Source organism: Streptomyces sp. NBC_00440, assembly GCF_036014215.1.
In the GTDB taxonomy this organism is placed as follows: domain Bacteria; phylum Actinomycetota; class Actinomycetes; order Streptomycetales; family Streptomycetaceae; genus Streptomyces.
Genome location: NZ_CP107921.1, coordinates 1723431 through 1781101, shown reverse-complemented (window position 1 = coordinate 1781101; position 57671 = coordinate 1723431). Strand labels below are relative to the sequence as shown.

Genomic DNA, 57671 nt, shown 5'->3' with positions numbered 1-57671 from the left:
ACTTGGGCGGCCCCGTACGGATCAGCTGGATCAGCTCCTCGTACGGCTTCGCGGTGAATTCGCCCTGCACCCGGTCGAGGCGCCCCTTGAGCGCGCCGATCAGGATCCCGCCCGCCGCGTCGAGCCGCCGCTCGCGTACCACCACATGGGCGGCGAGATCGCGGGTCTTCCAGCCCTCGCAGAGCGTCGGGGCGCCGGGACCCGCCGCCTCCAACAGGTCGGCGAGGAGAAGTCGTTCGCGCTTGGCATGGGTCGACATGCCCGCCAGCGTACGACCGCGCTCCCCGTTCCGCCCAGTGGGCTGTGGTGGGCCGGGTCCGCCGGGCCGCGCGGGCGCGGCACAATGAATCCATGACCAGCACGCCCAGCACACCGCAGTCCACCGGTCTCGACCCCGCGATCGCCGCACGCCTCAAGCGCAGCGCGGACGGCCTGGTGCCGGCCATCGCCCAGCAGTACGACACCGGTGAGGTGCTGATGCTCGGCTGGATGGACGACGAGGCCCTGCACCGCACCCTCACCACCGGCCGCTGCACGTACTGGTCGCGCAGCCGCAGGGAGTACTGGGTCAAGGGCGACACGTCCGGGCACGTGCAGCACGTCAAGTCGGTCGCACTCGACTGCGACGCCGACACGGTCCTGGTGAAGGTGGACCAGGTCGGCGCGGCCTGCCACACGGGCGAGCGGACCTGCTTCGACGCGGACGTCCTGCTGGGCTGATACAGCGGCCGACTGGCGACCGAGCGCCGGGCCGACGGCCCCTAGACTTCCGCCATGGACCTGGAGACCTTCCGCAAGCTCGCCGCCGACCGCCGCGTCATCCCCGTCACCCGCACCCTTCTCGCCGACGGAGACACCCCGGTGGGCCTCTACCGGAAGCTCGCAGCGGAGCGCCCGGGCACCTTCCTCCTGGAGTCCGCCGAGAACGGCCGCACCTGGTCCCGCTACTCCTTCATCGGCGTACGGTCCGCCGCCACCCTCACCGAACGCGACGGCGCCACCCACTGGGAAGGCGCCCCGCCGGTCGGCGTCCCGGTCGACGGCGACCCGCTGCAGGCGCTGCGCGCCACCGTCGAGGCGCTGCACACCCCGCGCGATCTGGCGGGCGGGCTCCCGCCCTTCACCGGCGGCATGGTCGGCTACCTCGGATACGACATCGTGCGCCGCCTGGAGAAGGTCGGACCCGGCGAGCGCGACGACCTGAAACTCCCCGAGCTGACCATGCTGCTCACCTCGGACCTCGCCGTACTCGACCACTGGGCCGGCACGGTCATGCTGATCGCCAACGCGATCAACCACAACGACCTCGACACCGGGGTGGACGAGGCCTACACCGACGCCGTGGCCCGGCTCGACGCCATGGAGGCGGACCTCGTGCGCCCCGCCGGGACCGCACCCGCCGTACTGCCGGCGTCCGAGCTCCCCGAGTACACCGCGCTCTGGGGAGGCAAGGACTACCAGGACGTGGTCGAGGACATCAAGGAGCGCATCAGGGCCGGTGAGGCCTTCCAGGTCGTGCCGTCCCAGCGCTTCGAAACGGCCTGTACGGCGAGCGCGCTGGACGTCTACCGGGTGCTGCGCGCCACCAACCCCTCGCCGTACATGTACCTCTTCCGCTTCGACGGCTTCGACGTCGTCGGCTCCAGCCCCGAGGCGCTGGTCAAGGTCGAGGACGGGCGCGCCATGGTGCACCCCATCGCCGGGACCCGGCACCGCGGCGCGACACCGCGCGAGGACCAGGAGCTCGCCGACGAGCTGCTCGCCGACCCGAAGGAGCGCGCCGAGCACCTGATGCTGGTCGACCTCGGCCGCAACGACCTCGGGCGGGTCTGCGAGCCGGGCTCCGTCGAGGTCGTCGACTTCATGTCGGTCGAGAAGTACTCCCACGTCATGCACATCGTCTCCACCGTGACCGGCCGGGTCGCCGAGGGCCGCACCGCCTTCGACGTCCTCACCTCGTGCTTCCCCGCCGGTACCCTCTCCGGCGCCCCCAAGCCCCGCGCGCTCCAGATCATCGACGAGCTGGAGCCCACCAGGCGCGGGCTCTACGGCGGCTGCGTCGGCTACCTCGACTTCGCAGGCGACTCCGACACCGCCATCGCCATCCGCACGGCGCTGCTGCGCGACGGCACCGCCTACGTCCAGGCCGGGGCCGGTGTGGTCGCCGACTCCGACCCGGTCTCCGAGGACAACGAGTGCCGCAACAAGGCGGCGGCCGTGCTCCGCGCCGTCGGTTCGGCCAACCGCCTCACCGGTCCCTCGGGGCGTAGGGGATAGTGGAGGACGTGAGTGCCGTACCCCAGCCCCGATCCGAAGCAGGACCGGCCGCAGCCTCCCCGGGCAGCCGCCGCAGTCTTGCCACCGCTCTGCTACTCGGCGCAGTCGGCGCTGCCGTCGTCCTCCTGTCCTCCGGGCAGACCTGGGCCCGGGGCAATGCTCCGGTCGGCGGCGGAGTCCTTCCGCTGACGGCCGACGGGGGCGATGTCACCGGAGTGCCCACGGCTCTGGCGATCGTCGGTCTGGCCGCTCTCGTCGCGGTCTTCGCGGTACGCAGCGCGGGCCGTGTCTTCGTCTCCGCGCTGCTCGCCCTGTGCGGGGCCGGCGCGGGCGTGGCGGCCGTCGCCGGAGCGGGCGACAGCGCCGCACTGAACGACAAGGCGGCCACCAGCGCCGGCAACACCGCCACCACCATCGAGGCGCTCTCCCACACGGCCTGGCCCTATGTGGCCGCGTTCGGCAGCCTGCTGATCCTCTTCGCGGGGCTGCTCGCCCTCCGCTACGGTAAGCAGTGGCCGGCCATGTCCAGCCGGTACGAGCGCGACGGCACCCCGCGACCGCGCCGGCCACGCACGGCACCGGATCCGGAACGGCCCGAGGAGATCTGGAAGGCGCTCGACCGCGGCGAGGACCCCACGCGGGAGGCGTGACGGACAGCTCACCCCCCAGCTCATCGCCCGGCACGGCGGTGCGCGACAATGGGCGTGAGCTTCCGGCGCCCGCCGGGCCACGGCTGCGACGGGCGACCGCGGAACACGGCTCGCATCAGGGCCTGGACACACAGCAACGAGGAGCAACTCATGGCGGGCACCAGCCACGGACACACCCCGGCCGCCTGGACCGGCGTCATCATCGCCTTCATCGGCTTCTGCGTCTCGGGCGCCTGCATGGTGGTACCCAGCCCGATCGGCGTCATCGTCGGACTGGTCGTCGTGGTACTCGGCGGTGTCGTAGGCGTCGCCATGAAGGCCGCGGGCCTCGGTATGCCGAAGGAGTCCGAAGCCAGCATCCAGGCCAGGGCGCGGGCTTCCCAGGCGCAGGCGCACTGACGGACCGCTCCGCGAGTACCGTCCGGCGGGGCGCAGTCCGGTTCTCCGGGCTGCGCCTTCCCGTATGAGCTGCGCCTTCCCGTCCGAACAGGGAGAATCGCCGAGTGGACCCCAACGCAGCCCCTGCCGCCCTCCGCGCCCCGGCCCCGCCGCCGGCCTGGCTCCCGGCGCCCGGACACCCCGGGCCCCCCGTCTCCGGACACCCGGCGCCCCCGGCCCCCGAGCCGCTCGTACGCCGGCTTCTCGTACCACTCGGCACGCTGGCCGCGGTCGCCGCCGCCTTCACCTACGTCGGCGCCGTCGACCCCAACCACCCCGGTCACTACCCGGTCTGCCCGTTGTACGCGGTCACCGGCATCTACTGTCCGGGCTGCGGCGGGCTGCGCAGCGCCCATGCCGTCGCCCACGGCGACTTCGCCGCGGCCCTCGGTGACAACGCGCTCGCGGTCGTCGGGTACGGCGTCTTCGCCGTGGTGATGGTGGTGTGGCTGATTCGCGCCGTAAGGGGACGGCCGGCCGAGCGGTTCACGATCCGGCCCGCCCTCTGGTGGGGCATCGGCGCCGTCGTCCTGGTCTTCAGCGTGCTGCGCAACCTCCCCATGGGGTCGTTCCTGGCCCCGTGAGCGTCCGCGGGACCGGAACTCGCACCGACCGGATGCGGGGCCCGGGGTCTTCTACGGATAACATCACCATGGCTGATCCTGATCCATCCACACGTCCCGGAAGGGGGCCGCTCGCGTGAGTGTGCTCGACGAGATCATCGAAGGCGTACGCGCCGACCTCGCGGAGCGGCAGGCGAGCGTCAGCCTCGACGAGCTCAAGGACCGCGCCGCGAAGGCTCCCCGGGCCAAGGACGGCGTCGCGGCGCTCCGCGGCGACAGCGTCAAGGTCATCTGCGAGGTCAAGCGCTCCAGCCCCTCGAAGGGCGCGCTGGCGGCCATCGCCGACCCCGCCGCGCTCGCGGCCGACTACGAGGCGGGCGGCGCGTCCGTCATCTCCGTACTGACCGAGCAGCGCCGCTTCGGCGGCTCGCTGGCCGACCTGGAGGCCGTCCGGGCCAAGGTCGACATCCCGGTCCTGCGCAAGGACTTCATCGTCACCGCGTACCAGCTCTGGGAAGCACGGGCGTACGGAGCCGACCTGGCGCTCCTGATCGTCGCGGCCCTGGAGCAGGAGGCGCTCGTCTCGCTGATCGAGCGCGCCGAGTCCATCGGGCTCACCCCGCTGGTCGAGGTCCACGACGAGGACGAGGCCGAGCGCGCGGTCGCCGCCGGAGCCCGGGTCATCGGGGTCAACGCACGCAACCTCAAGGACCTCAAGGTCGACCGCGGCACCTTCGAGCGCGTCGCCCCCGAGATCCCCTCGCACGTGGTCAAGGTCGCCGAGTCCGGGGTCCGCGGCCCGCACGACCTGATCGCCTACGCCAACGACGGCGCCGACGCCGTGCTGGTGGGCGAGTCCCTGGTCACCGGCCGGGACCCGAAGGGCGCCGTCGCCGACCTGGTCGCCGCGGGCGCCCACCCGGCCCTGCGGCACGGGCGGGACTGACCCCCATGGCCATTGCCCGTCTCTCGCGTGGGTGCAAGCCCCGCGGCTGCCGTGCGCCCGCCCGGCGGGTGCACGGACGACGGGTGCGCTACCACATCGGTTCCGAGCCCGGCCAGATCAACGGCATGCGATGGCGTCGCTGAGCGGACAGCTCAGCAACACCTCTCACCTCCTGCGTACCACCCCTTACGTACCTGCGGAGATCACGCATGTCTTCAGAGTTCTTCATCCCGGATCCGGACGGCCGGATCCCCAGCGCCGAGGGCTACTTCGGCGCCTTCGGCGGCAAGTTCATCCCCGAGGCGCTCGTCGCCGCGGTGGACGAGGTCGCCGTCGAGTACGACAAGGCCAAGTCCGACCCGGCCTTCGCGGCCGAGCTGAACGACCTCATGGTCAACTACACCGGCAGGCCGAGCGCCCTCACCGAGGTGCCGCGGTTCGCCGAACACGCCGGTGGCGTACGGATGTTCCTCAAGCGCGAGGACCTCAACCACACCGGATCGCACAAGATCAACAACGTGCTCGGTCAGGCCCTGCTCACCAAGCGCATGGGCAAGACCCGGGTCATCGCGGAGACCGGGGCCGGACAGCACGGCGTCGCCACGGCGACCGCCTGCGCCCTCTTCGGTCTCGAATGCACCATCTACATGGGCGAGATCGACACCGAGCGCCAGGCGCTCAACGTCGCCAGGATGCGGATGCTCGGTGCCGAGGTCGTCGCCGTGAAGTCCGGCAGCCGCACCCTCAAGGACGCCATCAACGAGGCGTTCCGCGACTGGGTCGCCAATGTGGACCGCACGCACTACCTCTTCGGCACGGTCGCCGGGCCGCACCCCTTCCCGGCGATGGTGCGCGACTTCCACCGGGTGATCGGCGTCGAGGCGCGGCGGCAGATCCTGGAGCGCGCGGGCCGGCTCCCCGACGCCGTCGCCGCGTGCGTCGGCGGCGGGTCCAACGCCATCGGGCTCTTCCACGCGTTCATCCCGGACGCCTCGGTGCGTCTCGTCGGCTTCGAGCCCGCCGGACACGGCATCGCGACCGGCGAGCACGCGGCGACGCTCTCCGCCGGTGAGCCGGGGATCCTGCACGGCTCCCGCTCGTACGTGCTCCAGGACGAGGAGGGCCAGATCACCGAGCCCTACTCGATCTCCGCCGGGCTCGACTACCCCGGCATCGGCCCGGAGCACGCCTATCTGAAGGACGCCGGCCGCGGCGAGTACCGCGCGGTGACCGACGACGAGGCGATGCAGGCGCTGCGGCTGCTGTCGCGCACCGAGGGGATCATTCCGGCCATCGAGTCGGCGCACGCGCTGGCCGGTGCGCTGGACCTCGGCAAGGAGCTGGGCAAGGACGGGCTGATCGTGGTCAACCTGTCCGGCCGCGGCGACAAGGACATGGACACGGCCGCCCGCTACTTCGGGCTGTACAGCGCGGACGCGGAGGTGGCAGCCAAGTGAGCCAGAACAGCGGAAACAGCGGAACTGGCGCGCACGGCGGGCACGGCGGAAACACAGCGCTCCTGAGCTCGGTCCTGGCCGGGGCGAAGGCCGAGGACCGGGCGGCGCTCATCGCGTACCTCCCGGCCGGATTCCCCACGGTCGACGGCGGGATCGAGGCGGTGAAGGCCGTCATCGAAGGCGGCGCCGACATCGTCGAGGTGGGGCTGCCGCACAGCGACCCGGTCCTCGACGGTCCGGTCATCCAGACCGCCGACGACATCGCGCTCAAGGGCGGGGTGAAGATCGCCGACGTACTGCGCACGGTGCGCGAGGGGTACGAGGCCACGGGCGCGCCCATCCTCGTCATGACGTACTGGAACCCCATCGACCGGTACGGCGTCGAGCGGTTCACCGCCGAGCTGGCCGAGGCGGGCGGCGCCGGCTGCATCCTGCCCGACCTGCCGGTCCAGGAGTCCGCGCTGTGGCGCGAGAACGCGGAGAAGCACGGTCTCGCGACCGTCTTCGTCGTCGCGCCGAGCAGCAGGGACGAACGGCTGGCGACGATCACCGCGGCCGGGTCCGGCTTTGTCTACGCGGCCTCGCTGATGGGGGTCACCGGCACCAGGAACTCCGTGGGTGAGCAGGCCCAGGAGCTCGTACGGCGCACCCGCGCCACCACCGAGCTGCCGGTGTGCGTGGGGCTCGGGGTCTCCAACGCCGAACAGGCCGCCGAGGTCGCCGTGTTCGCCGACGGAGTGATCGTCGGGTCCGCGTTCGTCAAGCGGATGCTCGAAGCGGAGAACGGCGCCGCGGGTCTGGACAGCATCCGCGAACTGGCGGGCGACCTGGCCAAGGGCGTACGCAGAAGCTGACGCCGTCGCTCGTACGGGTGGAACTGGGACCGGGGAGGCGCGCTCGTGCCTCCCCGGTTCGTTGCTGCGGGTGTGAGCGAGAAGAACCGAGACGCGAAGAGGGCCGCCCGCGAGCGGCTCATCGAAGAGCGTGAGAAGCAGAAAGCCCGTGACCGGCGCAAGCGGGGAATGATCGTCGGCGGCTCCGTGGTGGGGGTGCTGGCGCTGGCCGCGGTGATCGGAGTGGTCGCGGCCAACTCCGGCTCGGACAGCGGCAGTGACAGCGCGAGCAGCCCCCTCACCGTGCCGAGCGGCGCGACCGGAAAGGACAGCCTGGCGGTCCCCGTGGGCGCGAGCGACGCACCGTCCACGCTCACCGTCTGGGAGGACTTCCGCTGCCCGGCCTGCGGCCAGTTCGAGAATGGCTTCCGCAGCACGATCCACGAGCTGGAGAATTCCGGGCAGCTGAAGGTCGAGTACCACCTCGCCACGCTCATCGACAGCAACATGGGCGGCACGGGCTCGCTGCGCGCGGCCAACGCCGCCGCCTGTGCGCAGGACGAGAGGAAGTTCCCCGCGTACCACGACGTGCTCTACGAGAACCAGCCCGAGGAGACCACGGACCCCTACGCCCAGAACAGCAAGCTGATCGAGCTGGCAGGGAAGGTGAAGGGGCTGAAGACTGCGGCCTTCACCTCCTGTGTGAACGGCGGGAAGCACGACAGCTGGGTGAAGCGGTCGAACGCGGCCTTCCAGAAGGGCGGCTTCAGCGGCACCCCGACGGTCGAGCTCAACGGCTCGTCGGTCTTCCCGAAGAAGGGCAATGAGCAGATCTCGCCCGCCAATCTGAAGAAGTGGGTGACCGAGGCCAACCAGGGCAAGAAGGCGGGCACGGTCTCACCGGCGCCCGCGGCCTGAGCCCACCGGGACAGGGCCCTGTCACGCACGGTGTTACGCACGCTTGTTACGCACGGCCTTGTTACGCATACGTTGCCGGGTGGGTGGTCCGACGGCCCACCCGGCCATGTAGCGTCTGCGGTGCCATGAACCTTGCCTTCATTCCCAGTCCGTCGACCGGCGTGGTCCATCTCGGACCGATTCCGCTGCGCGGCTACGCGTTCTGCATCATCATCGGTGTCTTCGTCGCCGTCTGGTACGGCAACAAGCGCTGGGTCGCCAGGGGCGGCAGAGTGGGCACCGTGGCCGACATCGCGGTCTGGGCCGTGCCGTTCGGCCTGGTCGGCGGGCGGCTCTACCACGTCATCACCGACTACGAGCTGTACTTCAGCAGTGGCCGGGACTGGGTCGACGCCTTCAAGATCTGGCAAGGCGGCCTCGGTATCTGGGGCGCGGTCGCGCTCGGCGCGGTCGGCGCCTGGATCGGCTGCCGCCGCCGCGGTATCCCGCTGCCCGCGTGGGCCGACACACTGGCCCCGGGCCTCGCCTTCGCCCAGGCCATCGGCCGCTGGGGCAACTGGTTCAACCAGGAGCTGTACGGCAAGCCGACCGATCTGCCCTGGGCGCTGAAGATCAGTGCGGGCCCCGACAGGATCGCCGGGACGTACCACCCGACCTTCCTCTACGAGTCGCTCTGGTGCGTCGGCGTCGGTTTCCTCGTCATCTGGGCCGACCGCCGCTTCAAGCTCGGCCATGGGCGGGCGTTCGCGCTGTACGTCGCTTCGTACTGCGTGGGCCGCGCCTGGATCGAGCACATGCGGGTCGACTACGCGCACCACATCCTGGGGCTGCGGCTCAACGACTGGACCGCGCTGATCATGTTCCTGCTCGCCGTGACGTACTTCGTCGTCTCGGCGAAGCTGCGGCCGGGCCGTGAGGAGATCGTCGAGCCCGCCGCGGCGGAGGCGGACAGGGAAGCCGGGGACGACGCCGAGGCCGCCGAGGCCGAGGCCGCCGGGGCTGACGACGCCAAGGCCGAGGACGCTGACGGTCGTGCCGGTACCGATGCCGATGGTGCCGGTCCCGACGCCCCTGCCGACGCCGGCAAGAGCGACAGCCCGGCTGCGGCCGATGCGCAGGACGAGGCAGCCGGGACCGCCGAGCCGGCCGGGGTCAAGGCGGAGGCGCAGGCCGAGAAGGGCTGACCGGCCCGCTCAGCGCCCGCGTCGCAGGCGCACCCTGTGTCTCAGTTGCGCAGGCGCTCCGTCTCAGGTGCGCCTGCGTTCCGCGAGATCCAGCGTGCGCCGGGCGCCCGCCACCACTGCCGCATCCACGAAGCGGCCGTCGGGCAGTGCCAGCGCCCCCTCGTCGGTGGGCGCGGCCAGCACGATGTCCCGCGCCGCCCGGACCTCCGCCGCGGTGGGCAGATACGCCCGCTCGATCACCGGCAGCTGCCTCGGGTGGATCGCCGCGCGCCCCAGGAACCCCAGCGCCCGGCCCCGTGCGCAGGATGCCGCGAGCCCGTCCAGATCCCGTACGTCCGCGTACACCGACTGAGCGGGCGGAGCCAGTCCCGCCGCCCGTGCCGCGACCACCGCGCGGCTCCGGGGCCAGGCGAGGCCCGCCTCGTCGTACACGCCCAGATCGGCCCGGAGATCCGCCTCGCCGAGAGCCAGCCCGCACACCGCTGGGCTGGCCGTGGCGATCTCGTAGGCACGTTCCACGCCCAGCGCCGACTCCAGTATCGGATAGAGCGGAACGCCCTCCCGGCCCGCGGCGGCCGCCGCCCAGCCGGCCACTCTGCGCACCTCCGCGGGCCCGTTGGCCTTCGGCAGCCGCAGCCCCGCGAGGCCCGGAAGACCGGCGACTGCCCGTACGTCCGCCTCGGCGAGCGGCCCGTCCAGCGCGTTGATCCGGACATGGACCGGCGAGGGGCCGGGGGCCGGATCGGCGAGGAGTTCGGCGGTGGCGTCACGTGCGTAGGCCTTGCGGTCGGGTGCGACCGCGTCCTCCAGGTCGACCAGCACCACATCGGCGCCGGCCGCCAGCGCCCGCGCCACCACAGCGGGCCGGTCGCCCGGCACGTACAACCAGGTCAGCACGGTCCGCACCGGGCTGCGCGCGGGCAGTTCCTCCGACACGCTCACCGGACCGCACCCGACTCCCGCAGGGCCGCGATGTCGGCGGGCTCCAGGCCGATCCCGGTCAGCACGGCGTCGGTGTCGGCGCCGTGCGGCCTCCCCGCCCACTTGATGGCGCCCGGCGTCCCGGAGAGCCGGAAGAGGACGTTCTGCATCCTGATGGTGCCCAGCTCCTCGTCGGGGACCTCCGCGATCGTGCCCAGCGCCCGGTACTGCGGGTCCGCCATGACATCGCCGATCTCGTAGACCGGCGCGATGGCCGCCTGCGCCTCCTCGAACGCCGTCACCACATCGGCCCGGTCGTGCCGGGCTATCCAGTCGCCGACCGCCGCGTCCAGCTCGTCGGCGTGCCGGGCGCGCTGCGCCCCCGAAGCGAACCACGGCTCGTCGATGAACTCGGGCCGCCCCACCAGCCGCATCACCCGCTCCGCGATCGACTGCGCCGACGTCGAGACAGCCACCCAACTGCCGTCGCGGGTGCGGTAGGTGTTGCGCGGCGCGTTGTTGTTCGACCGGTTGCCGGTGCGCGGCTGCACATAGCCGAGCTGGTCGTACCAGATGGGCTGCGGGCCCAGCACCGCCAGCATCGGTTCGATGATCGCCATGTCCACGACCTGGCCGCACCCGGTGCGGTCCCGCCCGGCGATGGCCGCCATCACGGCGTACGCGGTGGAGAGCGCGGCGATCGAGTCGGCGAGGCCGAAGGGCGGCAGCGTCGGCGGTCCTTCCGGCTCGCCGGTCATGGCGGCGAAACCGCTCATGGCCTCGGCGAGCGTGCCGAATCCGGGGCGCCGGGAGTACGGACCGAACTGGCCGAACCCGGTCACCCGCGCCAGCACCAGCCGGGGGTTGGCCGCGGACAGCTCCTCCCAGCCCAGGCCCCACTTCTCCAGGGTGCCGGGCCGGAAGTTCTCGATGATCACATCCGCGCCGGCGGCCAGCCTCAGCAGCACGTCGCGACCGTCCGGCGACGAGAGGTCGAGCGTGATGTTGCGCTTGTTCCTGCCCAGCAGCTTCCACCACAGCCCCACGCCGTCCTTGCTGGGACCGTGCCCGCGTGAGGGGTCGGGCCTGCGGGGGTGCTCCACCTTGATGACCTCGGCCCCGAAGTCGCCGAGCAGGGTCGCGGCCAGCGGCCCGGCGAAGAGCGTCGCCAGATCGAGGACGCGCAGCCCTCCGAGTGAGGACGGCTGAGGGCCTGCTGCGTCTGCCGGGCCCACTGTGTCTTCCGGGTCTTCCGGGTCTGCTGCGTCTGCTGTGTCTGTCGTGTCGTCGTCGTGCATGAGTCGCTGTTCCTCCGCTGCCCTGCTCATACCGCCCTGTCCCTCCGCCGCACATGGCGCAGCGTGCGCTCGGCGAGCGTGTCGAAGCCGATGCCGTCCAGGCCGCCCACCGTGGTGGCCAGCCGGTTCCGCAGGGGCGCGGTCCAGCGGGCCGGGACGGCGCGCGGGCCGCCCGCGAGCAGTCCGGCGACGCTGCCCGCCGTCGCCCCGTTGGAATCGGTGTCCCAGCCCCCGGACACCGCGCGGCAGATGGAGCCGGTGAAGTCGCCGTCCGCGTGGGTCAGCGCCGCCGCGAGCAGCGCCGCGTTCGGCAGTACGTGCACCCAGTGGTGGTCGCCGTACGCCGAGTGCAGCTCGTCCACGACCGACTCGAACGCGGCGGCGGTGCCCAGCGGTTCGGCGGCGGCCCGGCCGATACCGAACCGCACGGCGGCCGCGTACCGGGAACCCGGCGGCACGACCGAGAGACCGGCCCGCAGACACGCGTGGATGTCCGCGCCACCGCCCGCGGCTGCCGCGATCACGGCGGCGGCGAACATCTCGCCGTACACCCCGTTCGCCGTATGGGTGAGCACCGCGTCCCGCCAGGCCGCGGCGGCTGCCGCACCCGGATCACCCGGGTGCGTCCAGCCGAAGACGTCGGCCCTGATCTGCGCACCGATCCACTCGCGGAACGGATTGCGGTACGCGGCGGTGTCCGGAGGTTCGGCCCCCGCGAGCAGATTGCGGTACGCGACCCGCTCGGCGGTGAAGGTCCGGCCGGCCGGCAGCTCGTCCAGCCACAGCTGTGCCACGTCCGCGGTGCTGAACTCCGGCCCGTACCGGTCGAGCAACAGCAGCCCGAGCAGCGGGTAGTTGAGGTCGTCGTCCTCGGGGGCGCCGTCAATGTTCTCGGCGAGCGAGGTGGGGCGCGAGCGGCGGTTCCACGGATGGGCGGCGGCCACCTCCGGGTCGAGACCCACCTCGGTGAACCAGCTGTCCAGCGGCCAGTTGCCGGTGGAGCGGGCGATGGCCCGGATGCCGTCCAGCGTCAGCTTCTCGACCGGCTTGCCGAGCACACAGCCCGCGGCCCGGCCCAGCCAGGACGCCTCAAGCCGTGAGCGCAGCGCGTCCCGGTCCACCGGACCGTCCGCGGGGGCGGGCCACTCGGGGCACAGCGCCCTGATCGCGGGCAGCTCCGTCGGCTCGTCGGCCGCCAACGGCGAGGCAGTCGCGCCCAGTTCGTCCAGAATTTCACAGGCGAGCGTCCGCAGCTCCGGTGCGGCGGGTGCGGCGGAAGCGCCCGCGCGGGCCGGCGCCGGATGGCCGCCCGCCGCAGTCCACCGCCGCTCGGCAGCCGCCGGATCGCGCCCGTCCTGCGCCGCCTGGCGCAGCTCGTGCCCCACCAGGTCCTCGGGCTGCACCCAGGTCAGCCGCAGCGGACGGCCGGTCGCCGCCGGGGAGCCGGGGGCCGTCACCGGACACCCGCGATGGCACCGAACAGCGCCTCGTGCTCCCGGCGCCGCTCCAGATCGCGGGCGAACACCTCGCGGGTGACGCCCGCGAGTGCGGCGGCCGGAGTGTGCAGATCGAGACGGCTCGCCGTGGCGACCTCCCCGGCCCAGTCGGCGGGGACCGCGCTCTCGCCGTACAGCGCGCCCACGATCGCACCGCTCATGGTGGCGATGGAGTCGCAGTCCCGGCCGTAGTTGACGGAGCCGAGTACGGTCTCACGGAATTCGCCGCGGCCCGCGAGCAGCATCCCGAGCGCCACCGGCAGCTCCTCGATGGAGTGCAGCCGCGACGGACGGCGGGCGCCCAGCGACGGCTTGCGGTACTCGGGGCCCACCGTGTCGAAGGGGGTCACCGCCTCGCGCAGCGGCTTCAGCGCCGACTCGAACCCGTCGTGCGCGGCGGCCACTTCGCAGACCGCCTCGATCGCCGCGCGGGTGCCGTCCTTCGCCAGTCCCAGCACATCACCGACGACCGAATCCGGGGTCGCGCCCGGCTTGCAGGCCGCGGCCACCGCAGCGGCGAAGACCGCTGCCGCCTCCCGCCCGTAACTGGACTGGTGGGCGCCCGCGATGTCCAGGGCCTCGGCGTACGCGTTCGCCGGGCTGCCCGCGTTGACCAGGCCGACGGGCGCCATGTACATCGCGGCGCCGCAGTTGACGATGTTGCCGACCCCGGCCTCACGCGGGTCGACATGCCCGTAGTGCAGCCGCGCGACGATCCACTTCTCGGCGAGGAAGATCCGCTGCAACGGCAGTGCCTCCGCCTCCAGTTCGGGGATCCAGCGCGGTGTGCCCATCAGGTCGGGCACCAGGTGGTCGGCGACCGCGTACGCGTCGAGGTGGTCGCGCACGGTCTCGTAGACGCGGATCAGCGCATGGGTCATCAGGGTGTCGTCGGTGACGTGCCCGTCGCCCTTGTGGTACGGGGCGATCGGCCGGGCGGTACGCCATTCCTCCTTGTAGAAGGGCTCGACGATGCCCTGCACACGGCCGCCGTGCCGCTCGCTGATGGCCTCCGGGGTCCAGCCCTCCACCGGGCCGCCGAGCGCGTCCCCGACGGCCGCGCCGATCAGGGCTCCGGTGGTGCGGTCCTCCAGGGAGGGGGTGGGCACGGTCATGAGCGGGTTCCTTCCGGGAGGACATGCAGAGGGGAGGCGAGCCGTGCGGCGACCTCGACGAGGTCGGTGCCGGCCAGCTGGGGCAGGGCGCAGCCGACGAGGGTGCGGCAGCTGTCCCGCCAGGTGTCGGGCAGGGACCCGGCGCCGCCGATGGCGCCTGTGAGGGCGCCCGCCAGCGCGGGCGCCGAGTCGGCGACCCGGGACAGACAGGCGGCGGACGGCACCGCCTCGGCGAGCGCGCCGCCGGCCGCGAGCGTCATCGCCAGGGCGACGGGCACCGTCTCGGCGGCGGCGATCCCGTAGCTGTAGACGTGGTCGACGATCTCGTGCTCCAGGACGGGGACCAGCGCGAACGCACTGCCGGGGCGTCCCGTGCCGGCGGCCGTCGCGGTCCGGGCGAGCGCCACCGCGTGCAGCGCGTTGCGGCGGATCTCGCTGCCGTCGGGGAGCTGCGCGAGCGCCTCGTCCACACAGGCGGCGGCCGTCGCTCCGCCCAGTGCGGCGGCGACCGCTGCGGCCATCGCGCGGGCGCCGTGCACCCCGTCACCGTCCTGGGTGTAGCGGGCGTCGAACTCCGCGAGGTCGGCGGCGGCGGCCGGGTCGCCGGGGTGCACCACGGCGAGTACCGCGGCGCGCACACAGGCGGCGTCGTCGAAGTGGTGCGGATTGTCATGGCCGGTGGCCGGGGGCCGCAGTCCCGCCGCCAGATTCCCGAGACCGGCCCGTACGGAGATCCGGGCGCGCAGCGGGATCAGCGCCGACTCGATCTCGTCGGCCTGCGCGGACGCGGCGGCCACCTCGTCGGCGAGCGCGTTCCAGGCCAGCGCCAGCGCGGAGCGCACCCGCTGCTCTGGGGAGAGATCGCTGTGCCCCGACGAGGCGGCCGACAGGATCGCCTGCGCGGTGAACGTGGCCCACTCGGCGTCGTCGGAGGGTCCCAGCTGGAGCGGGGCCGGCGGCTGGTTCAGGGCGATGGGCACCGGCAGTGTGGTGGTGGCGTTCTGCTCGGCGAAGGTGTCCAGTTCACGGGTGAGCCTGCGGGTCCAGTTGGGCAGCAGCGCCGCGCGGTGCCGCCCGGCCGGCCAGCCCGCGGCGTCGCCCGCGGCGATCCCCAGGAGCAGGCCCTCCACCCGGCGGTGCGGATCGCGGCCGGACAACTCGGGGGCGGGACGGTTCAGCTGTGTGGTCACGAGGCGGCCTGCCTGTTCTCGTTCGACGGGTCGGTCGCCCGGCCCGGCACCGCGTTCAGCGGCAGCAGCGCGTCGGCGACATCGAGGATGTGGCGTCCGGCCATGGCGGGCAGACAGCTGCCGCGCACCGGCCCGATGGCGGCCGCCCAGTGGGCGGGGATGCCGCTCTCGCCACCGAGCGCCCCGGCGAGTGAGCCCGCGACGGCCGCCGTGGTGTCGGCGTCGCGGCCCATGTTCACGGCCGTCAGCACCGACCCGCGGAAGTCGCCGCGTGCGGCGATGAAGGCCCCGAAGGCGAGGCCCACCGCCTCGGGTGCCAGGTCGGTCCACGGGTACCCGCCGATCACGACGGCCGAGCGCACCGCGCGTTCGACCGGGAGCGGCGAGCCGTCGGGCCCCGGCACCGCCCGGCGGGCCGCGCTGACCGCGCGGTGCAGCGAGCGTGCGGTCCAGGAGTCCTCGGGGATCACCGAGAGCGCGGCCTGCACCACCGCGTCGGGACTGTCGCTCACCATGGCGGCGGCCACTCCTGCGGCGACGGCCTGCCCGCCGTAGATCCCCTCGCCGTCATGGCTGACCGTGCCGTCCACCGCGACCAGCCGGGCCGCCTCGGCGGGCCGCCCCGTCGCGTACACCCCGAACGGCGCGGCCCGCATGGCGAGTCCGTCGCTCCACGCGTGCCGGTGCTGGGCGGAGATCGGGGCCGCGAGCCCGCGCCGCAGGTTCTCCAGGGTGCCGCGCTCGCTGAACCCGGCGCCGCGGAACGGGCCTTCGTCGCGGTCGGCGATCCACAGGTGCCACGCCGCCTCGACATGGGCGACGGTCAGCGCCGAACCGTGCTCGGCGAGCAGCAGCCCCGAGAAGATCGCGTACTCGGTGTCGTCCGTACCGGCCGGCTCGTCCAGGACGAAGCCCTCGATACGGCCCCAACGCTCCCGGATCCGGGAGGGCTTCATGTTCTCGGCGGGGGCGCCCAGGGCGTCCCCCACGGCCAGGCCGAGGAGGGCGCCGCGGGCGCGGTCCCGGAGCGTACCGGGGAGACCGGGCCGCTCGCGCCGGAGCCGGGCCGGGGGTGGTCTGTTCGCCGTGTCTGCTTCGGGGGCCGGGCCTGGGCTGCCGCTCATGGGCTGATCGTGCTCATTTCTGGGGTTGTGCGGGCGCGGGCGCGGGAGGCGTCAGCGCTGGTACCGGTCGAGGACCCGCTGGCCGTCGCCGGTCAGCTTGGAGCGCAGCGAGCTCAGACCGATCGAGCCGTTGTAGTACTCCTGGAAGGCGGGGGTGGCGATCTTGTCCTTCCACTCGGCGTAGCCACGCACCCCGAGTACGGGGGAGGGGATCAGGTCGCCGGCCATCTCGCTGCCGGTGCGCCAGCCGTTCTCCGGGGTGCGCAGCGCCGGGTCCTTCAGCGCCGAGCGGCTGTCGGGCAGCAGCCAGTCGCCGAGGGCGAGGCGCGCGGCGTTCTTGCCCTGGGTGAGGAAGGAGATGAAGTCGACCGCCGCCTGCTTGTGGTGCGAGTCCTGCGAGACCGACAGGGTCTGCGGTACGACCCCCTGCGAGCTGCCCCGCGGTCCGCTCCCCGCGGGCATCGGCAGGACCGTCCAGCCGAAGCCCTTCGGCGCCTGCTGCTGGACCTGCTGCCGGAAGGAGAAGTTCAGCGGCACCATGGCGTACTTGCCGGCGTAGAACCCGGGCAGGGTGTCCGAACCGCCCATGCCCAGACTGCTCTTGGGCGCGGTGTGGTCCTGGTTGATCTGCCGGTTGATGATCCGGGACACCGCGGAGTCGGCGGCGTCGAAGCTCACCTTGTTCTTGCCGTCCGCCTTCTTGAAGATCTGCCCGCCGGTGGACGCGGAGCTGTTGACGGACTGGCTCACCGGCTCCTTCATCGACCAGGCGACGCCGTACCGCCGGGTTTTCCCGCCCGGCCCCCGGACCGTGAGCTTCTTGGCGGCCTGCTCGAACTCCGGCCAGCTCCAGGGGTGGGCGGCGGTGGGAATCCGGACGCCGGACGCCTTGAGCAGTTTGGTGTTGGCGACCATGACCCGCGGCTCCTGGAGGAACGGCACGCCGTAGATCCCCTTGCCGAAGGTGGTCATGTCCCACGACTGCCGGGGGATGTCCTTGTGTAGCGACGCGGGCAGCATCCCGCGTATGTCGGCGAGATAGCCGCCGTACGCGAAGTCCGTGAGGTCCGACGCGTCGTCATGGATGATGTCCGGCGCCTGGCCGCCCTCGAAGGAGGTGAGCAGCTGGTCGTGGATGCCGTCCCAGCTGCCCTGTACGTACGTGACCTGCACGTCGGGGTGGTGTCTGTTCCACTGCGCGACCAGTGCCTTGTTGGCGGCCACGGAGTCCTTCTGCCAGGCCAGGCTGAGGAATTGGAGCGTGACCCGGCCGGACGAGTCGTCACCGCTGTCGCCCTGGCCGCAGCCGGTGACGAGGACCAGCCCGGCAGCGGCGGCCAGCGCCGTCAGCGCGGTACGGATCCGGTTACGGGTGCGCATCAGCCCTTCACCGCCCCTGCGAGCATCCCGCCGACCAGCCTGCGCTGGAGCAGCGCGAAGAAGAGCAGGCTGGGGATGGTGGCGATCACGGAGGCCGCGGCGAGCGGTCCCAGGTCGGCGACGCCCTCGGCGCCGAGGAAACGGGTCAGGATCACGGACATCGTCTGGTTCTCCGGGGACTTGAGCAGCACGAGGGCGAAGAAGAACTCGTTCCAGGCGGTGACGAAGGTGAACATCGCCGTCGCGACCAGACCCGGGGTCAGCAGCGGGAAGACCACGCTGACCAGGGTCCGCAGCCGCCCGGCGCCGTCGACGGCCGCGGCCTCCTCCAGCGTGACCGGGACGGCCTTGACGTACCCCTGGAGCATCCAGAGCGAGAACGGCAGGTTCCAGACGACGTACACCGCGATCAGACCGGCGAGCGAGTTGATCAGGTGCAGGTTCTTCAGCACCAGGAACAGCGGGATGATGATCAGCACGAACGGGAACATCTGGCTGACCAGCACCCAGCCGTTGGCCACCGCGGACATCCGGCTGCGGAAGCGGACCAGGGCGTACGCGGCGGGCACCGCCAGCGCCACCGAGATCACCGTCGCGCTGCCCGCCACGATCAGGCTGTTGAGCGCGGAGTGCAGCAGCGGCTGTGCGTCGAAGGCGGCCCGGAAGTTGTCCAGGGTCGGGTGCTGGGGGAGCCAGGTCGGGCTGATGGACCCCAGTTCCCTGGGGGACTTGAACGCGGTGGACACCAGCCACAGCAGCGGGAACGCCAGGAAGACCAGGTAGCACAGGAGGGCCAGGTACTGACCGGTGCGGCCGGCCGTCCGCCGGGCGCGGAGCCGTGCGGGGACACTCATGCCGCCTCCTCCTTGAGCTTCTTGCGCAGGAACACGGTGAGGAGGACCGCGATGAGGGCGACCATCACCAGACCCATCGCGGCCGCGTAGCCGAACTGGCCGTACTTGAAGGCCTCTTCGTACGAGAAGAGCATCGGCAGCCGGGTCTTGCCGCCAGGTCCGCCCTGCGTCAGCACGTAGACCAGGCCGAACGAGTTGAAGTTCCAGATGAAGTTCAGCGCGGTCACGGCGACCACCACCGGCCTGAGGGCGGGCCAGGTGACGGTGGTGAAGCGGCGCCACATCCCGGCGCCGTCGAGCTGCGCCGCCTCCTTCAGCTCCACCGGTACGTTCTGCAGCCCGGCGAGCAGCACCACGGTGGTCTGCGGCATCCCCGCCCACACACCGACGACGATCACGGCCGGGAGCGCCACCGAGAGGCTGGTCAGCCAGTCGACGTTGTCGCTGATCAGGTGCAGCTGCATCAGCGTCTTGTTGAGAATGCCCGCGTCCGGGTGGTACACGAGCCGCCACATGATCCCGACGACCACCTCGGGCATCGCCCAAGGGACCAGCGCGAGCGTGCGGGCCAGCCAGCGGAAGCGCAGGTTCTCGTTGAGCAGCAGGGCCAGGCCCAGCGCCAGCACGAACTGGAGCACGGTGACGCTGACGGCCCAGACGATGCCGATCCGGAACGACTCCCAGAACAGCGAGTCGTGCAGCAGATCGCCGAAGTTGGCGAGGCCGGTGAACTGGGTCGACGTGGTGCGCCCGGCCTGCGAGTCGGTGAAGGCGAGCGAGAAGCCGTACAGCAGCGGACCCACGCTCAGCACCAGGATCGGTATCAGGGCGGGCGCCAGCAGGAACCACGCCCCCCGGTCCAGACCGAGCGCCCGTCTGCGCTGGTCGGGGGTGCGGGGCGGTGGGGTGCCGCGGTGGCCCGCGGCGTCTTTGCCACGGGCTGCGGTGAGACTCATACGGACCTCGGGTTCTCCAGGTCGGTCGCCGGCGCGGTGGAGGCGCGTACGACGAGGCGGGGTACGGCGGTGCTGTGCTGCGGGGCTTCGGGGGCCGCGCCCTGGCCGAGCCGGGCGAGCAGCAGTCCGGCCGCCCGCCTGCCGCGCTCGACGGAGCCCAGGTCGACGCTGGTCAGCGGCGGCCAGGCGGCCTGGGCCAGGGCGCTGTCGTCCATTCCCGCCACGGCGACGTCGTCGGGGATGCGCAGCCCGCGGGAGTGCAGGGTGCGGACCGCGCCGACGGCCAGCTGGTCGTTGGCGCAGAAGAGTGCGTCGGGGGAGGCGGCCAGCAACTGCTCGGCCGCCGCTGCGCCGGACTCGGTGGCGAAGTCGGTGTTCACCACGAGCGATTCGTCGTAGCGCAGGCCCAGGCCGTCGAGGGCCTTGCGGTAGCCGGTGGCGCGGTTGCGTCCCGGCACCGTGTCGAGCGGGCCGTTGATGAAGGCGATCCTGCGCCGCCCCGTCCCGTGCAGATGGCGTACGGCGAGCCCGACGCCGCGTACGGAGTCGGCGCGGACGCTGTCGACCGGCACGTTCTCCGGCAGCGAGCCGATGATCACGACTGGGGCGGCCGCCGAGCTGAGCGCCTTCGCGTAGGCGCCGGTGATGCGGATGGGGCAGAGGATCAGCCCGTCGCTCGTGCGGTCGCCCAGACTGCGGATCGCGGCGAGCTCGTCCTCCACGACCGCGTCGGTGGAGTGCAGCAGCAGCCGGTATCCGGCGGCCCGGGTGACGGACTGGATCCCGCGGACCATCGCCACGTACACCGGGTTGCCGATGTCCTCCATCGCGAAGGTCAGCTGCCGGGTCCTGCCGCCCTTGAGTGAGCGGGCCACGGCGTTCGGTACGTAACCGAGCTCCGCGACCGCGCGCTCGACCCGCGAGACGGTGTCGGGGCGTGCGCCGACGCCGTTGAGCACCCGGGAGACGGACGCGATGGACACCCCCGCGCGCTGGGCGATCGACACGATGGTCGGTGTCCCGTTCTGCGGCATGTCTGTCCCCTGAGCATCCGTGACCTGGTGTGAGTGCGTGCTGTAAACGTTTCCAGCAACTGGAAACGTTTACAGATACTGGAGACCCGGCTCGGGGACGTCAATGCGCCTGTCGTGTGATCCGCGTCTCACCGGAGTTCCATGGAGATCGCATCCGGGCTGGTCCCGGCCCTTCGCGCCCCTGGTAAGTACGGCCTTCCTTGCTGGCGAGAGCCATTTTTCGTGCGTACTTTCGACCGTGTTCCCGGGTCCGCTGCGCGGAGCGGGGGGCGCTGACGCAAGAGAGAGGGCGGGGACCGATGTCCATCATGGAGAACGAGGCGGCGCTGCATGAGGCGCACCGCGACAACCACACCCACCGGGACGTCAACGGCGGCTGGCTGCGCCCCGCCGTCTTCGGTGCGATGGACGGGCTGGTCTCCAACCTCGCGCTGATGACCGGGGTCGCGGGCGGTGACGTCTCGCACCGCACCATCGTGATCACCGGCCTGGTGGGCCTCGCGGCCGGAGCCTTCTCGATGGCCGCGGGCGAGTACACCTCGGTCGCCTCGCAGCGCGAGCTCGTCCAGGCCGAACTCGAAGTGGAGCGGCGGGAGTTGCGCAAGCACCCGCTGGACGAGATGAAGGAGCTCGCGGCGCTCTACGTGTCGCGCGGGGTGGAGCCCCGGCTCGCGGCCGAGGTCGCCGAGCAGCTCTCCAGGGACCCCGAGCAGGCGCTGGAGATCCACGCCAGGGAAGAGCTGGGCATCGACCCGGACGACCTGCCGTCCCCGCTGGTCGCCGCACTGTCGTCCTTCGGCGCCTTCGCGCTGGGCGCGCTGCTCCCGCTGCTCCCGTATCTGCTCGGCGCCACCGCGCTGTGGCCGGCCCTGCTGCTGGCCCTGATCGGTCTCTTCGGCTGTGGTGCAGTGGTGGCGCGGGTCACCGCGCGCTCCTGGTGGTACAGCGGGCTGCGGCAGCTGGCGCTGGGAGGGGCTGCGGCCGGGATCACCTACGTACTGGGCGCGCTGTTCGGCACCGCCGTGGGCTGATCGGCTTCCGGGCCTTCACCGGTCCGGGGGAGTGAGGCATTATGCGTCGAGCATCATAGGTATCGGCTGCCCGGCGGTTTTGAGTGACGAATCACCGGGCATAAGCCGGAAGCGCCGCAGGCAACGCCGCCTGCACCTATCCGGGCCCACGGACGCCGATCCGGCCGTGTCGCCCCACCTCCACCGCTCCGCGGTGTCCGCATGTTGGAATGAAAACATCCGCTTTTCGAGAAGCGCTCCATCATGTAACCTGCTCGAAATTTCGCAGAGGGCCAACGTCGTCCCTATGCACTTGCATATGCCACGACGACGACGGGAGAGCCGATGCGCATCCACGCCTGGTCGCCCATGGAGGGTCGCCCCGCCCCGCAGGGGCTGTACGACCCCAGCAACGAGCACGACGCCTGCGGTGTCGGGTTCGTGGCCACTCTTACCGGCGTGGCCAGCCACGAGCTGGTCGAGCAGGCGCTGACCGTACTGCGCAATCTCGAACACCGCGGCGCCACCGGATCCGAGCCGGACTCCGGCGACGGAGCGGGAATCCTGCTCCAGGTGCCCGACGCCTTCCTGCGTGAGGCCACCGGATTCGAGCTCCCCGAAGCGGGTGCGTACGCCGTCGGCATCGGCTTCCTGCCGCTCGACGACAGCCCCGCTGCCGTCTCGCGGATAGAGACGCTGGCCGCCGAGGAGGGCCTCACCGTCCTCGGCTGGCGCGAGGTCCCGGTCACCCCGGACCTGCTGGGCAGCGGCGCCCGCGCCACCATGCCCGAGTTCCGCCAGCTCTTCGTCGCCGACGCGCCGCAGGGCGAGGACGCCCCTGCCACGGGCATCGCGCTCGACCGCAAGGCCTTCGTCCTGCGCAAGCGCGCCGAGCGCGAGGCCGGGGTCTACTTCCCCTCGCTCTCCGCCCGCACGATCGTCTACAAGGGCATGCTCACGACGGGGCAGCTGGAGCCGTTCTTCCCGGACCTCTCCGACCGCCGCTTCGCCACCGCCGTCGCCCTGGTGCACTCGCGCTTCTCGACCAACACCTTCCCGAGCTGGCCGCTCGCCCACCCGTACCGCTTCGTCGCGCACAACGGCGAGATCAACACGGTCAAGGGCAACCGCAACTGGATGAAGGCCCGCGAGTCCCAGCTCGCGTCCGACCTCTTCGGACCGCAGAAGCTGGACCGGATTTTCCCCCTCTGCACCCCCGACGCCTCGGACTCCGCCTCCTTCGACGAGGTCCTGGAACTCCTGCACCTGGGCGGCCGCTCGCTCCCGCACTCCGTGCTGATGATGGTCCCCGAGGCGTGGGAGAACCACGAGTCGATGGACCCGGCACGCCGGGCCTTCTACCAGTACCACGCGACGATGATGGAGCCCTGGGACGGCCCCGCCTGCGTCACCTTCACCGACGGCACCCAGGTCGGCGCGGTCCTCGACCGCAACGGTCTGCGCCCCGGCCGCTACTGGGTGACCGATGACGGCCTCGTCGTCCTCTCGTCCGAGGTCGGCGTCCTGGACATCGACCCCGCGAAGGTGGTCCGCAAGGGCCGTCTGCAGCCCGGCCGGATGTTCCTCGTGGACACCGCCGAGCACCGCATCATCGAGGACGACGAGATCAAGGCCGGCCTCGCCGCCGAGCAGCCGTACGAGGAGTGGCTGGAGAGCGGCGAGATCGAGCTGGAGGACCTCCCCGAGCGCGAGCACATCGTGCACACCCACGCCTCGGTCACCCGCCGCCAGCAGACCTTCGGCTACACCGAGGAGGAGCTGCGCATCATCCTCGCGCCCATGGCCCGCACCTCGGGCGAGCCGCTCGGCTCCATGGGCACGGACTCGCCGATCGCCGCGCTCTCCGCGCGCCCCCGGCTGCTCTTCGACTACTTCACCCAGCTCTTCGCGCAGGTCACCAACCCGCCGCTGGACGCCATCCGCGAGGAGCTCGTCACCTCGCTGCGCTCCACGCTCGGCCCCGCGGGCAACATCCTGGAGCCTACAGCGGCCGCCTGCCGCAGCGTCACGCTGCCCTTCCCGGTGATCGACAACGACGAGCTCGCCAAGCTGATACACATCAACGCCGACGGCGACATGCCGGGGATGAAGGCCGCGACGCTCGCCGGCCTCTACCGGGTCGGCGGCGGTGGCGACGCCCTCGCCGCCCGGCTCAAGGACATCTGCGACGAGACCGACGCCGCCATCGAGGCGGGCGCCCGGCTGATCGTCCTGTCCGACCGGCACTCCGACGCCGAGCACGCCCCGATCCCCTCGCTGCTGCTCACATCGGCCGTCCACCACCACCTCATCCGCACCAAGCAGCGCACCCAGGTGGGCCTCCTCGTCGAGGCCGGTGACGTACGCGAGGTGCACCACATCGCCCTGCTCATCGGGTACGGCGCCGCCGCCGTCAACCCGTACCTCGCCATGGAGTCCGTCGAGGACCTGGTCCGCGCCGGCACCTTCATCGAGGGCCTGGAGCCCGAGCAGGCCATCCGCAACCTGATCTACGCCCTGGGCAAGGGCGTCCTGAAGGTCATGTCCAAGATGGGCATCTCGACCGTGGCCTCCTACCGGGGCGCGCAGGTCTTCGAGGCCGTCGGACTCGACCAGTCCTTCGTCGACACGTACTTCAACGGCACCGCGACCAAGATCGGCGGCGCCGGACTCGATGTCGTCGCCACCGAGGTCGCCGCCCGGCACGCCAAGGCGTACCCCGCGTCCGGCATCTCCGCATCGCACCGCAAGCTGGAGATCGGCGGCGAGTACCAGTGGCGCCGCGAGGGCGAGCCGCACCTCTTCGACCCGGACACGGTCTTCCGCCTCCAGCACGCGGCGCGCTCCGGCCGGTACGACATCTTCAAGAAGTACACGGACCGGGTGAACGAGCAGTCCGAGCGGCTGATGACGCTCCGCGGCCTGTTCGGCTTCGCCTCCGGCCGCGAGTCCATCCCGCTCGACGAGGTGGAGCCCGCGTCGGAGATCGTCAAGCGCTTCTCCACCGGCGCCATGTCGTACGGCTCCATCTCCAAGGAGGCGCACGAGACCCTCGCCATCGCCATGAACCAGCTGGGCGGCAAGTCCAACACCGGTGAGGGCGGCGAGGACGCCGACCGGTTGTACGACCCGGCGCGCCGCTCGTCCATCAAGCAGGTCGCATCCGGCCGCTTCGGTGTGACCAGCGAGTACCTGGTCAACGCCGACGACATCCAGATCAAGATGGCGCAGGGCGCGAAGCCCGGCGAGGGCGGCCAGCTGCCCGGCCACAAGGTCTACCCGTGGGTCGCGAAGACCCGGCACTCGACGCCGGGCGTCGGCCTCATCTCGCCGCCGCCGCACCACGACATCTACTCCATCGAGGACCTCGCCCAGCTGATCCACGACCTCAAGAACGCCAACCCGGCGGCCCGCATCCACGTGAAGCTGGTCTCCGAGGTCGGTGTCGGCACGGTCGCCGCGGGCGTCTCCAAGGCGCACGCGGACGTCGTCCTCATCTCCGGACACGACGGCGGCACCGGCGCCTCCCCGCTCACCTCGCTGAAGCACGCGGGCGGCCCCTGGGAACTCGGCCTCGCCGAAACCCAGCAGACGCTGCTGCTCAACGGTCTGCGGGACCGCATCGTCGTACAGACCGACGGCCAGCTGAAGACCGGCCGCGACGTCATCATCGCCGCGCTCCTCGGCGCCGAGGAGTTCGGTTTCGCGACCGCGCCGCTCGTCGTCTCCGGCTGCGTCATGATGCGCGTCTGCCACCTCGACACCTGCCCGGTCGGCATCGCCACCCAGAACCCGGTGCTGCGCGAGCGCTTCTCCGGCAAGGCCGAGTACATCGTGAACTTCTTCCGGTTCATCGCCGAAGAGGTCCGCGAACTCCTCGCCGAGCTGGGCTTCCGTACCCTCGAAGAGGCCGTCGGCCACGCCGAACTGCTCGACACCGAGCGGGCGGTCAACCACTGGAAGGCGCAGGGGCTCGACCTCAACCCGCTCTTCCACGTTCCGGAACTGCCCGACGGCGCGGTGCGCCACCGCACCGCCGAGCAGGACCACGGCCTGGAGAAGGCGCTCGACAACCAGCTGATCAAGCTGGCGGCCGACGCGCTGGCCGCCGACTCCGCCGAGGCCGCCCAGCCGGTCCGCGCGCAGGTCGCCATCCGGAACATCAACCGGACCGTCGGCACCATGCTCGGTCACGAGGTGACGAAGAAGTTCGGTGGCGCGGGCCTGCCCGACGACACCATCGACATCACCTTCACCGGCTCCGCGGGCCAGTCCTTCGGCGCCTTCGCCCCGCGCGGGGTCACCCTCCGGCTGGAGGGCGACGCCAACGACTACGTCGGCAAGGGCCTCTCCGGCGGCCGCATCGTCGTCCGCCCGGACCGCGGCGCCGAGCACCTCGCCGAGTACTCCACCATCGCGGGCAACACCATCGCCTACGGCGCGACCGGCGGCGAGCTGTTCCTGCGCGGCCGCACCGGCGAGCGGTTCTGCGTCCGCAACTCCGGCGCGACGGTCGTCTCGGAAGGCGTGGGCGACCACGGCTGCGAGTACATGACCGGCGGGCACGCCGTGGTCATCGGCGAGACCGGCCGGAACTTCGCCGCCGGTATGTCGGGCGGTGTCGCGTACGTCATCGACCTCGACCCCGACAACGTCAACGCCGGAAACATCGGCGCGGTCGAGTCCGTCGACGACACCGACAAGCAGTGGCTGCACGACGTCGTGCGCCGCCACCAGGAGGAGACCGGCTCCACCGTGGCCGAGAAGCTGCTGGCCGACTGGGACACATCGGCGGCCCGCTTCAGCAAGATCATCCCGACCACCTACAAGGCAGTGCTCGCCGCCAAGGACGCCGCTGAGCTGGCAGGTCTCTCCGAGAACGAGACCACCGAGAAGATGATGGAGGCGGCGACCAATGGCTGACCCCAAGGGCTTTCTGACAACGGACCGCGAGGTCGCGCAGACCCGCCCCGTCGAGGAGCGGGTGAAGGACTGGAACGAGGTCTACGTTCCCGGATCTCTGCTGCCGATCATCAGCAAGCAGGCCGGCCGCTGCATGGACTGCGGTATCCCGTTCTGCCACAACGGCTGCCCGCTGGGGAACCTCATCCCCGAGTGGAACGACTACGCGTACCGCGAGGACTGGTCGGCGGCGTCCGAGCGGCTGCACGCCACCAACAACTTCCCGGAGTTCACCGGACGCCTCTGCCCGGCGCCCTGCGAGTCGGCGTGCGTCCTCGGCATCAACCAGCCCGCCGTCACCATCAAGAACGTCGAAGTCTCGATCATCGACAAGGCGTGGGACAGCGGCGACGTCACCCCGCAGCCGCCCGAGCGGCTCTCCGGCAAGACGGTCGCGGTCATCGGCTCGGGACCGGCAGGACTCGCCGCCGCCCAGCAGCTGACCCGCGCCGGGCACACGGTCGCCGTCTACGAGCGCGCGGACCGCATCGGGGGACTGCTCCGGTACGGCATCCCCGCGTTCAAGATGGAGAAGTCCCACATCAACCGGCGCATCGAGCAGATGCGCGCGGAGGGCACCAAGTTCCGCACCGAGACGGAGATCGGCCGCGACATCGACGCGGCGAAGCTCCGCCGCAGGTACGACGCGGTGGTCATCGCGGCCGGTGCGACGGTCTCCCGGGACCTGCCCGTACCGGGCCGTGAGCTGAACGGCATCCACTTCGCCATGGAGTACCTGCCGCTCGCCAACAAGGTGCAGGAGGGCGACCTCACGGTGGCCCCGATCACCGCCGAGGGAAAGCACGTCGTGGTCATCGGCGGCGGCGACACCGGCGCCGACTGCGTGGGCACCGCCCACCGCCAGGGCGCCGCTTCGGTCACCCAGCTGGAGATCATGCCCCGGCCCGGCGACGAGCGGAACGCCGGCCAGCCCTGGCCGACCTTCCCGATGCTCTACAAGGTCACCTCCGCGCACGAGGAGGGCGGCGAGCGCATCTACGCCGTGTCGACCACGCACTTCGAGGGCTCCGAGCCCGAGGAGGGGGAGACGGTCGGAAACGTCAAGTACCTGCACCTCGTCGAGGTGGAGTTCAAGGACGGCAAGCTGGAGCAGCAGCCCGGCACCGAGCGCCGGATCCCCGCCGAGCTGGTCACCCTGGCCATGGGCTTCACCGGCACCGACCAGGCCAACGGCCTCGTCCAGCAGTTCGGCCTCGAACTCGACGCCCGCGGCAACATCGCCCGCGATGCCGACTACGCGACCAATGTGCCCGGCGTGTACGTTGCTGGTGACGCGGGCCGCGGCCAGTCGCTGATCGTCTGGGCGATCGCCGAGGGCCGCTCGGCGGCGCGCGGCGTGGACCGTTTCCTCACGGGCGCCAGCGAGCTGCACGCCCCGATCAAGCCGACGGACCGGGCACTGACGGTCTGAAGGACCCACTGATACGTCCCGCACAATGGGGTGCGGAACTGAACGCGGCGCCTGCCTTGTCCCCGACCGGACACTGGGTGGGCGCCGTGGCGCGTCCAGCAGCCATCAGCGGCTCGCAGCGGCTTTCAGGGGGCGGACGACGACACGGAGGGCGAGGGAGTGGACCAGCGCATGGATCAGCGTGCCGGCCGGCGGGCGGTGCGGGCGTGACAGTACGGATACTGCGGGCCGGCGAGCGGGCCGCCGCGCCCTGGAAGAACGGCGGCGGGGTCACCCGCGAGATCGCCGCCGGGCCCGAGGGCGCCGGGATGGACACCTTCGCCTGGCGGGTGAGCCTGGCGGATGTCGGCGCCGACGGGCCGTTCTCCGTGTTCCCCGAGGTCACCAGGGTGCTGACGGTGGTGGACGGCGCGGGGATGGAGCTGACCGCCGACGGAGCCCCGCTGCGGGCGGACGAGCGGTTCGTGCCGCACCGCTTCGCCGGCGACGTGGCGACGCACGGACGGCTGCTCGACGGCCCCGTCGTGAACTTCAACGTGATGTACCGCGAAGCGCTCACCGAAGCGCTCATCTCGGTCGTACGGGGCAGACTCACCGTCGCCGTCCCGCCGGACGCCACCGTGCTGGTCGTCGCGCTGGACGGCGCCGCGGTCCTGGAGGACGCGGGCGCGGCCCTGGGACCCTACGACGCGGCGTTGGTGACCGGGGACTCACCGGGTGTGCTGCGGGCCGACGGCCACACGGCCCTCGTCACCCTGCGCAGCGTGGCGCGGGACCGCAGCAGGGCGCGGAGCTCCTGAATTCCCTTGCCCCACACGTGTGTTGAGGCATGATGCGATCATGACTTCATTCGTACGCCATGTCACGGTCGACTGCGCCAACGCCTATGAACTCGGCAGCTTCTGGGCCAAGGTCCTCGACATCCCGCTCACGGACGAGGACAAGCCGGGTGACCCCGAGGCGCTGATCCAGGCCACCGGTTTCGGGCTGCTCTTCATTCAGGTGCCCGAGCCCAAACAGATCAAGAACCGCTTGCATCTGGACCTCCAGCCGACGGACCGCACCCGGGAGGAGGAGGTGGAGCGGCTGCTGGCGCTCGGCGCCACGCTCGTCGAGGACCACCGCAGGCCCGACGGCCGGGGCTGGGCGACGATGGCCGACATCGAGGGCAACGAGTTCTGTGTCGAGCGGAGCACCGCCGAGCGGTCCAGGGGCTGACCGGCCGCGTTCGGCGGGCGGTGGCCCGGCCGTCCGTCCGGTCGTCGGGTCAGTGGTGTACCAGGCAGAAGGGGTGCCCGGCAGGGTCCGCGTAGATGCGCCAGCCCGGCGCGCTGTCGTCGAGCAGATGGGCGCCCGCGTCGAGCACCTCGACCTCCGCCCGGTCGAGGTCGGGCACGCTGAAGTCCAGATGGAACTGCTGGGGCCGGGTCGGGTCCGGCCAGGCCGGTGCGCGGTGGTTCTCGGCGCGCTGGAAGGCCAGGACCAGACCGGACGCGGTGTGCAGTGTGGACCAGTCGGAGCTGAGCGTCCAGCGGGGGTCGGGCCGGTCGACACTGCCGCCGAGGACCGACCGGTAGAACGCGGCCAGGTCTGCGGGGGCGGGGCAGTCCAGCACTATGCACTGCAATTCGGCGATCATGCCCGGAATCCTAGGCTGCGGGCCGCCGCGTCCCGTACGGGGAGGGGGGGCGTCCCGGACACCACGGGCGCGGGGGAACGTCAATCGAACAGTGCGGGGACTCTCTCACCCTTCCGGTCCGTTTTCCGGGGCCCGTCCCGCCTTCCGCCGGCTCCTGCCGGCTTCCGGGGCGTTCCGGTGTGCGTGATCAACTGGTGTTACCGCCCAGGCGAGTTGACCGGCGGCCGGGTTCCGTACGGGGCGGAACCACCGGTCGGAGGGGTGCACGGAGATCATTCGGGTCCCGTTGGGTCCAGACATCCGGGCGACAAGCGTGCTAGGCTGACGTTGTTGCAGTTTTGGTACCCATGAACTTTATGTGCGCCTGACGGGAATGCTCCGACAGGCGCATTATTGTTTTCCGGCTTTCTCCGGATGGGGTTCAATGCGGCGACGCGGAATTCGTAAAGTGCGAATTTCCGGCACTGCACCTGTTGAGGAGAATGTTATGGCCACCGGTACCGTGAAGTGGTTCAACTCGGAAAAGGGCTTCGGCTTCATCGAGCAGGACGGCGGCGGCGCCGACGTCTTCGCCCACTACTCGAACATCGCCACCCAGGGCTTCCGTGAGCTCCAGGAGGGCCAGAAGGTCTCCTTCGACGTCACGCAGGGCCAGAAGGGCCCGCAGGCGGAGAACATCGTCCCGGCCTAATTGTCGGACGCGTACCTCGCTGACCGGGGCCCGCACCTCCAAGGTGCGGGTCCCGGTTTGTGCTGTCCTACATCCGGCAGGAAGGCTTGAACCGCATGACCCGCTCCGCTGAACGCCCGGCACGCCCCGCACGCACCAGTCCGCCGAGGGGCCGAGGCAAGGCCCCCGCAAAGTCTCCGGCCCGCAAGGCAGCTCCCAGGCCTGCCGAATTCACGCTGCCGGACACCATCACCCCCGCGCTGCCCGCCGTCGAGGCCTTCGCCGAGCTGGACATGCCCGCCGCACTCCTCAAGACCCTTGCGGCCCAGGGTGTGACCGACCCCTTCCCGATCCAGGCAGCCACCCTGCCGAACTCCCTCGCGGGCCGCGACCTGCTGGGCCGTGGCCGGACCGGCTCCGGCAAGACCCTCGCGTTCGGGCTCGCGATGCTGGCCCGTGTCGCGGGCCGCCGCGCCGAGCCGAAGGCGCCGCTGGCCCTCGTGCTGGTGCCCACCCGCGAGCTGGCGCAGCAGGTCACCGACGCGCTGACGCCGTACGCCACCTCGGTCCAGCTGCGGCTGACCACTGTCGTCGGCGGGATGTCGATCTCCAAGCAGTCCGGCGCGCTGCGACGCGGCGCCGAGGTGCTGGTCGCCACCCCGGGGCGGCTCAAGGACCTCATCGAGCGCGGCGACTGCCGCCTCGACCAGGTCGGCATCACCGTGCTCGACGAGGCCGACCAGATGGCCGACATGGGGTTCATGCCGCAGGTCACCGCACTGCTCAAGCAGGTCGAGCCGGGCGGTCAGCGGATGCTGTTCTCGGCGACCCTGGACAAGAACATCGACCGGCTGGTCAAGATGTTCCTGACCGACCCGGTCGTGCACTCGGTGGACCCGTCGGCGGGCGCGGTGACCACGATGGACCACCACGTGCTCTATGTCGCCGACGAGACCGACAAGAAGGCCGTCACCACGCGCATCGCGGCACGCGACGGCCGGGTGATCCTCTTCCTGGACACCAAGCGGTCCGTCGACCGTCTGGTGAAGCGGCTGCTGGCCAGCGGTGTACGGGCGGGCGGGCTGCACGGCGGGCGCTCCCAGCCGCAGCGCAACCGCACCCTCGACCAGTTCAAGAACGGCCAGGTCACCGCGTTGGTCGCGACCAACGTCGCGGCGCGCGGCATCCACATCGACGACCTCGACCTGGTCGTGAACGTGGACCCGCCCACCGACCACAAGGACTACGTCCACCGCGGCGGGCGCACCGCGCGGGCAGGCGAGTCGGGCAGCGTCGTCACGCTCGTGCTCCCGGAGCAGAAGCGCGAGATGACCCGGCTGATGTCGGACGCGGGCATCACGCCCAGGACCGCCCGGGTCAGGTCCAGCGACGAGGAGCTCACCCGGATCACCGGGGCGCAGGAGCCCTCGGGTGTGGCGATCGTGATCGACGTACCGCAGCAGGCCACCGCGCCGCAGCGGCGCTCCAGGCCCAGCAGGCCCGCGACCGGGGCAGCCGCCCCGGCCGGGCAGGGCCGTGGAGGACGCGGCCGCCGTGGTGGCCAGGGCCGTGGTGGTCAGGGCCAGGGCGGCGCCCAGGGCGGTCAGGGCCGTGGCGGCGCCGGCCGTGGTGGCGGCGGTCAGGGCCGTGGTGGCCAGGGCGGCCGCAGGGCCGCCGCCTGACGGCAGTGTGAGGCCGGGCCCGCCGCTCAGCGGGCCCGGTGTCAGCTCCGGGGGTGCAGGTCGATACGGACCGTCAGCAGCTCCGTCCCCATCGCCCGGACGACCGCCGCGTTCAGCGCGCGCAGCGGATGCCCCCGGGCGAGGGTGCGCTGCCGGGCGTACGGGTCGTCGCCGGGGAGCAGCTGGGCTGTCCCCGGCACCCAGACGGAGCGGCTCCCCGCACGGAGCCGGACCCGCACGTCAGGGCAGTCCCGGATGTTACGGACGTAACCGGCGTGCATGCCGTGTTCCGCGACGATCCAGAACACCGTCCCCTCCCGGCCCTCGCCGACCGGGGTGGTGCAGATCTGTCCGGTGACCCGCCCGCGCGTCTCCAGCAGCGCGTAGCCGGGCGCGGCCCCGAGCCGCAGCAGCAGCCGGACCGGCGGGTTGAATACATACCGCTGGAGCGGCCGCACCAGTGCGTGCTTGGTCTCCACGCGCATGAAGGTGGCTTCCTCTCGCCGGATCGGCCGGACAGGCCCTAGGTGTCGCAGTCCAGGACGGTGCGGCAGAGCCCGCAGCGGGCCCGCACCCGGCCCCGGACCGGTACCCGTATCCGCTGATGGCAGGTCGGGCAGGCGAAACTGACGCGCAGTCCGTCCGCCGCCTCCTCGAAGGCGTACGGCATCCCCGGGGCGGAGCGGCCGCCGTGCTCCTGCGCGTACCTGCGGTGCTTCGCATAGGCACGCCGCCCGGCCCACCCCGCGGCGGTCAGCGGCGGGCGGCTGCTGTCCTGGCCGGCCCGGGCCCGCCCCTTCGTGTACGCCGTGTAGGCCTGCGGGCTGGTGAACCAGATCGACGGGTCCTCGTCGAAGAGCTGCGCCCGCTTGGCCAGGACGTAACCGAACTCCTCAGGGGTGAGATAGCCGAGCTTCTGGCTGGACACCTCGTCCTCCCGGAACGCGTCGAGCAGCAGCCAGCCCGCCCCGAGGTAGGTCGCCGCGGTGTCGGTGAGGATCTCGTTGTCCCGGGTCCCCGCGAAGCCGAGGCCGAGCCGGTGCAGCAGCACATGCATGACCTCATGGGCGAGAGCCGCCCCGATGTCGCCCCTGTGGGTACGGAAACGGTCGTTGAGCTCGATGAAGTACTCGGGCCCCGCGGCCAGTTCGACCGCGGCCGCGTGCTCCATCTCGCGGAAGCTGACGATCATGCGGGCATCCGGCAGCCGCAGCTGGTGGACCAGCGCACGGGCCACCCGCTGGGCGCCCAGATGCAGATCGTCCACGTCGGAGAACGCGATATCGACGGGTGCGACGCTCGGCGTGTAGCTGAGGACGCCGTCGCACGAGAGGCGCCTGTGCAGTGCCGTGATCGCCGCCTGCACCGTCTCCAGATGCGGAAATCCGTGTACGACCGCGCTGTCGTCCGTCACGTGTCCACTCTACGGCCGGGCGGAAACGGCGGACAGCGGCCATTGTCGTGGGAGTAGCCCTTTCCGGACGACGGGACCAGGTCCTGTCCGGGCAGGGCTTGAGGACCCCTCAGCCCCCACGAGAGGAAGCCCGTTGAACCAGCCAGTGCGCACCATCGGACGAACTGCGGCCATCGGCGCCGCCGTACTCGCCGCCCTCAGCCTCCAGCCCGCCCCGGCCTCGGCCGCCGCCCCCGAACCCGTCGTCGGAGGCACCCGGGTGGCGGAGGGCCAGTACCCCTTTATGGTGCATCTCTCCCAGGGATGCGGCGGAGCCCTCTACGCCAAGGACATCGTCCTCACTGCGGCCCACTGCGTGTCCAAGTCCGGGGCCAACACCTCGATCACCGCCACCGCGGGCTCGGTCGACCTCCAGGGCCCGCGCGCCGTCCACATCAAGTCCACCCAGGTCGTCCAGGCCCCGGGCTACAACGGCAAGGGCAAGGACTGGGCGCTGGTCAAACTGGCCGCGCCCTTCGACCTGCCGACCCTCCCCACCGCCACCAGCACGGAGTACGACCAGGGAACGTTCACCATCGCGGGCTGGGGTTCGACGAGCGAGGACGGCGGCCAGCAGCGCTATCTGCGGCAGGCGACCGTCCCGTACGTGTCCGACGAGCAGTGCGGACAGGCGTACGGAACGCAGTTCAACGCCGGTGACGAGATCTGCGCCGGAGACGTCGCCAAGGGCGGCGTCGACACCTGCCAGGGCGACTCGGGCGGCCCGATGTTCCGCAAGGACGACCAGGGCGGCTGGATCCAGGTCGGGATCGTGAGCTTCGGCCAGGGCTGCGCCGAGCCGGGCTACCCGGGTGTGTACGCCCAGGTGTCGGCCCTCTCGGCGGACATCAAGTCGGCCGCGGACGCGCTGCACTGAGGCCGTGACGAGTGCCCGGCGCACGAGCCGGGCAGAAGTCCGGCTCGGCGAGCCGGGTAAAAGAAGGGCCAAAACCGGTCGGAGGAACGGACAGGGAGCCCGGGCAAAGCGCCTGATATCGCTTTAGTCCAAGACCTGTCCCTCCTTTGTCCATAGGCTCACACGCCCCGCCCCTCCATCGTGACGTGCACGGATGATCGTCGCGATGGAGGAGCGAGCGTGCACGAAGAAGACCGAGGGCCCAGCCGCAGGACCGTGGTGGCCGCCACCGCGCTGGCCGGTGTCGGTGCGGCACTCGCCACACCGTCCGCCTTCGCTGCGGACGCGGCGGCCACGGGCTCCGGAGCCACTGGCGGGGCCGAGGCCGTCCTGCGTTCCGAAGCCCTCGACGTACGCGTCGACCGCGGCTTCCCGCGCATCGTGTCGTACACCGACCGCCGGACGCGCGCGCTGCTGCACGGGCAGGAGGACCCCGTCACCTCGGTGCTCATCGACGGGGCCCCGCACACCCCGAAGGTGACGTCCGGGCCCGGCCGGGACCGGATCGCGTACACCCTCGCCTTCGACGGCGGGACCGAGATCGGTGTCGAGATCCGGGTCGACGGATGGCGGACCGACTGGCGGGTCACCCGTATCGCGGACACCGCGGCGCTGCGCGTCGGGACGCTGGAGATCCCCGCCCTCGCCTTCCTCTCCGTACGCAGCGACCAGCCGGGCGCCACCCTGCTGGCCGCCAAGCTCGACCTGGACAAGGCCAAGAGCGGCGACACGCTGGTGAAGGTCGCGCCCGACAGCGCGGCGGACGCGGCGCCCATCGGCTGCGCGTACGCCGTGGTGGCGCACGACGGGCTCGGCGGGGCCGTCGAGACCAACACGGTCTACGACAATCCGGCCGACACCCCGGGCGCCACCTGGGAGAACGGCCGGATGTGGCGGCAGACCGTCAAGAAGGACGGTTACGTCAAGGCGCAGCTGGCGTGCGGTCAGTGGACCCACCGCGCGGACACCTCGCCGGTGGACGTCACCGAGCCACTGCCGTACGCGACCGTCATCCTCACCCGGGACCGCAACGGCGACGGCGTGGTCGACTGGCAGGACGCGGCCATCGCCTTCCGCGACATCATGGTGACCCCGCTCGGCGCGGACGACACCCATCTGCGGGTCGTCCCGCACATCCCGTTCAACTTCGCCTCGCAGGCCACCAACCCGTTCCTCGCGACGCTCGACAACGTCAAGCGGATCTCGCTCGCCACGGACGGGCTGCGCCAGTACACGCTGCTCAAGGGGTACCAGTCGGAGGGCCACGACTCCGCCCACCCCGACTACGCGGGCAACTACAACGAGCGGGCCGGCGGGCTCGCCGACATGAACACCCTCGTCAAGGAGGGCAGCAAGTGGAACAGCGACTTCAGTGTGCACGTCAACGCCACCGAGTCGTACCCCGTCGCCCACGCCTTCTCCGAGAAGCTCGTCGACAAGACCAACAAGCAGTGGGACTGGCTCGACCAGTCCTACCGCATCGACTCCCGGCGTGACCTGGTGTCGGGCGACATCATCAAGCGGCTCCAGGACCTGCGTAACGACGCACACCCCGCGCTCAACGCCATCTACTTCGACGTCTTCCGGGAGTCCGGCTGGAACGGCGACCGGCTCCAGCGCGCCCTGCGCGAGCAGGGGTGGACGGTCAGCAGCGAGTGGGGCCACGGCCTGGAGCGCTCCTCGGTGTGGTCGCACTGGGCGAACGAGACCGACTACGGCGCCGACACCTCGCGCGGCATCAACTCCCAGCTGATCCGCTTCATCCGCAACCACCAGAAGGACGTCTTCTCCAACAAGTGGCCCACGCTGCTGGGCGCCGGGCGGATGGGCAACTTCGAGGGCTGGGTCAACAAGACCGACTGGAACGCCTTCTACGACATCATCTGGACCGAGGCGCTGCCCGCGAAGTACCTCCAGGCGTACCCGGTCAAGCGGTGGACCGAGCACGAGATCACCTTCTTCGGCCCCACCGGGACCGTCGTCGGCGACACGGACGGCAACCGCCGCATCACCACCGACGGACGGGTCGTCTACACCGGCGGCAGCTATCTGCTGCCCTGGGAGCCCCGCAGGGCGACCGACCCGGAGAAGCTCTACCACTACAACCCCAAGGGCGGCAGCACCACCTGGCAGCTGCCGCGCGGTTGGTCGCACTCCTCGCGCGTCGCGCTCTACCGGCTCACCGACCAGGGCCGGGTGCACGCCGGTGACCTGGCGGTCCGCTCGGGCAAGGTCACCGTGGAGGCCACCGCGGGACAGCCCTATGTGCTGTACCGCTCACGGGTGGCAGCCCCCGCCGAACCCCAGTGGGGGCAGGGCACTCCGGTGTACGACCCCGGCTTCAACTCCGGCTCCCTGAAGGGCTGGCAGACCACGCCGGCCGGGGGAACCGCCTCCGTCGTACTCAACTCCATCGGCGACTACGAGCTGGTGATCGGCGCCGGAGCGGCCACCACCGTCGGCCAGCGCCTGGGCCGGCTGCCCGCCGGCACCTATGTCGCCTCGGTGCAGGTCGAGGTCGGCAAGAAGGCGGGGGAGCGGCGCAGGGCCGCCCTGGAGATCCGTACCGCCGACGGCGTGACCGCCGCCAACTGGACCGACACCTCGTGCGCGGGCAACTACGTCGCGGCCGACCGCAAGCACGAGACCCGCTTCCAGCGGATGTTCACGTACTTCACCGTGCCGGAGAGCGGCGGCCGGGTCGACCTCACGCTGCGGGTGGCCGCGGGCGACGCGCAGGTGCGGTTCGACAACCTGCGGATCGCCGGGGCGAAGCCCACCCGGAAGGCGGGCACGGTGGCCTTCGAGGACTTCGAGAACGTCCCGCAGGGCTGGGGCGTCTTCGTCAAGGGCGACGCGGGCGGCTCGACCGACCCGCGGACCCATGTCGGTCAGCGGCACGCGCCGTTCACCCAGCGGGGCTGGAACGGCAAGGTCATCGATGACGTCATCGACGGCGGCCAGTCGCTCAAGTCGCGCGGCGAGAACGACGGCCTGGTCTACCGGACCGTCCAGCACACTGTCCGCTTCGAGCCGTCCAAGCGGTACCGGGTCTCCTTCCGGTACGAGAACGACACGGCCGGCCAGTACGCCTGGATCACCGGCGTCGACGAGCCCGCGGCGCGCGAGCTGGACCGCAAGGCACTGCCCGTCGCGACCGAACCGACGCAGCTGAGCTACGAGTTCACCGCGCCGGCCGATGGCGACGCCTGGGTGGGACTGCGCAAGGTCGGCGACGACGGTGTCGCCGAATTCGCGCTCGACGCCTTCGAGGTCCGCGAGGTGTAGCGGAGCCGGACGCATCCGACGGTGCGGTGCGCGGTGGGCCGGTCCTCAGCCGAGGACCGGCCCACCGCCGTAACCGCCCGGTGTGCGCGGGGGGTTACGGCGGGGGTTTCAACGAGGGGGTTTCAGCGGAGCGCCAGCCCCGGCTCGCCCGTATCCGCCGCATCCGCCGCGAGCTCCAGCACCCACACCTCGTTCTCGCCCTCGCGCAGTACCGGGCCCGGTACGAACAGTGAACTCTGCGGCCCCGCCGACCAGTAGCGGCCCAAGTTGAAGCCGTTCACCCAGACGAACCCCCTCACCCACCCGGTCAGTTCGAGTGTCGCGTCCCCGGCCCCGCTCACCTCGAACGTCCCCCGGTGCAGCCCACGGGCCCCGGAATCCGGGCCGCCCGGCGGCACCGCACGGAACGGCAGCTTCGCGACCGCCGCCGCGTCGTCGAACGCGTCGAGCCGCAGCCCCCGCGCACGCACCCCGTGCAGATACTGCCGCTCGTGCAGCACCCCGCCCGTCAGGCCCTTCGGCTCACCGAGACGCGGGCCGTAGTTGACCCGGCCCAGCGACTCCACCCACAGCTCCACCGACGCGGGCCCCGCCACCGGGGCGCCCAGCTCCGTGCGGACCCCGTCGACGTACAGCTGCGCCGCATCGCGCACTCCGGGCGCGGTCAGCGGATACGGCTTGCGCGGGCCCGGCACCTGTACGCGGTAGCGGACCAGACCCCGGTCGACATCCAGCTCCTCGAACGACGGGGGAGCCCCTGTGACCTGCTCGGGCCCGCCCAGCGCGTCCGTCACCTCGCCGAGCGGCACCCACTCGGGGAGCGCGGCCCGTACGGGCGCCGCCAGCGCGGCAGGGGACGGCGGCAGTTCGGGCAGCGGCCCGTCCGCGTACTCCGCCAGCACCTCGCGGAACAGCCAGAACTTCCGGGTCGGCCGCCCGTACTCGTCGATGGGCGCACCGTAGTCGTACGAGGTCACGGTCGGCTGCAGCTCGCCCTCGTGCAGCTCACCCGAGCGGTTGGCGCCCGCCCAGCCGGCGAAGTTCGTCCCGCCGTGCGCCATGTACAGATTCACCGAAGCCCCGCACTCCAGGATCTCCCGCAGCGCCCGCGCGGCGTCCGCCGGATCCCGTACGACGGGCTCGGCTCCCCAGTGGTCGAACCAGCCGCACCAGAACTCCATGCACATCAGCGGCCCCTTCGGCCGGTGCCGGCGCAGCACGCCGAAGCCCTCGCGCGCGCCCGCACCGAAGTTGGCCGTGGCCAGCACCCCGGGGACCGAACCGCCGGTCAGCATGTGGTCCTCGGGACCGTCCGACGTGAACAGCGGCGCGCTCACCCCGAGCGTGCGGAGCAGCCCCGCCATATGGCGCAGATAGACCTGGTCGGATCCGTAACTGCCGTACTCGTTCTCGACCTGCACCATGATCACCGGGCCGCCCCGGTCGATCTGCCGGGGGACGATCTCACGCAGCAGCCGGTGGAACCAGCGGTCCACCTGGCGCAGATACTCAGCGTCACGCGTCCGCACCCGCGCACCGAGCGCTCCGGTCAGCCAGTGCGGCAGCCCGCCGTTCTCCCACTCGGCACAGATGTACGGTCCCGGGCGGACGACCGCCCACAGGCCGGCCTTGTGCGCGGCGTCCAGGAACCGGCCGAGTGCCTGCACGTCATGGAAGCGGCCCTGCTGGGGCTCGTGCAGATTCCACGGAACGTATGTCTCCACGGAGTTGAGCCCCATGGCCCGGAGCATGGCCAGCCGGTGTCCCCACTGGTCCTCGTGCACCCGGAAGTAGTGCAGCGCCCCCGACAGCAGCCGGACCGGCCGCCCGTCGATCAGGAAATCCTCGTCACCCACAGTGAAATCAGCCACGTCGACACTCTCACCTCTGGCGGCGGCCCGGTCCATGGACAAAGATCAACGCTCGTTGGACGCAAGAGACCGCAGTCAACAACCCGTGATGGATCGCGACGCACCGTACAGGAGGCCGGAAAAGGGATGTACCACACCTGGATGCGCTACTTCACTCCGAGCCCCGCCCACCACAAGCTCGGCCTGGTCTGCCTCGGAGTGGGCCTCCAGCACGGCACCCTGCCCGCGGTCGGCCCGCGGACGCTCGACCACCATGTCGCTGTCGTCGTCGGCGCGGGCAGCGGCTGGTACCGCGGCGCCGACGGACGCCGTACGACCGTCACCGCACCCGCACTCATCTGGATCACCCCCGGCGCCACCCACCACTACGGAGCAGATCCGACCACCGGCTGGGACGAGTCCTTCGTCGACTTCACCGGGCCCGCCACCGCCACCTACACCGAACTCGGCTACATCGAACCCGACCGGCCCGTCGTCCCGCTCACCGACGTCGCGGGCGCACGCGCCGCCGTGGGGCGCATCGTCCGCGCCGCGCGCCGCGGGAACCCGCTGCTCGACGTGGAGAGCGGGGCCGCCGTCCACGAACTGCTCGTCGCGCTGCGCCGCGCCCGCGCCGACACCGACGCCGAAGGCGCCCCCGTCCTCCAGGCGCTCGCCCGCGACGCCTTCCAGCCGCTGACCGTCGCCGAACACGCGGCCCGGCACGGCATGACCCCGGCCGAACTGCGCAGCGCGGTACGGCAGGGGGCGGGCTGCAGCCCCAAGGACTACCTCCTGGGCATCCGCCTCGGCCGCGCCAAGGAACTGCTCGCCGCCACCGATCTGCCGGTCGCCGCCGTCGCCCGCAGAGTGGGCTACGACGACCCCGCGTACTTCTCCCGGCTCTTCACCCGCCGGGTCGGAAAGGCCCCGGTCGTCTTCCGCCAGCAGCAGGGACACACCGTGCCCGGCGGCTGGAGTGACCAGATACCGGACCCCGACGACCCGCCGACGATCACGACGTAAGCTCGACGACCATGACCGAGACAGCCCCGTCCGTACAGGCCGAACTGGACCGCCTGCGTGGATCCATCGACAACATCGACGCCGCCGTCGTCCACATGCTCGCCGAGCGCTTCAAAGCCACCCAGCAGGTCGGCCTCCTCAAGGCGCGCAACCAGCTCCCGCCCGCCGACCCGGCCCGCGAGGCCCGCCAGATCGCCAGGCTGCGCAGCCTCGCCGAGAGCGCGAAACTCGACCCGGCGTTCGCCGAGAAGCTGCTCAACTTCATCGTCGCGGAAGTGATCAGACACCACGAACGCATCGCGGACGGCTCAGCGACGGACAGCTGACCGGGGCCCTGGCCCCGCACCGGCCCGGACACCCCCTGTGAGCGGCCCGGCACCCCTGCGTACCGGCCGCCCCCGGGAACCCCGGACCCCGAGCGCGAGCCCGGTGGCGTACGGCACGATGGGCCCATGTCCGTACTGACGCGCGATGAAGCGCAGCTCCGAGCCCAGCTCCTCGATGTCCAGCGGTACACGATCGACCTCGATCTGACGCAGGGCGACGACACCTTCGACTCCCGTACCGTCATCCGTTTCACCGCGCGTGCGGCCGGAGACACCTTCGTCGAGGTCAAGCCCGCCGAGCTGCGCTCCGTGACTCTCGACGGGCAGCCCATCGACCCCGGGACGCTCTCCGGGAACCGGCTCCCGCTCACCGGCATCACGCCCGGCGAGCACGAGCTGCTGATCGACGCCGCGATGCGCTACTCGCACACCGGCGAAGGAATGCACCGGTTCACCGACCCCACCGACGGCGAGACCTACGTCTACACCCAGCTGTTCATGGAGGACGTCCAGCGGGTGTTCGCCGCGTTCGACCAGCCCGACCTCAAAGCCGTCTTCCAGCTCGGCGTCACCGCACCCGACGGCTGGACCGTCCTCACCAACGCCGTCGCCGAGCGGACCGACGGCGGCCGCTGGCAGGCCGCACCCACCCCCCTCATCTCCACCTACCTCGTCGCCGTCGCCGCGGGCCCCTGGCACTCCGTGACCACCGAGCACGCCGGGCTCCCCTTCGGCCTGCACTGCCGCCGCTCACTCGCACCCCACCTCGACGCGGACGCCGACGAGATCTTCGAGATCACCCGCGCCTGCTACGACCGGTACCACGAGAAGTTCGACGAGCCGTACCCCTTCGACTCGTACGACCAGGCCTTCGTCCCGGAGTTCAACGCCGGCGCCATGGAGAACCCCGGCCTGGTCACCTTCCGCGACGAGTTCATCTACCGCTCCGCCGTCACCGACACCGAGCGGCAGACCCGCGGCATGGTCATCGCCCACGAAATGGCCCATATGTGGTTCGGCGACCTCGTCACCCTCCAGTGGTGGGACGACATCTGGCTGAACGAGTCCTTCGCCGAGTACATGGGCTACCAGACCCTCGCCGAAGCCACCCGCTTCACCGGCACCTGGGTCGACTTCGCCATCGCCCGCAAGACCTGGGGGTACGACGCCGACCAGCGCCCCTCCACCCACCCCGTCGCCCCCGACCCGGCGCTCGTCCCCGACACCGCGTCCGCGATGCTCAACTTCGACGGGATCTCGTACGCCAAGGGTGCGTCCGCGCTGCGCCAACTCGTCGCCTGGCTCGGCGAGAAGGACTTCCTCGCCGGGATCAACGTCCACTTCGCCCGGCACCGCTTCGGCAACGCCACCCTCGCCGACTTCATCGACAACCTGGCGTCCGCCACCGACCGCGACGTCCACGCCTGGGCCGCGCGGTGGCTGGGCACCACCGGAGTCGACACCCTCACCCCCACCGTCACCGAGACCGACAACAACTGGTCGTTCAGCGTCGCCCGCACCGGCAGCCGCCCCCACCGCATCGCCGTCGGCGCCTACGACCACGACCCGGTCGACCCCTCCCACCTGGTGCTGCGCGCACGCTTCGAACTCGACGTACCCGCCGAGGACAGCGCTGACACCGCGGCCACCACGGCCGCCGCCAGGACCTTCCAGGGCCGCCGCCCCGACCTGCTCCTCCTCAACGACGGCGACCTCACCTACGCCAAGGTCCGCCTCGACGCCGCCTCCTGGGAGACCGCAGTACGCGCGCTCTCCGGCCTCCCCGACCCGCTGACCCGCGCCGTCGTCTGGAACGCCGCACGCGACATGGTCCGCGACGGCGAACTGCCGCCCACCGCCTACCTGGACGCCGCGCTCGCCCACCTCCCGCACGAGGCGGACCTCGCCGTCGTCCAGGGCGTCCTCGTCTTCGCCGCCACCCAGATCGCCGACCGCTACCTGCCGCACGCGGACCGGTCCGCCGCACTCGCCACCGTCAGCACGATCTGCCGCGCGCTCATCCGCCGCACCGAGGACGGGAACAACCCCGGGCTCCGCCTCGTCGCAGTCCGCCACTTCATCGACGCGGCCACCCAGCCCGACGGCATCCAGGCCTGGCTCGACGACGGCGGCGTCCCCGGCGGCCCCGAACTCGACCCCGAGCTGCGCTGGCGCATCCTCCACCGCCTGGCCGCACTCGGCGCCGTCGACGAGAGCGTCATCGACGCCGAACTCGACCGGGACATCAGCGCCACCGGACAGGAAGGCGCCGCCCGCTGCCGGGCCGCGCTGCCCGCACCGGAGGCCAAGGCCGCGGCCTGGCAGCGGATGTTCAGCTCCGACGACCTCTCCAACTACCTGTTCAACGCCACCGCCGGCGGCTTCTGGCAGGCCGAACAGACCGAACTCGTCGCGCAGTACGCGGAGCGCTACTACGAGGACGCCGTCGCCCTCGCCGGCCGCCGGGGCCCGGCCATCGCCGAGGCCGCCGGACGGTACGCCTTCCCCGCGTACGAGGTCACGCCCGAGGCACTCGCCCGCGGCGAAGCCTGTCTGCGCGAGACCGACATGATCCCCGCCCTGCGCCGCAAGCTCACCGACCAGCTCGACGACCTGCGGCGCGCCCTGGAGGTCCGCCGGGCCTGACCGCAGGTGCGGGGCGGCAGCCCCTTGTACCACCCCAGGAGGCTCCAACTTCCCCCCGCACCAGGGCAATACCACTTTCGGGTTGAGCTCGTTGTGCTCTTCGGGCGCGCCGCCTGTCCCCCGTACAGGCTGGGGCGACAGCCCCGAGCGCACCGAAGGACACCCGTATGAGTACGCCGCCACTCGCCGGAGGGGCCGCAGGGCCGAACGCCCTGCGGCCCCTCGTCGGTACCGTCCTCGACGCGCTGCACGACGGGGCCGCCGACCGGATCGGCCCGCTGCCGCCCGGCGGCCCGGAAGCCGTCGCCGTACGGGTACGGGCCACGGCCCACCCCGTGCTGCCCGACACCGGAACCGGCGCCGAAGAAGCCCTGCGCACCCTGGTCCACGCCATCACCGAAGGCGCAGCGGACCCCGCCGACCCCCGCTGCGCGGCCCATCTGCACTGCCCGCCGCTCGCCGTCGCCGCAGCCGCCGACCTCGCCGCCTCCGCCCTCAACCCCTCGATGGACTCCTGGGACCAGGCCCCCGCGGCCTCCGAGCTCGAAGCCCTCGTCACCCGCGCCATCGCCGCCGAGATCTACCCGGCGGGCGACGCGCTCGTCACCACCGGAGGCAGCGAGTCCAACCAGCTCGCACTGCTCCTCGCCCGCGAACGCCACGGCGCCGTCCGGATCGTCTGCGGCGCCAACGCCCACCACTCCCTGCACCGCGCAGCCTGGCTGCTCGGCCTCCCCGAACCCCTCACCGTCCCGTCGCCCTCCGGAACCATCGACCTCGCCGCGCTCGACGAAGCACTCACCGCGACACACGGCCCGGTCCTGGTCGCGGCCACCGCCGGCACCACCGACGCCGGACTCATCGACCCGCTCCCCGAGATCGCCGACCTCTGCGACCGGCACGGCGCCGAACTCCACATCGACGCCGCATACGGCGGCCCGCTCCTCTTCAGCGACCTCCACCGGCCCCTGCTCGCCGGCCTCGAACGAGCCCACTCGGTAACCCTCGACCTGCACAAACTCGGCTGGCAGCCGGTCGCGGCAGGACTCCTCGCCGTCCCGTGCCCCACCACCCTGGACGCCCTCACCCACCAGGCCGACTACCTCAACGCCGACGACGACACCGAAGCCGGCCTCCCCGACCTCCTCGGCCGCTCCCTGCGGACCACCCGGCGCCCCGACGTCTTCAAGATCGCCGTCACACTCCGCGCCCTCGGCCGGAGCGGCCTCGCCGCCCTCATCGACCGCACCTGCGCCATCGCCGCAGAACTCGCCGACCTCGTCGAGGCCCGGCCCGGCCTGGAGCTCTACGACCGGCCCACCATCTCCACCGTGCTCTTCCGCCCCACCGGAGCGGACGACGCGACCGTGGCCGCCATCCGCCGCACCCTCCTCACCGAGGGCCACGCCGTACTCGGCCGGGCCCGCGCGGACAACCGCCTCTGGCTGAAAGCCACCCTGCTCAACCCCCACGCCACCACCGGTGACCTGGAAGCTCTCCTCAAACTCCTGGAAGGCAGTACGCCCCGATGACGACGGACCAGCAGGCTTCCGCAGACCAGCCCCACGACCTGGTGGGGGTCGGCATCGGACCGTTCAACCTCTCCCTCGCGGCACTCGCCCACCCCCTCACCGAACTCTCCACCGCCTTCTACGAACAGCGCCCCGCATTCCACTGGCACCCCGGCCTGCTCATCGAGGACGCCACCCTCCAAGTCCCCTTCCTCGCCGACCTGGTGACCCTCGCCGAACCCGCCAGCCCCTGGTCGTTCCTCAGCTACCTCAAGGAACGCGAGCGGCTCTACCCCTTCTACTTCGCCGAGCACTTCCACATCAGGCGCACCGAGTACGACGCCTACTGCCGCTGGGTCAGCGAGAGCCTGCCCGGACTCCACTTCGGCCACCAGGTCGACGCCATCCGCTGGAACGCCGAACACGCCCTCTTCGAAGTCGACTTCACCCAACTCGACGCCGACGGAGAAGCCGAGGCACTCGGCCGCGCCCACACCCGCAACCTGGCACTCGGCGTCGGCACCGAGCCGTACATCCCGGAGACCCTCAAGCCGCTCGCCGAAGCGCCATCCGTGCCCGTCGTGCACTCGTCCGACTACCTCGCCAGCCGCGAACGGCTCCTCGCCGCAGGGCACATCACCGTCATCGGCGCGGGCCAGTCCGGCGCCGAGATCTTCCTCGACCTGCTCCGGGCCCGCCCCGCAGGCCAGGAGAAGATCACCTGGCTCGCCCGGACCGAGGCCTTCGCCCCCATGGAGTACTCCAAGCTCGGCCTGGAGCACTTCACCCCCGACTACACCCGCTACTTCCACCAGCTGCCCGAGTCCGCCCGCGACTCCCTCGCCCCGCAGCAGTGGCAGCTCCACAAGGGAATCGACGCCGAAACCATCGCGGCCATCCACGGCGAGCTCTACCGCCGCACCCAGCACGGAGGCTGGCCCGACGCCGTCCTCACCCCGGGCGTCACCGTCCGCACCGCCGGACGCGTCGCCACCACCAAGGTCGAACTCCACCTCGAACACGCCCGGCAGGGCTCCCGCTCCCGCCTCACCACCGACGCCGTGGTCCTCGCCACCGGCTACCGGGAACGGCCGCTCGACGGAATGCTCGCCGGCCTCGACCCCTACATGCGGCGCGACGCGTCCGAGCGCCCCCGCATCGACGACCAGTACCGGCTGCTCCTGGACCCCGCCGTCACCGGCTCCGTGTACGTACAGAACGCCGAACGCCACACCCATGGCGTCGGCGCCCCCGACCTCGGCCTCGCCGCCTGGCGCAGCGCGACGATCCTCAACTCCCTCACCGGGAAGGACCCCTACCCGCTGCCCCGGCGCACCGCGTTCACCAGCTTCGGCCTCGACCGCGAACACGCCCTGCCCCCGCAGAGCCGCACCCGCCTCGTCCCGCTGGCCGAACGCAGCAGCTGAGCGGTCGTCGAGCACACGGGCACCGGCCGGACCGCCGCACCCGGCCCGGCCGGGCCCGCAAACCCGGCCGGACACCCGGCCACGCCCTAGAAGACCGGCGTACCGTCCCGCGTCAGCTTCCAGTCCACCGAAGCGAACTCCGACGCGTCCACCGTCCCCTTCGCCTGCACCCACGCGATGATCGTGTTCCGGATCTCGTCCGAATTGGCCCACAGCTGCTTGGCGGCCGGCACATGCGGGAAGTTACCGCCGCCGCTCGCCCGGTAGTTGTTCACCGCCAGCACGAACTGCGCCGCCGGATCGATCGCCTTACCGCCGAAGGACAGCTTCGCGATCCGCGAACCGGCCGCCTTGGCGATGTCGATCTCGTACGTCAGACCCGACACCGCGTCGTAGTTGTAGTCCGGCGTGTCATCCGCGTTCGTCAGCTTCGAGGTGTCGACAGGACCGCCCGCCGGAGTCTGCACGTAGTAGCGCGCCGAGAACTCCAGATAGTCCTTGATCTGCGCACCCGTCACCAGACGGGCCTCCAGCGTGTTCTCGAACGGGTACAGGCCCGCCGCGTCCTTGATCGTCACGTTCCCGGCGGGAATCTGCGCCGTACGCGAGAAGCACGACGCCTGCGAGAGCACCGGCAGCGCCGCGTACTCACCACCGGCCAGCGCCGCCTTCACCGTGTCGGTCTGGACGGCGTTGATCAGATCGATGATCGGCTCGTCCTTCCACGGCGCGTCCGCCGTGGTCATCGCGGCGGACGACGTCCCGATCACCTCGTTGACGTACGCCACGACCTTCTTGTGTTCGTCCGTCAGCAGCTTCACGAGCTCCGGGTCCTCGGCCGCGGTATTGGAGTTCAGTACCCGCGCACCGGCCTTCTCGACCGCCCAGCGACCCTTCTCCCACACCAGGTCGAAGTCGAAGACCGTGAGCCGCTCGCCCCACATCAGCGGCTCGGAGAGAACGACCTGCTTCCCGGTCTTCTTGTTCTCCACGAACCTCTCGGGGATCTCGACATGCGCATGGCCCACCAGGATCGCGTCGATCCCCGGCACCTGCTCGGCCACCAGGGCGGACGCGTTCTCCACGTACGGGATCTGGTCACCGTACGAGGATGTGCCACTGGCCCCCGAGTGCGCCGCCACGAGCACCACGTCGGCACCCATGGAACGCAGCCGCGGCACATACTTCGCCGCCTGCTCCTCCAGCCCCGGAAACACCATCCTGCCCTGCACGTTCGCCTTGTCCCAGATGGCGATGCCCGGGTTCGTCAGCCCGAGGATCGCGACCTTCACATCCCGGCCGTGCGGTGTGCGGAGCGTCCTGAAGACGTACGGGGCGAACGCCGGCCTGAGCGTCTTCGCGTCCAGGGCGTTGGCCCCCAGCAGCGGGAAACGGCACTGCTCCTCGAACTTCCGCAGCACCGGAATGCCGTAGTTGAACTCGTGGTTGCCCAGCGCCGCCGCGTCGTAGCCGATGTGGTTCATCGCCTGCGCCATCGGGTGCACCGGACCGTGCTTGGCCGTGATCGGGTCGATCTTCGCGTAGTAGTACGACAGTTGGGTGCCCTGGATGGTGTCGCCCGCGTCGATCATCAGGGTGTTGTGGCGGCCTCTCTCCTCGCGGATCCCGTTGACCAGCGTCGAGATCTTCGCCAGGCCGACGTCGTTGTGCGCGGCGTCGTCGAACTCCTTGTCCGTGAAGTAGTCCCAGTTGAAGACATGGCCGTGCAGATCGGTCGTCCCCATCACGGTGAAGGAGTACCGCTTCGGCGGACGCCCGTGACCGTGACCGTGGCCATGGCCGTGCCCCTGCGCCTCAGCGGGCACTGCCGTGCCTCCGGCGATGGCCACACCGGCGCCTGCGGCGGCCGAAGTACCCAGGAACGTCCTACGGTTGAGCGGCATTTCGTCTCCCTAGTCACGTGCACAACGCGCGTAGATGCGGACAGCAACCATGCACAACGCGCGTAGATTCTGACCCAGGAGCCACGCGGTGCAACACCCCCCGCAGGTTTCGATCTGGTGACCGCCGACTGTCGTACCGGGGTGCGACAGTGGGAACCATGACCGACGAAGTCCCGTACCCCTCCGCAGCCCCCTACGGCACGCCCGACACCCCCCGCGTCGCCGTGCGCGGCGAGGCGAGCCTCGAAGTCGAACCCGAGACCGCCACCCTCACCGTCACCGCGAGCGCCCGCGGCAAGGACCGCCGGGCAGCGCTGCAGGACCTCACCCGGCGCAACGCCGCCATCTTCGAACTCGCCAGGGAATACGGCGAAGCCGTCGAGAAACTGGAGAGCGGCGCGCTCTCCGTCAGCCCCGAACCGGCCCAGCACGGCTGGGGCGAAAGGGTCCGCGCCTACTCCGGCCACGTCCGGATCACCGTCGCACTCAACGACTTCACCGCACTCGGCGAACTCACCGCCCGCCTCGCCGACCTGGAACTGACCCGCGTCGAAGGACCCTGGTGGGCACTGCGCCCCGGATCGCCCGCACACCGCGACGCCCGCCGGCAGGCCGTGCGGGACGCCGTCACCCGCGCCCGTGAGTACGCCGAGGCGCTCGGCGCCGAGCTGACCGCCCTGGTCGAGCTCTCCGACCCGGGGGCGGACGGTGCGCGCCCGCCCGCCCCCGGCTTCGCCGGCACCCGTGGTTTCAGAGCGGCGGCACCCGGCGGGGCGGACGACGTACCGGCCATCGACCTCGAACCCCAGCGCCAGACCGTTTACGCACAGGTGAACGCCCGTTTCACCATGTCACCACCGGCGCTCTGAGGCCCGCACCGGGAATCCGGCCCGGCCCGGAAACCCGGGGGAGCCACGGCCGGCAGTCGGCCGACGGTCAGGGGACGCAATTCCGCATCGGGCCCATCGGAATTGCTCATCAGAGCGCACGCGCGCACAATTCAACAGTTGTCAATAGCCTTTCATGTAAAGGTGGTTGAGTCGTCATGTGTGACCCATCACTTACCCATCGGTAAGGCATACGCTCGAACCATGCGCCGAGCAAAGATCGTTTGTACCCTGGGCCCCGCGACCGACTCGTACGACCAGATCAAGGCACTGGTCGAAGCCGGTATGGACATGGCCCGATTCAATCTCAGCCACGGCAGCTACGCCGAGCACGAGGAGCGTTTCCGCCGCGTACGCAAGGCGGCCGAGGAGACAGGCCGCAGCGTCGGCATCCTCGCGGATCTTCAAGGCCCGAAGATCCGCCTCGGCCGCTTCGCCGAAGGCCCCGTACTCCTTGAACGCGGCGACGAGTTCACCATCACCGTCGCCCCCGGCGCCCGGGGCGACCGGAGCAGCTGCGGCACCACCTACAACGGCCTCGCCGGGGACGTGACCACCGGCGAGCGCATCCTCGTCGACGACGGCAAGGTCGCCCTCGAAGTCACCTCGGTCGAAGGCCCCCGCGTCCACACCCTGGTCGTCGAGGGCGGCATGGTCTCCGACCACAAGGGGCTCAACCTCCCCGGTGTCGCGGTGTCCGTCCCCGCCATGTCCGAGAAGGACGCCGATGACCTCCGCTGGGCACTGCGGACCGGGGCCGACATCATCGCGCTCTCCTTCGTGCGCAGCGGCCGGGACGTCGACGAGGTCCACCAGATCATGGAGGAGGAGGGCCGCAGGCTCCCCGTCATCGCCAAGATCGAGAAGCCGCAGGCCGTCGAGAACATCGACGGGATCGTCGCGGCCTTCGACGGCATCATGGTCGCCCGCGGTGACCTCGGCGTCGAGATGCCCCTGGAACAGGTGCCGATCGTCCAGAAGCGCGCCGTGAAGCTGGCCAAGCGCAACGCCAAGCCCGTCATTGTCGCGACCCAGATGCTCGACTCGATGATCGACAACTCCCGCCCCACCCGCGCCGAAGCCTCCGACGTCGCCAACGCGGTCATCGACGGCACCGACGCCGTGATGCTCTCCGGCGAGACCAGCGTCGGCAAGTACCCGGTGGAGACGGTCCGGACGATGGGCCGCATCGTCGAGGCGGCCGAGGAGGACATCCTCGCCCGCGGTCTGCCGCCGCTGAACGACCGCAACAAGCCGCGTACCCAGGGCGGCGCCGTCGCCCGCGCGGCCGCTGAGATGGGCGACTTCCTCGGCGCGAAGCTGCTCGTGGCCTTCACCCAGTCCGGCGACACGGCGAAGCGGCTCTCGCGCTACCGCTCGCCGATCCCGCTGCTGGCCTTCACCCCGGACCCGGCAACACGCGCCCAGCTCACCCTGACTTGGGGTGTGGAGACCTATCTCGGCCCGCACGTGGAATCCACGGACGAGATGGTCGCGCAGGTCGACGAACAACTCCTGAAGGCGGGCCGCTGCCAGAAGGGCGACATCGTCGTCATCACCGCGGGCTCCCCGCCCGGCGTCGCCGGCTCCACCAATCTGGTCCGCGTCCACCACGTCGGGGAGGACGATTCGCCGAAGTAGCCAGACTGGTCAGCAGTAGACCAGGGCCCCTCGAATTCGCTGCTGAGGGGCCCTTTCGCGGCTCAGTACTTCGGACCTACGTGTGCATCCATGAGTGCAACGGATCCGCGCTTGGCCACGGAGATGTTGTATGGCCTGCTGTGGCGGGTGCAGCTCTTCCATTCGACGCCGAGTTTGTCGAGGGTGTCGGTGTAGAGACGGCGGATGTCGTCGGACACGTTGGTGAACCAGTACCTGGGGTATTCGTAGCGCTTCCGCTCACCACCGACGATGCGGGTGGTCCAGTTTGTGTTCCGGCATCCGTCGGAGTGGATCAAGCCGCGCACGAACGGCCAAGGATATTCATCGACAATCTGCTGCTGCCAGGGTTCCAGCGCGATGGTTCGGTCGTGCTTTTTCCCGGGGCCGTGCTGGGGGAACAGGCATGGCCAATGTCTGCTGTAACCGGTGACGGCAACACAACCTTCCTTCTGGACCAAGCAAAGGGAATCGCTTGGACTAACGGCACTGATCGCTTCGCGGCACGTCTCGATGAGCCCCGGCCAGGAGTTGGAACAGGCGATGCGCAAGTAGTACCCAATCTTGGGATGAGGGCTGATGCAGCCATCGCCGAGGTAGAGGCCGAGTAGATATGCATATGCGGCGGCGTCGTCGGGGGTTCCGGGTTCGAGGCGGCACCGTGCGCAAGGGGCTAGGCGGGGGTGGGCGAGAGGCTCCACGTGGGTCTGCCATTCGCGGATTGCGGCCCGTGATATACCCGTCTGCTTGCTGACGGAGTTGAGGCTGTGACCTTGGCCGACGAGTTCAAGTGCGAGCTTGCGTGCGCTGAGGTCGTACATGGATGCGAGACTGGCCCGAACATCGCTGCTGCCGCACCCGTTCGACGCTGCGTTCGCTGAGGCGAGTGAAGATCTCCAATAAGGGGTGGGCCTTGGAAGCGAAGGTAAAGTGCCCTGGGTGGGATTCGAACCCACGCTGTCGGTGGTTTGAGCACCGTGTCTCTTCCGCTGGACTACCAGGGCTTGCCTTGAGATCAAAGGTTAGCGGAGACCCGCCGTGACTCAAACATACAGGAGCTAGGTAGGCTCAGGTAGCAGCACCTGCCATGAATCAAGGAGCCCCGTGACCGCCCCCGAGTCGCCCCAGCCCGTCGCCGACGACGACAAGTCGCACGTCCCGCCGCTGACGACCCGTGTCGTCATCGCCGAGGACGAGGCCCTCATCCGCCTCGACCTCAAAGAGATGCTCGAAGAAGAGGGCTACGCGGTCGTCGGCGAAGCCGGTGACGGTCAGCGGGCCGTCGAGCTGGCCCGGGAGCACCGGCCCGATCTGGTGATCCTCGATGTGAAGATGCCCGTTCTGGACGGGATCTCCGCCGCCGAGAAGATCACCGAGGAGTCCATCGCCCCGGTCCTGATGCTGACCGCGTTCTCGCAGCGCGACCTCGTGGAGCGGGCCAGGGACGCCGGAGCGATGGCGTATCTCGTGAAGCCGTTCTCCAAGAGCGACGTCGTGCCCGCCATCGAGATGGCCGTCTCCCGCTTCACCGAGCTGAAGGCCCTGGAGCAGGAGGTCGCCGACCTCTCGCAGCGGCTGGAGACGCGGAAGCTGGTGGACCGGGCGAAGTCGGTGCTGCAGACGCAGTACGGGCTGACCGAGCCCGCCGCCTTCCGATGGATCCAGAAGACGTCGATGGACCGCCGGATGTCGATGCAGCAGGTCGCCGAGGCGGTCATCGAGGACGCCGAGGAGAAGAAGGCGGCCAAGGAGCAGTAGCTCCGGCGCGGCTCCAGGTCCGCAGTACGAAGGCGACAGCCGGACGGCCCGCCCCGGGAGATTCGGGGTGGGCCGTCCGGCTGTGTGCTGCGGGGACCGGGCGGACCGGGTTCAGTCCTCGCCGAGGTACGCCTTGCGGACCGACTCGTCGTGCAGCAGGTCGTGGCCGGTACCGGAGAGCGAGATCTTGCCGATCTCCATGACGTACCCGTGGTCGGCCAGTGAGAGCGCCGCCTGCGCGTTCTGTTCGACGAGCAGGATCGTCATGCCCTGGGACTTGAGCTCGACGATGGTCTCCATGATCTTCTGCATCATGATCGGCGAGAGACCCATCGAGGGTTCGTCGAGCATCAGCAGCTTGGGCTGCGACATCAGCGCCCGGCCCATGGCGAGCATCTGCTGCTCACCGCCGGACAGGGTGCCCGCTGCCTGCTTCCGGCGCTCGCCCAGGATCGGGAAGAGGTCGTAGGCGCGCTGGATGTCCTTCTCGATGCCTTCCTTGTCGTCCCTGAGGAACGCTCCGAGCTGGAGGTTCTCGAAGATCGACAGGCGCGGGAAGATGTGCCGGCCCTCGGGGGAGTGGGCCAGGCCGAGGGCGACGACCTTGTGGGCCGGGATGCCCGCGAGCGGTTTCCCGTCGAAGGCGATCGTGCCGCCGGCCGGTTTGATCAGGCCGGAGAGGGTGCGCAGGGTGGTGGTTTTGCCGGCGCCGTTGGTGCCGATCAGGGTGACGACCTGGCCGGCTTCGACGCTGAAGGAGATGCCCTTGACGGCCTCGATCTTGCCGTAGGCGACCCTGAGGTCCTGGACCTCCAGGAGAGCGGTCACTGGGTGTCTCCTTCGGTACCGGTGGAGCTGGTGGTACTGGTCGTGCCCGTGGTGCTTGTCGTGCCCGTGGTGCTTGTCGTGCTGGTGGGACCTGTCGCGGCCTCGGCCGCTTCGACCTCGGCCACCTCCTCGTCCCCCGGTGCGCCTTCGAAGGGCGTTCCGAGGTAGGCCGCGATGACGCGTTCGTCGCCCTGGACCACCTCCGATGTGCCCTCGACGAGCTTCTCGCCCTGGACGAGGACGGCGACGCGGTCGCAGAGGTTGAAGATGAACCGCATGTCGTGCTCGATGACGAGTACGGCGATGCCCTGGTCCCGGATGGCGAAGACGAGCTCCTCGGTGGCGCGGGTCTCCTGCGGGTTCATCCCGGCGGTGGGCTCGTCGAGCAGCAGCAGGCCGGGTTCGCTGGCGAGGGCGCGGGCGATTTCGAGCTTGCGCTGTTCGCCGTACGGGAGGTTGCGCGCGAGGTGGCCGGCCTTGTGGGCCAGGCCGATGAACTCCAGGAGTTCTGTTGCCCGTTCGCGGGACCTGGCCTCGGCCCGGTGGAAGCCGGGGCCGCGCAGGATGGCGGACCAGAGGCCTTCCTTGGTCCTGGTGTGGCGTCCGACGAGGACGTTTTCCAGGACCGTCATATTGGCGAAGAGCCGGATGTTCTGGAAGGTGCGGGCGATGCCCGCCTTGGTGACGAGGTGCGGTTTGGGCGGCAGGACGGTGCCCTTGTAGCTGACCTTGCCCTCGGTGGGGACGTAGAGGCCGGTGAGGCAGTTGAAGAAGGTGGTCTTGCCGGCGCCGTTGGGGCCGATGAGGCCGACTATCTCTCCGGCGTTGACGGTGAGGTCGACGTCGCGGACGGCGGTGAGGCCGCCGAAGCGCATGATGACGCCTTCGGCCTGGAGCACGGGGGCGGCGGTGGCTTCCGGGGCCGGTGCGGTCGTGTGCGTGGTCATGTCGTTCCTCACGCCCCTGCCTTGCCTGCGGGGACGGTTTCGTCGCCGGTTGTGCGTTGTTCCGGCAGGTCGGGTGCGCTGTCCTCGTGGAATTCGAGCTGGTGCCGCCGGTTGGCGATGACGCCTTCGGGGCGGAAGCGCATCAGCAGGACGAGTGCGATGCCGAAGGCGAGCAGTTCGTACTGCTTGAGGAAGCCGAGCTTCTCCGGGATGAGGTAGAGGAAGGTGGCACCGAGGATCGGGCCGCCGACCGTTCCCATGCCGCCGAGTACCACTGCGGCCAGCAGGAAGGCCGAGTTGGGCGGGGCGGCTCCGGCGAACTGGTACGGGGCGGGGGTGACGCTGTAGGTCACGTGCGCGCTGACCGTTCCGGCGAGGCCCGCGAGGGTGGCGCCGAGTGCGAAGGCGATGAGCTTGACCCGGAAGCCGTTGATGCCCATGGCGGTGGCCGCTGTCTCGTCCTCGCGGATGGCGATCCAGGAGCGCCCGATACGGGAGTCGGCCGCGCGGTTGAAGACCAGGACGACGAGTCCGGTGATCACCAGCATGAGCAGGAAGTAGTTGGCGAACCGGCCGAGGGTGAAGCCCGCGATGTTGTGGGAGGCACCGAGGTTGAACCCGAAGAGTTCGAGGTCCGGGATGGAGGGGATGCCGTTGGGGCCGTTGGTGATGTCGGGGCCCGACGAGCCGTCCAGGCTGTTCACGGCGATGCGGAAGATCTCTCCGAAGCCCAGGGTGACGATCGCGAGGTAGTCGCCGCGCAGTCGCAGGGTGGGTGCGCCGATGAGGACGCCGAAGATCAGGGAGGCTGCCATTCCGGTCAGGGCGGCTGCCCAGAACGGGAATTGGACGCCGGAGAAGGTGGAGAACTCGGATCCGGAGACCAGTGCCGCCGCGTAGGCGCCGACGCCGAGGAAGGCGACGTAGCCGAGGTCGAGGAGTCCGGTGAGGCCGACGACGATGTTGAGGCCGAGGGCGACGGTTCCGAAGATGAGGATGTTCACGCCGAGGTTGGCGTTGTGGTCCTCGCTCTGGGTGAACGGGAAGATCGCCGCTGCGAGGAACGCCATGGAGGTGGCGAATCCTTTGTGCCGGGCGTTGAGTTCGGAGAAGCGGTCGGTGAGTCCGGCGCCGAAGAGCGCCCAGGCGTTGAAGACGACGAGCAGGACGAACGCGATGAAGACTTCCGGCTGTTCGTCGGGGACGCCGATGCCGTAGGTGAAGACGATGAGGCCGAGCACGGTGGCGGCGGTGATGACCACGCGCTGTCCCCAGGCCGGGAGCGCCTGGGCTGCGGGGATCGGGTCGGCCTTGGCGAAGTAGGACTTCGCGGTGGTGCCGGGCCTGGGCAGCGCGAGTGTGCCGACGAGGGCGACTGCGGCGCCCACGGCGGCGATCCAGCCGCCCGGGTCGAGGTTGACGAGCCCGCCGAGTTCGAAGGCGATGGCGAGGACGACGTACCAGACGACGGCGAACGCGGCGAGCGCCGCGAGGAAGACCGGGGCGGTCGCGCCGCTGGGGTTGAGCCAGCGCAGTCCGCGTACGCGAGCGTGGCTGAGGACGAAGAGGAGGGTGACGACGCCGCCGATGACCGCGAGGAACTGGAGTCCTGAGGGGTTCCCGGAGTAGGTCAGGTCGTCGGCGAAGTCGGACTCCCAGGTCCAGGAGAGGAAGGCGCTCACGATGGTGATGACGGCGCCGGCCATGGTGAGTACGCGGGCGGCGACCAGCGGGAGCGGGATGAGCGGCGAGGCACCGGAGGGGGTGGCGGCACTGGTGGTGGGCTCGTTGGCCGGGTTGGTGCCGGTGGTGCCGGTGGTGCCGGTGGTCTCGGCGTTCGCGTCGGGCTCGTTGTTCTGGGTGGGTTCCATGTCCGTCACGCCCTGTCCGCGACGCGTTCGCCCAGTAGACCTTGTGGTCGTAGGAGCAGTACGAGAATCAGCAGCACGAAGGCCCAGACCGCCGACCATGCCTGGCCGCCGAGCTGATGCATACCGGGAACCTGGTCGATGTACGCGGTGGCCATGACTTCGGCGACACCGAGGACGAGACCGCCGAGCATGGCGCCGTAGATGTTGCCGATGCCGCCGAGCACGGCCGCGGTGAAGGCTTTGAGGCCGGCCTGGAAGCCCATGCTGTAGTCGACGTTGCCGATCTTGAAGCCGTACGCGATGCCGGCGACGGCGGCGAAGAGGCCGCCGATGGCGAACGCGATGACGATGATCCGGTTGGTGTCGATGCCCATGAGCTGGGCGGTGTCGGGGTCCTGGGCGGTGGCCTGCATGGCGCGGCCGGTGCGGGAGGTCCGGGTGAAGACGGCGAGAGCGGCCATGCAGAGGGGGGCCGCGATGATCAGGAAGAGGTCGCCGCTCTGGATGTCGATGGAGCCGAGGTGGTACGGGCCGCCGGGCAGTGGCGGGAAGACGCGGGCGTTCTCCGCGCCGGGGTACCAGTTGAAGACTGCCTGCTGGAGTGCGAGGGAGAGGCCGATCGCGGTGATGAGCGGTGCGAGTCGTGGCGCGCCGCGCAGGGGCCGGTAGGCGAAGCGTTCCGCTCCGACGGCGACGAGTACGGCGACGATGGCGCCGCCCACCAGCATGGCCGGCAGGGCTATCCACATCGAAGTGCCGTCAGGCAGTACGTACATGTAGACCGTCAGCGCGCCGAAGCCGCCGGTCATGAATATCTCGCCGTGGGCGAAGTTGATGAGCTGGACGATGCCGTACACCATCGTGTATCCGATGGCGATCAGCCCGTACATCGAGCCGAGGAACAGCCCGTTGGCCAGCTGTTGCGGCAGGGAGTTCACCGCATGGCCTCCATGTGGGTGGGGTGTGAGCTACGGGGAGACTGCGGGCCGCGCGGTGACTGGTGGTCGTGGCCGCGCGGCCCTGTGCACTGCGGTGTTCCTGGTCAGCCGGCCGGCGTGTAGATGCCGCTCTTGACGGCCTTCCAGGCGCCGTTCTTGACCTGGTAGACGGTGAGCTGCTTGTTGGTGGTGTCGCCGTACTGGTCGAAGGAGACGTGGCCTGCGATGCCGTCGAAGTCCGTCTTCTGGACGGCGTTGACGATCTGCTGGCGGGCGTCGGACGGGACCTTGCCGTCCTTCACCACGGCGCCGACGGCCTTGATGATGGCGGTGGCGGCGTCGTAGGAGTATCCGCCGTAAGTCCCGTAGTCACCGGTGTACTTGGCGGCCTTGTACTTCGCGATGAA

At 70.8% G+C, this 57671-nt stretch carries 49 protein-coding genes, 1 tRNA gene and 1 pseudogene (2 of these 51 cut by a window edge); 28 read left to right on the top strand and 23 right to left on the bottom strand.

Annotation, left to right across the window (positions count from 1 at the left end; genetic code table 11):
- A protein-coding gene (locus OHB13_RS08000; protein WP_266857971.1) for a TIGR03085 family metal-binding protein crosses the window boundary here: on the bottom strand, positions 1–259 show its beginning. Its footprint begins 374 nt before the window's first position; the window shows 259 of its 633 coding nt (coding positions 1–259); it begins with the start codon at positions 257–259; the stop codon falls past the left edge of the window.
- A 92-nt stretch (positions 260–351) separates the two neighbouring features.
- On the opposite strand from OHB13_RS08000, the gene hisI reads away from it, so the two are divergent.
- From hisI to lgt, 11 genes are all read left to right on the top strand, one after another.
- Positions 352–720, top strand: a complete 369-nt coding sequence (gene hisI, locus OHB13_RS07995) for a phosphoribosyl-AMP cyclohydrolase (RefSeq protein ID WP_266857972.1) — start codon at positions 352–354, stop codon at positions 718–720.
- Between the two features lie 54 nt (positions 721–774).
- Positions 775–2277 (top strand): anthranilate synthase component I, encoded by a 1503-nt coding sequence (locus OHB13_RS07990; protein ID WP_328376520.1) that lies wholly within the window; start codon positions 775–777, stop codon positions 2275–2277.
- Positions 2277–2927 carry a TIGR02234 family membrane protein gene (locus tag OHB13_RS07985; protein WP_328376518.1) on the top strand — a complete coding sequence of 217 codons (651 nt, stop codon included), beginning with the start codon at positions 2277–2279 and terminating at the stop codon, positions 2925–2927. The genes OHB13_RS07990 and OHB13_RS07985 overlap by 1 nt, the downstream gene beginning before the upstream one ends.
- A gap of 150 nt (positions 2928–3077) precedes the next feature.
- Positions 3078–3326, top strand: a complete 249-nt coding sequence (locus OHB13_RS07980; RefSeq protein WP_266857975.1) for an HGxxPAAW family protein — start codon at positions 3078–3080, stop codon at positions 3324–3326.
- A gap of 104 nt (positions 3327–3430) precedes the next feature.
- A complete protein-coding gene (locus tag OHB13_RS07975) occupies positions 3431–3949 on the top strand; it encodes a DUF2752 domain-containing protein (protein WP_328376517.1) in 519 nt (172 codons plus the stop codon).
- A gap of 115 nt (positions 3950–4064) precedes the next feature.
- Positions 4065–4874, top strand: coding sequence for an indole-3-glycerol phosphate synthase TrpC (gene trpC / locus OHB13_RS07970; RefSeq protein WP_266857979.1), 810 nt, complete (start codon positions 4065–4067; stop codon positions 4872–4874).
- 5 nt (positions 4875–4879) lie between these two features.
- Positions 4880–5017: a tryptophan biosynthesis modulator TrpM gene (trpM, locus tag OHB13_RS38725; protein ID WP_368078203.1), complete on the top strand. Its 138-nt coding sequence runs from the start codon at positions 4880–4882 to the stop codon at positions 5015–5017.
- Positions 5018–5083: 66 nt separating this feature from the next.
- Entirely contained in the window at positions 5084–6331 is a 1248-nt protein-coding gene (gene trpB / locus OHB13_RS07965) for a tryptophan synthase subunit beta (RefSeq protein ID WP_328376515.1), read from the top strand.
- Positions 6328–7185 (top strand): tryptophan synthase subunit alpha, encoded by an 858-nt coding sequence (trpA, locus tag OHB13_RS07960; RefSeq protein ID WP_401600423.1) that lies wholly within the window; start codon positions 6328–6330, stop codon positions 7183–7185. The genes trpB and trpA overlap by 4 nt, the downstream gene beginning before the upstream one ends.
- 72 nt (positions 7186–7257) lie before the next feature.
- On the top strand, positions 7258–8082 hold the full coding sequence (locus OHB13_RS07955) for a DsbA family protein (protein ID WP_266857983.1): 825 nt from the start codon (positions 7258–7260) through the stop codon (positions 8080–8082).
- Positions 8083–8207: 125 nt separating this feature from the next.
- The gene (gene lgt / locus OHB13_RS07950; RefSeq protein WP_328376513.1) at positions 8208–9266 is read left to right on the top strand and encodes a prolipoprotein diacylglyceryl transferase; all 1059 of its coding nucleotides are present in this window, start codon (positions 8208–8210) and stop codon (positions 9264–9266) included.
- Between the two features lie 63 nt (positions 9267–9329).
- On the opposite strand, the gene OHB13_RS07945 is transcribed toward lgt, so the two are convergent.
- From OHB13_RS07945 to OHB13_RS07900, 10 genes are read right to left on the bottom strand one after another with little or no spacing between them, the layout of a single operon-like run.
- A complete protein-coding gene (locus OHB13_RS07945; protein ID WP_266857987.1) occupies positions 9330–10208 on the bottom strand; it encodes an HpcH/HpaI aldolase/citrate lyase family protein in 879 nt (292 codons plus the stop codon).
- Complete coding sequence (locus OHB13_RS07940; RefSeq protein ID WP_443062990.1) at positions 10205–11485, bottom strand: CaiB/BaiF CoA transferase family protein; 1281 nt, start codon at positions 11483–11485, stop codon at positions 10205–10207. Before OHB13_RS07940 ends, OHB13_RS07945 begins: the two co-directional genes overlap by 4 nt.
- 26 nt (positions 11486–11511) lie before the next feature.
- Complete coding sequence (locus OHB13_RS07935; protein ID WP_328376509.1) at positions 11512–12942, bottom strand: ADP-ribosylglycohydrolase family protein; 1431 nt, start codon at positions 12940–12942, stop codon at positions 11512–11514.
- Positions 12939–14096, bottom strand: a complete 1158-nt coding sequence (locus tag OHB13_RS07930; protein WP_328376507.1) for an ADP-ribosylglycohydrolase family protein — start codon at positions 14094–14096, stop codon at positions 12939–12941. The genes OHB13_RS07935 and OHB13_RS07930 overlap by 4 nt, the downstream gene beginning before the upstream one ends.
- Positions 14093–15286, bottom strand: coding sequence for an ADP-ribosylglycohydrolase family protein (locus OHB13_RS07925; RefSeq protein ID WP_266857995.1), 1194 nt, complete (start codon positions 15284–15286; stop codon positions 14093–14095). Before OHB13_RS07925 ends, OHB13_RS07930 begins: the two co-directional genes overlap by 4 nt.
- Positions 15283–16410 carry an ADP-ribosylglycohydrolase family protein gene (locus tag OHB13_RS07920; RefSeq protein WP_328376506.1) on the bottom strand — a complete coding sequence of 376 codons (1128 nt, stop codon included), beginning with the start codon at positions 16408–16410 and terminating at the stop codon, positions 15283–15285. Before OHB13_RS07920 ends, OHB13_RS07925 begins: the two co-directional genes overlap by 4 nt.
- A 51-nt stretch (positions 16411–16461) precedes the next feature.
- Complete coding sequence (locus tag OHB13_RS07915; protein WP_328376505.1) at positions 16462–17790, bottom strand: ABC transporter substrate-binding protein; 1329 nt, start codon at positions 17788–17790, stop codon at positions 16462–16464.
- Entirely contained in the window at positions 17790–18644 is an 855-nt protein-coding gene (locus OHB13_RS07910) for a carbohydrate ABC transporter permease (protein WP_328376503.1), read from the bottom strand. The genes OHB13_RS07915 and OHB13_RS07910 overlap by 1 nt, the downstream gene beginning before the upstream one ends.
- A complete protein-coding gene (locus OHB13_RS07905; RefSeq protein ID WP_328376502.1) occupies positions 18641–19600 on the bottom strand; it encodes a carbohydrate ABC transporter permease in 960 nt (319 codons plus the stop codon). Before OHB13_RS07905 ends, OHB13_RS07910 begins: the two co-directional genes overlap by 4 nt.
- The gene (locus OHB13_RS07900) at positions 19597–20634 is read right to left on the bottom strand and encodes a LacI family DNA-binding transcriptional regulator (RefSeq protein ID WP_328376501.1); all 1038 of its coding nucleotides are present in this window, start codon (positions 20632–20634) and stop codon (positions 19597–19599) included. The genes OHB13_RS07905 and OHB13_RS07900 overlap by 4 nt, the downstream gene beginning before the upstream one ends.
- Positions 20635–20933: 299 nt before the next feature.
- Between OHB13_RS07900 and OHB13_RS07895 the strand changes: the two genes are divergently transcribed.
- From OHB13_RS07895 to OHB13_RS07875, 5 genes and pseudogenes are all read left to right on the top strand, one after another.
- Positions 20934–21665, top strand: coding sequence for a VIT1/CCC1 transporter family protein (locus OHB13_RS07895; RefSeq protein ID WP_328376500.1), 732 nt, complete (start codon positions 20934–20936; stop codon positions 21663–21665).
- Positions 21666–21989: 324 nt separating this feature from the next.
- Complete coding sequence (gene gltB, locus OHB13_RS07890; RefSeq protein ID WP_328376499.1) at positions 21990–26567, top strand: glutamate synthase large subunit; 4578 nt, start codon at positions 21990–21992, stop codon at positions 26565–26567.
- Complete coding sequence (locus tag OHB13_RS07885) at positions 26560–28038, top strand: glutamate synthase subunit beta (RefSeq protein WP_328376497.1); 1479 nt, start codon at positions 26560–26562, stop codon at positions 28036–28038. Before gltB ends, OHB13_RS07885 begins: the two co-directional genes overlap by 8 nt.
- A gap of 206 nt (positions 28039–28244) precedes the next feature.
- The gene (locus tag OHB13_RS07880) at positions 28245–28838 is read left to right on the top strand and encodes a HutD/Ves family protein (protein ID WP_328376495.1); all 594 of its coding nucleotides are present in this window, start codon (positions 28245–28247) and stop codon (positions 28836–28838) included.
- A gap of 40 nt (positions 28839–28878) precedes the next feature.
- Positions 28879–29247: pseudogene (locus OHB13_RS07875) on the top strand (VOC family protein); the annotation flags it as partial.
- Between the two features lie 58 nt (positions 29248–29305).
- Here the strand turns inward: OHB13_RS07875 and OHB13_RS07870 are convergent.
- Positions 29306–29677: a VOC family protein gene (locus OHB13_RS07870; protein ID WP_266858011.1), complete on the bottom strand. Its 372-nt coding sequence runs from the start codon at positions 29675–29677 to the stop codon at positions 29306–29308.
- A gap of 487 nt (positions 29678–30164) precedes the next feature.
- Between OHB13_RS07870 and OHB13_RS07865 the strand changes: the two genes are divergently transcribed.
- Positions 30165–30368, top strand: coding sequence for a cold-shock protein (locus tag OHB13_RS07865; protein ID WP_015607926.1), 204 nt, complete (start codon positions 30165–30167; stop codon positions 30366–30368).
- A 95-nt stretch (positions 30369–30463) separates the two neighbouring features.
- Positions 30464–32029, top strand: coding sequence for a DEAD/DEAH box helicase (locus tag OHB13_RS07860; protein WP_266858012.1), 1566 nt, complete (start codon positions 30464–30466; stop codon positions 32027–32029).
- Between the two features lie 41 nt (positions 32030–32070).
- Here OHB13_RS07860 and OHB13_RS07855 read toward each other — a convergent pair whose 3' ends face one another.
- Positions 32071–32514: a nitroreductase/quinone reductase family protein gene (locus OHB13_RS07855; RefSeq protein WP_328376489.1), complete on the bottom strand. Its 444-nt coding sequence runs from the start codon at positions 32512–32514 to the stop codon at positions 32071–32073.
- Positions 32515–32552: 38 nt separating this feature from the next.
- A complete protein-coding gene (locus tag OHB13_RS07850) occupies positions 32553–33443 on the bottom strand; it encodes a hypothetical protein (protein ID WP_328376488.1) in 891 nt (296 codons plus the stop codon).
- 133 nt (positions 33444–33576) lie between these two features.
- On the opposite strand from OHB13_RS07850, the gene OHB13_RS07845 reads away from it, so the two are divergent.
- Both OHB13_RS07845 and OHB13_RS07840 read left to right on the top strand, forming a co-directional pair.
- A complete protein-coding gene (locus OHB13_RS07845) occupies positions 33577–34359 on the top strand; it encodes a S1 family peptidase (protein ID WP_266858017.1) in 783 nt (260 codons plus the stop codon).
- 219 nt (positions 34360–34578) lie between these two features.
- Positions 34579–37686 carry an endo-alpha-N-acetylgalactosaminidase family protein gene (locus OHB13_RS07840; protein ID WP_328376486.1) on the top strand — a complete coding sequence of 1036 codons (3108 nt, stop codon included), beginning with the start codon at positions 34579–34581 and terminating at the stop codon, positions 37684–37686.
- Between the two features lie 122 nt (positions 37687–37808).
- Here the strand turns inward: OHB13_RS07840 and OHB13_RS07835 are convergent, their stop codons facing one another.
- Positions 37809–39557 (bottom strand): glycoside hydrolase family 35 protein, encoded by a 1749-nt coding sequence (locus tag OHB13_RS07835; RefSeq protein ID WP_328376485.1) that lies wholly within the window; start codon positions 39555–39557, stop codon positions 37809–37811.
- Between the two features lie 126 nt (positions 39558–39683).
- On the opposite strand from OHB13_RS07835, the gene OHB13_RS07830 reads away from it, so the two are divergent.
- The 5 genes from OHB13_RS07830 (at position 39684) to OHB13_RS07810 (ending at position 46472) form a co-directional block, all read left to right on the top strand.
- Positions 39684–40562, top strand: coding sequence for a helix-turn-helix domain-containing protein (locus OHB13_RS07830; RefSeq protein WP_328376484.1), 879 nt, complete (start codon positions 39684–39686; stop codon positions 40560–40562).
- Positions 40563–40573: 11 nt separating this feature from the next.
- Complete coding sequence (locus OHB13_RS07825) at positions 40574–40888, top strand: chorismate mutase (protein ID WP_328376482.1); 315 nt, start codon at positions 40574–40576, stop codon at positions 40886–40888.
- Between the two features lie 126 nt (positions 40889–41014).
- Positions 41015–43534: an aminopeptidase N gene (pepN, locus tag OHB13_RS07820; protein WP_328376480.1), complete on the top strand. Its 2520-nt coding sequence runs from the start codon at positions 41015–41017 to the stop codon at positions 43532–43534.
- 167 nt (positions 43535–43701) lie between these two features.
- Complete coding sequence (locus tag OHB13_RS07815; protein ID WP_328376479.1) at positions 43702–45066, top strand: pyridoxal phosphate-dependent decarboxylase family protein; 1365 nt, start codon at positions 43702–43704, stop codon at positions 45064–45066.
- The gene (locus OHB13_RS07810) at positions 45063–46472 is read left to right on the top strand and encodes a lysine N(6)-hydroxylase/L-ornithine N(5)-oxygenase family protein (RefSeq protein ID WP_266858031.1); all 1410 of its coding nucleotides are present in this window, start codon (positions 45063–45065) and stop codon (positions 46470–46472) included. Before OHB13_RS07815 ends, OHB13_RS07810 begins: the two co-directional genes overlap by 4 nt.
- An 86-nt stretch (positions 46473–46558) precedes the next feature.
- Here OHB13_RS07810 and OHB13_RS07805 read toward each other — a convergent pair whose 3' ends face one another.
- Positions 46559–48376: a bifunctional metallophosphatase/5'-nucleotidase gene (locus tag OHB13_RS07805; protein WP_328376478.1), complete on the bottom strand. Its 1818-nt coding sequence runs from the start codon at positions 48374–48376 to the stop codon at positions 46559–46561.
- A 158-nt stretch (positions 48377–48534) separates the two neighbouring features.
- On the opposite strand from OHB13_RS07805, the gene OHB13_RS07800 reads away from it, so the two are divergent.
- Together OHB13_RS07800 and pyk are read left to right on the top strand one after the other, a co-directional pair.
- Positions 48535–49245 carry an SIMPL domain-containing protein gene (locus tag OHB13_RS07800; protein ID WP_328376476.1) on the top strand — a complete coding sequence of 237 codons (711 nt, stop codon included), beginning with the start codon at positions 48535–48537 and terminating at the stop codon, positions 49243–49245.
- Positions 49246–49467: 222 nt separating this feature from the next.
- Complete coding sequence (pyk, locus tag OHB13_RS07795) at positions 49468–50904, top strand: pyruvate kinase (protein WP_266858037.1); 1437 nt, start codon at positions 49468–49470, stop codon at positions 50902–50904.
- Between the two features lie 62 nt (positions 50905–50966).
- Here pyk and OHB13_RS07790 read toward each other — a convergent pair whose 3' ends face one another.
- Together OHB13_RS07790 and OHB13_RS07785 are read right to left on the bottom strand one after the other, a co-directional pair.
- Positions 50967–51743, bottom strand: a complete 777-nt coding sequence (locus OHB13_RS07790) for a transcriptional regulator (RefSeq protein ID WP_266858038.1) — start codon at positions 51741–51743, stop codon at positions 50967–50969.
- Between the two features lie 110 nt (positions 51744–51853).
- Positions 51854–51926 (bottom strand) — tRNA-Leu (locus OHB13_RS07785).
- A 100-nt stretch (positions 51927–52026) separates the two neighbouring features.
- On the opposite strand from OHB13_RS07785, the gene OHB13_RS07780 reads away from it, so the two are divergent.
- Complete coding sequence (locus tag OHB13_RS07780) at positions 52027–52680, top strand: ANTAR domain-containing response regulator (RefSeq protein ID WP_266858039.1); 654 nt, start codon at positions 52027–52029, stop codon at positions 52678–52680.
- A 111-nt stretch (positions 52681–52791) separates the two neighbouring features.
- Here OHB13_RS07780 and OHB13_RS07775 read toward each other — a convergent pair whose 3' ends face one another.
- The 5 genes from OHB13_RS07775 to OHB13_RS07755 all read right to left on the bottom strand — a co-directional run.
- Positions 52792–53508: an ABC transporter ATP-binding protein gene (locus OHB13_RS07775; protein ID WP_266858041.1), complete on the bottom strand. Its 717-nt coding sequence runs from the start codon at positions 53506–53508 to the stop codon at positions 52792–52794.
- On the bottom strand, positions 53505–54455 hold the full coding sequence (locus OHB13_RS07770) for an ABC transporter ATP-binding protein (protein WP_328376473.1): 951 nt from the start codon (positions 54453–54455) through the stop codon (positions 53505–53507). Before OHB13_RS07770 ends, OHB13_RS07775 begins: the two co-directional genes overlap by 4 nt.
- An 8-nt stretch (positions 54456–54463) precedes the next feature.
- Positions 54464–56326, bottom strand: coding sequence for a branched-chain amino acid ABC transporter permease (locus tag OHB13_RS07765; RefSeq protein WP_328376471.1), 1863 nt, complete (start codon positions 56324–56326; stop codon positions 54464–54466).
- A gap of 5 nt (positions 56327–56331) precedes the next feature.
- Positions 56332–57264, bottom strand: coding sequence for a branched-chain amino acid ABC transporter permease (locus tag OHB13_RS07760; RefSeq protein WP_266858047.1), 933 nt, complete (start codon positions 57262–57264; stop codon positions 56332–56334).
- A gap of 104 nt (positions 57265–57368) precedes the next feature.
- Positions 57369–57671, bottom strand: the 3' portion of a protein-coding gene (locus OHB13_RS07755) for a branched-chain amino acid ABC transporter substrate-binding protein (protein WP_266858049.1). It continues 927 nt past the right edge of the window; only the last 303 of its 1230 coding nucleotides appear in the window; its start codon lies beyond the right edge, outside the window — the gene reads right to left on this strand; the stop codon is at positions 57369–57371.

What these genes read in the sequence shown, in the direction of transcription:
- OHB13_RS07810 (WP_266858031.1), top strand. Translation starts at nt 45,063, where the DNA reads ATGACGACGGACCAGCAGGCTTCCGCAGACCAGCCCCACGACCTGGTG.
- OHB13_RS07800 (WP_328376476.1), top strand. Translation starts at nt 48,535, where the DNA reads ATGACCGACGAAGTCCCGTACCCCTCCGCAGCCCCCTACGGCACGCCC.
- OHB13_RS07885 (WP_328376497.1), top strand. Translation starts at nt 26,560, where the DNA reads ATGGCTGACCCCAAGGGCTTTCTGACAACGGACCGCGAGGTCGCGCAG.
- OHB13_RS07870 (WP_266858011.1), bottom strand. Translation starts at nt 29,677, where the DNA reads ATGATCGCCGAATTGCAGTGCATAGTGCTGGACTGCCCCGCCCCCGCA.
- lgt (WP_328376513.1), top strand. Translation starts at nt 8,208, where the DNA reads ATGAACCTTGCCTTCATTCCCAGTCCGTCGACCGGCGTGGTCCATCTC.
- OHB13_RS07990 (WP_328376520.1), top strand. Translation starts at nt 775, where the DNA reads ATGGACCTGGAGACCTTCCGCAAGCTCGCCGCCGACCGCCGCGTCATC.
- OHB13_RS07815 (WP_328376479.1), top strand. Translation starts at nt 43,702, where the DNA reads ATGAGTACGCCGCCACTCGCCGGAGGGGCCGCAGGGCCGAACGCCCTG.
- OHB13_RS07765 (WP_328376471.1), bottom strand. Translation starts at nt 56,326, where the DNA reads ATGGAACCCACCCAGAACAACGAGCCCGACGCGAACGCCGAGACCACC.
- hisI (WP_266857972.1), top strand. Translation starts at nt 352, where the DNA reads ATGACCAGCACGCCCAGCACACCGCAGTCCACCGGTCTCGACCCCGCG.
- OHB13_RS07900 (WP_328376501.1), bottom strand. Translation starts at nt 20,634, where the DNA reads ATGCCGCAGAACGGGACACCGACCATCGTGTCGATCGCCCAGCGCGCG.
- OHB13_RS07920 (WP_328376506.1), bottom strand. Translation starts at nt 16,410, where the DNA reads ATGAGCGGCAGCCCAGGCCCGGCCCCCGAAGCAGACACGGCGAACAGA.
- OHB13_RS07915 (WP_328376505.1), bottom strand. Translation starts at nt 17,790, where the DNA reads ATGCGCACCCGTAACCGGATCCGTACCGCGCTGACGGCGCTGGCCGCC.
- OHB13_RS07770 (WP_328376473.1), bottom strand. Translation starts at nt 54,455, where the DNA reads ATGACCACGCACACGACCGCACCGGCCCCGGAAGCCACCGCCGCCCCC.
- OHB13_RS07790 (WP_266858038.1), bottom strand. Translation starts at nt 51,743, where the DNA reads ATGTACGACCTCAGCGCACGCAAGCTCGCACTTGAACTCGTCGGCCAA.
- trpB (WP_328376515.1), top strand. Translation starts at nt 5,084, where the DNA reads ATGTCTTCAGAGTTCTTCATCCCGGATCCGGACGGCCGGATCCCCAGC.
- OHB13_RS07860 (WP_266858012.1), top strand. Translation starts at nt 30,464, where the DNA reads ATGACCCGCTCCGCTGAACGCCCGGCACGCCCCGCACGCACCAGTCCG.
- OHB13_RS07805 (WP_328376478.1), bottom strand. Translation starts at nt 48,376, where the DNA reads ATGCCGCTCAACCGTAGGACGTTCCTGGGTACTTCGGCCGCCGCAGGC.
- gltB (WP_328376499.1), top strand. Translation starts at nt 21,990, where the DNA reads ATGCGCATCCACGCCTGGTCGCCCATGGAGGGTCGCCCCGCCCCGCAG.
- OHB13_RS07940 (WP_443062990.1), bottom strand. Translation starts at nt 11,485, where the DNA reads ATGCACGACGACGACACGACAGACACAGCAGACGCAGCAGACCCGGAA.
- OHB13_RS07980 (WP_266857975.1), top strand. Translation starts at nt 3,078, where the DNA reads ATGGCGGGCACCAGCCACGGACACACCCCGGCCGCCTGGACCGGCGTC.
- OHB13_RS07855 (WP_328376489.1), bottom strand. Translation starts at nt 32,514, where the DNA reads ATGCGCGTGGAGACCAAGCACGCACTGGTGCGGCCGCTCCAGCGGTAT.
- OHB13_RS07830 (WP_328376484.1), top strand. Translation starts at nt 39,684, where the DNA reads ATGTACCACACCTGGATGCGCTACTTCACTCCGAGCCCCGCCCACCAC.
- OHB13_RS07865 (WP_015607926.1), top strand. Translation starts at nt 30,165, where the DNA reads ATGGCCACCGGTACCGTGAAGTGGTTCAACTCGGAAAAGGGCTTCGGC.
- OHB13_RS07895 (WP_328376500.1), top strand. Translation starts at nt 20,934, where the DNA reads ATGTCCATCATGGAGAACGAGGCGGCGCTGCATGAGGCGCACCGCGAC.
- pepN (WP_328376480.1), top strand. Translation starts at nt 41,015, where the DNA reads ATGTCCGTACTGACGCGCGATGAAGCGCAGCTCCGAGCCCAGCTCCTC.
- pyk (WP_266858037.1), top strand. Translation starts at nt 49,468, where the DNA reads ATGCGCCGAGCAAAGATCGTTTGTACCCTGGGCCCCGCGACCGACTCG.
- OHB13_RS07930 (WP_328376507.1), bottom strand. Translation starts at nt 14,096, where the DNA reads ATGACCGTGCCCACCCCCTCCCTGGAGGACCGCACCACCGGAGCCCTG.
- trpM (WP_368078203.1), top strand. Translation starts at nt 4,880, where the DNA reads ATGGCCATTGCCCGTCTCTCGCGTGGGTGCAAGCCCCGCGGCTGCCGT.
- OHB13_RS07825 (WP_328376482.1), top strand. Translation starts at nt 40,574, where the DNA reads ATGACCGAGACAGCCCCGTCCGTACAGGCCGAACTGGACCGCCTGCGT.
- OHB13_RS07910 (WP_328376503.1), bottom strand. Translation starts at nt 18,644, where the DNA reads ATGAGTGTCCCCGCACGGCTCCGCGCCCGGCGGACGGCCGGCCGCACC.
- OHB13_RS07905 (WP_328376502.1), bottom strand. Translation starts at nt 19,600, where the DNA reads ATGAGTCTCACCGCAGCCCGTGGCAAAGACGCCGCGGGCCACCGCGGC.